Origin of the sequence: Streptomyces sp. NPDC008317 (assembly GCF_042955955.1) — a bacterium.
In the GTDB taxonomy this organism is placed as follows: Bacteria; Actinomycetota; Actinomycetes; order Streptomycetales; family Streptomycetaceae; genus Actinacidiphila.
On sequence record NZ_JBIBFQ010000002.1, the window covers coordinates 168,596 to 226,266 of the forward strand.

General features: G+C 71.7%; 45 protein-coding genes and 1 tRNA gene (2 of these 46 running past the window's edge). 12 read left to right on the forward strand and 34 right to left on the reverse strand.

The features are described 5' to 3' along the window. Positions 1-1,389: the 5' portion of a 30S ribosomal protein S1 gene (gene rpsA / locus ACFY9V_RS05855; RefSeq protein ID WP_188283396.1), read on the reverse strand. Its footprint begins 117 nt before the window's first position; the window shows 1,389 of its 1,506 coding nt (coding positions 1-1,389); it begins with the start codon at positions 1,387-1,389; the stop codon falls past the left edge of the window. A 283-nt stretch (positions 1,390-1,672) separates the two neighbouring features. Between rpsA and ACFY9V_RS05860 the strand changes: the two genes are divergently transcribed. Both ACFY9V_RS05860 and hrpB read left to right on the forward strand, forming a co-directional pair. Continuing rightward, a complete protein-coding gene (locus ACFY9V_RS05860) occupies positions 1,673-2,545 on the forward strand; it encodes a class I SAM-dependent methyltransferase (RefSeq protein WP_355333945.1) in 873 nt (290 codons plus the stop codon). A gap of 53 nt (positions 2,546-2,598) precedes the next feature. Next, positions 2,599-5,175, forward strand: a complete 2,577-nt coding sequence (gene hrpB / locus ACFY9V_RS05865; protein ID WP_391160574.1) for an ATP-dependent helicase HrpB — start codon at positions 2,599-2,601, stop codon at positions 5,173-5,175. 90 nt (positions 5,176-5,265) lie between these two features. Here hrpB and ACFY9V_RS05870 read toward each other — a convergent pair whose 3' ends face one another. The 4 genes from ACFY9V_RS05870 to polA form a co-directional block, all read right to left on the reverse strand. Next, entirely contained in the window at positions 5,266-6,291 is a 1,026-nt protein-coding gene (locus ACFY9V_RS05870; RefSeq protein WP_391159710.1) for a porin PorA family protein, read from the reverse strand. A gap of 61 nt (positions 6,292-6,352) precedes the next feature. Then, positions 6,353-6,487, reverse strand: a complete 135-nt coding sequence (locus ACFY9V_RS05875) for an SPW_0924 family protein (protein ID WP_188282936.1) — start codon at positions 6,485-6,487, stop codon at positions 6,353-6,355. Between the two features lie 196 nt (positions 6,488-6,683). Next, positions 6,684-7,955 carry a lytic murein transglycosylase gene (locus tag ACFY9V_RS05880; RefSeq protein WP_391159712.1) on the reverse strand — a complete coding sequence of 424 codons (1,272 nt, stop codon included), beginning with the start codon at positions 7,953-7,955 and terminating at the stop codon, positions 6,684-6,686. Between the two features lie 253 nt (positions 7,956-8,208). Continuing rightward, positions 8,209-10,926 carry a DNA polymerase I gene (polA, locus tag ACFY9V_RS05885; protein WP_355333953.1) on the reverse strand — a complete coding sequence of 906 codons (2,718 nt, stop codon included), beginning with the start codon at positions 10,924-10,926 and terminating at the stop codon, positions 8,209-8,211. 168 nt (positions 10,927-11,094) lie between these two features. On the opposite strand from polA, the gene ACFY9V_RS05890 reads away from it, so the two are divergent. Together ACFY9V_RS05890 and ACFY9V_RS05895 are read left to right on the forward strand one after the other, a co-directional pair. After that, positions 11,095-13,416 (forward strand): FdhF/YdeP family oxidoreductase, encoded by a 2,322-nt coding sequence (locus ACFY9V_RS05890; RefSeq protein ID WP_391159714.1) that lies wholly within the window; start codon positions 11,095-11,097, stop codon positions 13,414-13,416. A gap of 68 nt (positions 13,417-13,484) precedes the next feature. Next, a complete protein-coding gene (locus tag ACFY9V_RS05895; protein ID WP_188282940.1) occupies positions 13,485-13,970 on the forward strand; it encodes a PaaI family thioesterase in 486 nt (161 codons plus the stop codon). Positions 13,971-13,994: 24 nt separating this feature from the next. Here ACFY9V_RS05895 and ACFY9V_RS05900 read toward each other — a convergent pair. Then, positions 13,995-14,077 (reverse strand) — tRNA-Leu (locus ACFY9V_RS05900). Between the two features lie 91 nt (positions 14,078-14,168). Here ACFY9V_RS05900 and ACFY9V_RS05905 point away from each other — a divergent pair. After that, entirely contained in the window at positions 14,169-14,810 is a 642-nt protein-coding gene (locus ACFY9V_RS05905; RefSeq protein WP_355333958.1) for a response regulator, read from the forward strand. 87 nt (positions 14,811-14,897) lie between these two features. Here the strand turns inward: ACFY9V_RS05905 and ACFY9V_RS05910 are convergent, their stop codons facing one another. From ACFY9V_RS05910 to pyk, 6 genes are all read right to left on the reverse strand, one after another. Next, entirely contained in the window at positions 14,898-15,614 is a 717-nt protein-coding gene (locus ACFY9V_RS05910) for an ABC transporter ATP-binding protein (protein ID WP_188282943.1), read from the reverse strand. After that, a complete protein-coding gene (locus tag ACFY9V_RS05915) occupies positions 15,611-16,504 on the reverse strand; it encodes an ABC transporter ATP-binding protein (RefSeq protein WP_355333963.1) in 894 nt (297 codons plus the stop codon). The genes ACFY9V_RS05910 and ACFY9V_RS05915 overlap by 4 nt, the downstream gene beginning before the upstream one ends. A 7-nt stretch (positions 16,505-16,511) precedes the next feature. After that, entirely contained in the window at positions 16,512-18,401 is a 1,890-nt protein-coding gene (locus tag ACFY9V_RS05920) for a branched-chain amino acid ABC transporter permease (RefSeq protein ID WP_355333965.1), read from the reverse strand. Between the two features lie 5 nt (positions 18,402-18,406). After that, positions 18,407-19,336 carry a branched-chain amino acid ABC transporter permease gene (locus ACFY9V_RS05925; RefSeq protein WP_355333968.1) on the reverse strand — a complete coding sequence of 310 codons (930 nt, stop codon included), beginning with the start codon at positions 19,334-19,336 and terminating at the stop codon, positions 18,407-18,409. 111 nt (positions 19,337-19,447) lie between these two features. Further along, positions 19,448-20,695 carry a branched-chain amino acid ABC transporter substrate-binding protein gene (locus ACFY9V_RS05930; protein WP_355333970.1) on the reverse strand — a complete coding sequence of 416 codons (1,248 nt, stop codon included), beginning with the start codon at positions 20,693-20,695 and terminating at the stop codon, positions 19,448-19,450. Positions 20,696-21,217: 522 nt separating this feature from the next. Then, positions 21,218-22,654 carry a pyruvate kinase gene (gene pyk / locus ACFY9V_RS05935; protein WP_355333972.1) on the reverse strand — a complete coding sequence of 479 codons (1,437 nt, stop codon included), beginning with the start codon at positions 22,652-22,654 and terminating at the stop codon, positions 21,218-21,220. Positions 22,655-22,961: 307 nt separating this feature from the next. Here pyk and ACFY9V_RS05940 point away from each other — a divergent pair, with 307 nt between their 5' ends. Then, positions 22,962-24,791, forward strand: coding sequence for a 5'-nucleotidase C-terminal domain-containing protein (locus ACFY9V_RS05940; RefSeq protein WP_391044044.1), 1,830 nt, complete (start codon positions 22,962-22,964; stop codon positions 24,789-24,791). On the opposite strand, the gene ACFY9V_RS05945 is transcribed toward ACFY9V_RS05940, so the two are convergent. From ACFY9V_RS05945 to pepN, 3 genes are all read right to left on the reverse strand, one after another. Further along, positions 24,760-26,304, reverse strand: a complete 1,545-nt coding sequence (locus ACFY9V_RS05945; RefSeq protein WP_355333978.1) for a SidA/IucD/PvdA family monooxygenase — start codon at positions 26,302-26,304, stop codon at positions 24,760-24,762. The two genes, ACFY9V_RS05940 and ACFY9V_RS05945, sit on opposite strands and share 32 nt — an antisense overlap. Beyond that, a complete protein-coding gene (locus tag ACFY9V_RS05950; RefSeq protein WP_391159717.1) occupies positions 26,301-27,815 on the reverse strand; it encodes an aminotransferase class V-fold PLP-dependent enzyme in 1,515 nt (504 codons plus the stop codon). The genes ACFY9V_RS05945 and ACFY9V_RS05950 overlap by 4 nt, the downstream gene beginning before the upstream one ends. A 682-nt stretch (positions 27,816-28,497) precedes the next feature. Then, entirely contained in the window at positions 28,498-31,014 is a 2,517-nt protein-coding gene (pepN, locus tag ACFY9V_RS05955) for an aminopeptidase N (protein WP_391159719.1), read from the reverse strand. Between the two features lie 139 nt (positions 31,015-31,153). On the opposite strand from pepN, the gene ACFY9V_RS05960 reads away from it, so the two are divergent. Further along, positions 31,154-32,083: a hypothetical protein gene (locus ACFY9V_RS05960; RefSeq protein ID WP_355333984.1), complete on the forward strand. Its 930-nt coding sequence runs from the start codon at positions 31,154-31,156 to the stop codon at positions 32,081-32,083. A 187-nt stretch (positions 32,084-32,270) separates the two neighbouring features. Here the strand turns inward: ACFY9V_RS05960 and ACFY9V_RS05965 are convergent, their stop codons facing one another. From ACFY9V_RS05965 to ACFY9V_RS06020, 12 genes are all read right to left on the reverse strand, one after another. Next, a complete protein-coding gene (locus ACFY9V_RS05965) occupies positions 32,271-33,734 on the reverse strand; it encodes a glutamate synthase subunit beta (RefSeq protein ID WP_355333986.1) in 1,464 nt (487 codons plus the stop codon). After that, positions 33,727-38,292 (reverse strand): glutamate synthase large subunit, encoded by a 4,566-nt coding sequence (gltB, locus tag ACFY9V_RS05970; protein WP_355333988.1) that lies wholly within the window; start codon positions 38,290-38,292, stop codon positions 33,727-33,729. The genes ACFY9V_RS05965 and gltB overlap by 8 nt, the downstream gene beginning before the upstream one ends. 420 nt (positions 38,293-38,712) lie before the next feature. Further along, complete coding sequence (locus ACFY9V_RS05975) at positions 38,713-39,444, reverse strand: VIT1/CCC1 transporter family protein (protein WP_391159721.1); 732 nt, start codon at positions 39,442-39,444, stop codon at positions 38,713-38,715. Positions 39,445-39,620: 176 nt separating this feature from the next. Further along, the gene (gene lgt, locus ACFY9V_RS05980; RefSeq protein WP_391159723.1) at positions 39,621-40,592 is read right to left on the reverse strand and encodes a prolipoprotein diacylglyceryl transferase; all 972 of its coding nucleotides are present in this window, start codon (positions 40,590-40,592) and stop codon (positions 39,621-39,623) included. Between the two features lie 155 nt (positions 40,593-40,747). Further along, positions 40,748-41,557: a thioredoxin domain-containing protein gene (locus tag ACFY9V_RS05985; RefSeq protein ID WP_355333997.1), complete on the reverse strand. Its 810-nt coding sequence runs from the start codon at positions 41,555-41,557 to the stop codon at positions 40,748-40,750. A 128-nt stretch (positions 41,558-41,685) separates the two neighbouring features. Beyond that, complete coding sequence (gene trpA, locus ACFY9V_RS05990) at positions 41,686-42,507, reverse strand: tryptophan synthase subunit alpha (RefSeq protein WP_391159726.1); 822 nt, start codon at positions 42,505-42,507, stop codon at positions 41,686-41,688. Next, a complete protein-coding gene (trpB, locus tag ACFY9V_RS05995; protein WP_391159728.1) occupies positions 42,504-43,775 on the reverse strand; it encodes a tryptophan synthase subunit beta in 1,272 nt (423 codons plus the stop codon). The genes trpA and trpB overlap by 4 nt, the downstream gene beginning before the upstream one ends. Before the next feature lie 91 nt (positions 43,776-43,866). After that, positions 43,867-44,046: a tryptophan biosynthesis modulator TrpM gene (trpM, locus tag ACFY9V_RS06000; protein ID WP_391159730.1), complete on the reverse strand. Its 180-nt coding sequence runs from the start codon at positions 44,044-44,046 to the stop codon at positions 43,867-43,869. Positions 44,047-44,754: 708 nt separating this feature from the next. Continuing rightward, positions 44,755-45,561 carry an indole-3-glycerol phosphate synthase TrpC gene (gene trpC / locus ACFY9V_RS06005; protein ID WP_355334006.1) on the reverse strand — a complete coding sequence of 269 codons (807 nt, stop codon included), beginning with the start codon at positions 45,559-45,561 and terminating at the stop codon, positions 44,755-44,757. A gap of 160 nt (positions 45,562-45,721) precedes the next feature. Then, a complete protein-coding gene (locus ACFY9V_RS06010; RefSeq protein ID WP_391160576.1) occupies positions 45,722-46,192 on the reverse strand; it encodes a DUF2752 domain-containing protein in 471 nt (156 codons plus the stop codon). 90 nt (positions 46,193-46,282) lie between these two features. Next, complete coding sequence (locus ACFY9V_RS06015) at positions 46,283-46,582, reverse strand: HGxxPAAW family protein (protein ID WP_355334011.1); 300 nt, start codon at positions 46,580-46,582, stop codon at positions 46,283-46,285. A 128-nt stretch (positions 46,583-46,710) separates the two neighbouring features. After that, positions 46,711-47,466, reverse strand: a complete 756-nt coding sequence (locus ACFY9V_RS06020) for a TIGR02234 family membrane protein (protein ID WP_391159732.1) — start codon at positions 47,464-47,466, stop codon at positions 46,711-46,713. A gap of 387 nt (positions 47,467-47,853) precedes the next feature. Between ACFY9V_RS06020 and ACFY9V_RS06025 the strand changes: the two genes are divergently transcribed. Next, entirely contained in the window at positions 47,854-49,080 is a 1,227-nt protein-coding gene (locus ACFY9V_RS06025) for a peptidase S8 (protein WP_391044277.1), read from the forward strand. A 112-nt stretch (positions 49,081-49,192) separates the two neighbouring features. Here ACFY9V_RS06025 and ACFY9V_RS06030 read toward each other — a convergent pair whose 3' ends face one another. Continuing rightward, positions 49,193-50,716, reverse strand: a complete 1,524-nt coding sequence (locus ACFY9V_RS06030; protein ID WP_391159734.1) for an anthranilate synthase component I — start codon at positions 50,714-50,716, stop codon at positions 49,193-49,195. A gap of 9 nt (positions 50,717-50,725) precedes the next feature. Next, positions 50,726-51,139: a phosphoribosyl-AMP cyclohydrolase gene (gene hisI, locus ACFY9V_RS06035; protein ID WP_391159736.1), complete on the reverse strand. Its 414-nt coding sequence runs from the start codon at positions 51,137-51,139 to the stop codon at positions 50,726-50,728. 117 nt (positions 51,140-51,256) lie between these two features. On the opposite strand from hisI, the gene ACFY9V_RS06040 reads away from it, so the two are divergent. From ACFY9V_RS06040 to ACFY9V_RS06050, 3 genes are all read left to right on the forward strand, one after another. Continuing rightward, the gene (locus ACFY9V_RS06040; RefSeq protein ID WP_355334020.1) at positions 51,257-52,201 is read left to right on the forward strand and encodes a hypothetical protein; all 945 of its coding nucleotides are present in this window, start codon (positions 51,257-51,259) and stop codon (positions 52,199-52,201) included. Positions 52,202-52,266: 65 nt separating this feature from the next. After that, positions 52,267-52,899 (forward strand): TIGR03085 family metal-binding protein, encoded by a 633-nt coding sequence (locus ACFY9V_RS06045; protein WP_355334023.1) that lies wholly within the window; start codon positions 52,267-52,269, stop codon positions 52,897-52,899. A gap of 153 nt (positions 52,900-53,052) precedes the next feature. Continuing rightward, positions 53,053-53,448 (forward strand): hypothetical protein, encoded by a 396-nt coding sequence (locus ACFY9V_RS06050; protein ID WP_391159738.1) that lies wholly within the window; start codon positions 53,053-53,055, stop codon positions 53,446-53,448. Positions 53,449-53,481: 33 nt separating this feature from the next. On the opposite strand, the gene ACFY9V_RS06055 is transcribed toward ACFY9V_RS06050, so the two are convergent. The 3 genes from ACFY9V_RS06055 to ACFY9V_RS06065 all read right to left on the reverse strand — a co-directional run bounded on the left by ACFY9V_RS06055 (position 53,482) and on the right by ACFY9V_RS06065 (position 56,024). Beyond that, positions 53,482-53,976: an FBP domain-containing protein gene (locus ACFY9V_RS06055; protein WP_391159740.1), complete on the reverse strand. Its 495-nt coding sequence runs from the start codon at positions 53,974-53,976 to the stop codon at positions 53,482-53,484. Between the two features lie 52 nt (positions 53,977-54,028). Further along, entirely contained in the window at positions 54,029-55,354 is a 1,326-nt protein-coding gene (locus tag ACFY9V_RS06060) for an MFS transporter (protein WP_391159742.1), read from the reverse strand. Between the two features lie 61 nt (positions 55,355-55,415). Then, a complete protein-coding gene (locus ACFY9V_RS06065) occupies positions 55,416-56,024 on the reverse strand; it encodes a helix-turn-helix domain-containing protein (RefSeq protein WP_391044010.1) in 609 nt (202 codons plus the stop codon). A gap of 109 nt (positions 56,025-56,133) precedes the next feature. Between ACFY9V_RS06065 and ACFY9V_RS06070 the strand changes: the two genes are divergently transcribed. Then, positions 56,134-56,736: a class I SAM-dependent methyltransferase gene (locus ACFY9V_RS06070; protein ID WP_391159744.1), complete on the forward strand. Its 603-nt coding sequence runs from the start codon at positions 56,134-56,136 to the stop codon at positions 56,734-56,736. A gap of 57 nt (positions 56,737-56,793) precedes the next feature. Here ACFY9V_RS06070 and hisF read toward each other — a convergent pair whose 3' ends face one another. Then, on the reverse strand, positions 56,794-57,549 hold the full coding sequence (gene hisF, locus ACFY9V_RS06075; RefSeq protein WP_355334040.1) for an imidazole glycerol phosphate synthase subunit HisF: 756 nt from the start codon (positions 57,547-57,549) through the stop codon (positions 56,794-56,796). Next, positions 57,546-57,671, reverse strand: partial view of a Rid family hydrolase gene (locus ACFY9V_RS06080; RefSeq protein ID WP_355334043.1) — the end only. Its footprint extends 279 nt past the window's final position; only the last 126 of its 405 coding nucleotides appear in the window; the start codon falls outside the window, past its right edge; the stop codon is at positions 57,546-57,548. Before ACFY9V_RS06080 ends, hisF begins: the two co-directional genes overlap by 4 nt.

The following is a 57,671-nucleotide window of genomic DNA, read 5'->3' on the forward strand; positions in this document are numbered from 1 at the left end:
ACCGGTCGCGGCGGGGGCGGCGGAACCGGCCTCGGCCGCGGCCTGCTCGTCGGCCTCGCGGGACTTGATGACCTGCGCCTGGTGCTGCTCGAAGCGGGTCTGGGCCGTGGCGTACTGGCCCTCCCACTCCTCGCGCTGCTTGTCGTACCCCTCGAGCCAGTCGTTGGTCTCGGGGTCGAAGCCCTCGGGGTAGATGTAGTTGCCCTGGTCGTCGTACGACGCGGCCATGCCGTAGAGCGTCGGGTCGAACTCGACCGAGGCCGGGTCGGCGCCGAAGGACTCGTTGGCCTGCTTGAGCGACAGCGAGATGCGGCGACGCTCGAGGTCGATGTCGATGACCTTGACGAAGATCTCGTCGTTGACCTGGACGACCTGCTCCGGGATCTCCACGTGGCGCTCGGCCAGCTCGGAGATGTGCACCAGGCCCTCGATGCCCTCGTCGACGCGGACGAACGCGCCGAACGGGACGAGCTTGGTGACCTTGCCGGGGACGACCTGCCCGATCTGGTGGGTCCGGGCGAACTGCTGCCACGGGTCTTCCTGCGTCGCCTTCAGCGACAGGGAGACACGCTCGCGGTCCATGTCCACGTCGAGAACCTCGACGGTGACTTCCTGACCGACCTCGACGACCTCGGACGGGTGGTCGATGTGCTTCCAGGACAGCTCGGAGACGTGCACGAGACCGTCGACGCCGCCGAGGTCCACGAACGCACCGAAGTTGACGATCGAGGAGACGACGCCGGACCGCACCTGACCCTTCTGAAGGGTGGTGAGGAAGGTCTGGCGGACCTCGCTCTGCGTCTGCTCCAGCCAGGCACGGCGGGACAGGACCACGTTGTTGCGGTTCTTGTCCAGCTCGATGATCTTGGCCTCGAGCTCCTTGCCCACGTAGGGCTGGAGGTCGCGCACGCGGCGCATCTCGACGAGCGACGCCGGCAGGAAGCCACGGAGGCCGATGTCGAGGATGAGACCACCCTTGACGACCTCGATGACGGTGCCGGTGACGATGCCGTCCTCTTCCTTGATCTTCTCGATGGTGCCCCAGGCACGCTCGTACTGAGCGCGCTTCTTCGAGAGGATCAGGCGGCCTTCCTTGTCCTCCTTCTGGAGAACAAGGGCCTCGATCTCATCGCCCACGGCGACGACCTCGTTGGGGTCGACGTCGTGCTTGATGGAGAGTTCGCGGGAGGGGATGACACCTTCGGTCTTGTAACCGATGTCGAGCAGGACCTCGTCCCGGTCGACCTTCACGATGACGCCGTCGACGATGTCGCCGTCGTTGAAGTACTTGATCGTCTCGTCGATCGCGGCGAGGAAGGCTTCCTCGTTGCCGATGTCGTTGACCGCCACCTGCGGGGTGGTGCGAGGGGCCTCGGTGCTGCTCGTCATTAGGGAAAGGACTCCGGTACGGACAGTAAGTCGTAGGTACTGCTACGCCGTAAGCCCTTTTCGCTCCTGCCGAATTCCGGACAGCCGTGGGGCCGAGGGGTATGCAACAGATTCCGAGCGCAGCCTGCTCTGTCTGAGGCGCGCAGGCTCGCAGCGCAACTTGTAGCATACGGGGGCAGCCGGGCACGGTCAACGCACGAAGAGCCCACCGGGCGCGTAACGGACCGAACCGGCACAAGTCACCCAGTGCCAGGTCTTCTCAGAGAGTACGACGACTGCCGCGATGATCCAAGGACCCGATCCCCGGGACGTACGCCGGGAAGCGCCCCGAGAGGCACACGAGGAACCGGAGGCCACCCGCCGCAGCGCGGGGGTCACGGAGAGCAGCCGGGCCAACCGCCGGTGGTGGGACCGCAACGCGGACGACTACCAGGTGGAGCACGGCGACTTCCTGGGCGACGCCCGCTTCGTCTGGGGCCCTGAGGGTCTGGACGAGGCGGACGCGGGGCTGCTCGGCCCGACGGCGGCCCTGAAGGACAAGGACGTGCTGGAGATCGGCGCGGGCGCCGCCCAGTGCTCGCGCTGGCTGGCCGCCCAGGGCGCCCGGCCGGTCGCCCTCGACCTCTCCTTCCGTCAGCTCCAGCACGCGCGGCGGATCGACGACGAGTCCTCGGCCGACGGCGCGCCGCTGGTGCCCCTGGTCCAGGCCGACGCGGGCGCCCTGCCCTTCGCCGACGGCTCGTTCGACCTGGCGGTCTCCGCGTACGGCGCGCTCCCCTTCATCGCCGACACCGCGCGCGTCCAGCGGGAGGTGCGGCGGGTGCTGCGGCCCGGCGGGCGCTGGGTCTTCTCGGTCACCCACCCGGTGCGCTGGGCCTTCCCCGACGAGCCGGGGCCCGAGGGCCTGACGGCCGTCGCCTCCTACTTCGACCGCACGCCGTACGTGGAGGAGGACGACCGGGGCATCGCCGTGTACGTCGAGCACCACCGCACCCTGGGCGACCGCGTCCGCGAGATCGCGGCGGCGGGCCTGCGGCTGGTCGACCTCGTCGAGCCCGAGTGGCCGGAGTGGAACGACCAGGAGTGGGGCGGCTGGTCCCCGCTGCGCGGGCGGCTGTTGCCGGGCACGGCGATCTTCGTGTGCGCGGCGGAGTGAAGGCCGGCGGACAGGACGGTCGGGCGGCCGACGGGAGCGCCGGTACGTACGCGATCCGGGCCGAGGGGCGCGCGCTGCCGGTGGCCTCCGTCGTACCGGAGCTGCTGGCCGCGCTGCGGTCGCCGGGCTGCGCCGTCCTGGCCGCGCCGCCCGGCACCGGCAAGACCACGCTGGTCCCGCTGCTGATCGCCGACGCGTTCGGCGGGCGGGTGCTGGTCGCGGAGCCGCGGCGGATGGCGGCGCGGGCGGCGGCCCGGCGGATGGCCTGGCTGCTCGGGGAGCGGGTCGGCGAGACCGTCGGTTTCACGGTCCGCGGCGAGCGGCGGGTCTCGGCCCGCACCGCGGTCGAGGTGGTCACCACCGGTGTGCTGCTGCAACGGCTCCAGCGCGACCAGGAACTGCCGGGCGTGAGCACGGTGATGCTCGACGAGTGCCACGAGCGGCATCTGGACGCCGACACGTCCATGGCGTTCCTGCTGGACGTACGGGCCCTGCTGCGGCCGGAGTTGCGGCTGGTCGCGGCGTCCGCGACGACGGACACGGCCGCGTGGGCGGCGCTGCTGGGCGGGGCCGACGGGCCGCCCGCGCCCGTGGTCGAGGCGGGCGGGGTCCTGCACCCGGTGGCCGTGGAGTGGGCGCCGCCGCCCGGTCCCGTACGGGCGACGCACGCCGGGGGCCGGGTGGACCGGGCGCTGCTCGACCATGTGGCGACGGTGGTGCGGCGGGCGCTGCGGGAGCGCGACGGGGACGTGCTGTGCTTCCTGCCGGGCGTCGGGGAGATCGCGCGGGTCGCGGGTCTGCTCGGGGACCTCACGGATTCCGGCGGCGCGGGCGGCGGCATCGAGGTGCTCCAGGTGCACGGCCGCGCCCCGGCCGCCGTCCAGGACGCGGCGCTCGCGCCCGGTGAGCGGCGGCGCGTGCTGCTCGCGACGTCCGTGGCCGAGTCAAGCCTGACCGTGCCGGGCGTGCGGGTCGTGGTGGACAGCGGGCTGGCCCGCGAGCCGCGCATGGACCACGCGCGGGGCTTCGGCGCGCTGGTCACCGTACGGGTGTCGCGGGCCGCCTCCGACCAGCGCGCCGGGCGCGCCGGGCGTGAGGGCCCCGGCACCGTCTACCGCTGCTGGCCGCCGGCCGAGGACGCCCGCAGACCCCGGCACCCCTCCCCCGAGATCGCGCTCGCCGACCTCACGGCCTTCGCGCTCCAGGCCGCCTGCTGGGGCGATCCGGACGCCTCCGGGCTCGCCCTGCTGGACGCCCCGCCGCAGGGCGCGATGGCCGCGGCCCGCGACACGCTGCGCGGCCTCGGCGCCGTCGACGCCTCGGGCCGCGCCCTGGACCGGGGCCGCCGGCTGGCCGGGCTCGGGCTGCACCCCCGGCTCGCCCGCGCCCTCCTCGACTCCGCGCCCGTGCTCGGCGCCCGCCGCGCCGCCGAGGTCACCGCGCTCCTCAGCGAAGAACTCCCCCACTCCTACGGCTCCGACCTCACCGCCGCCTGGCACACCGCCCGCCGCGGCGGCGACCCGTACGCGGCGCGCTGGCGCGCGGAGGCCGACCGGCTGCGCGGCACGGTGACGGAAGGGAGCCCGCCCGCGACGGACGCCGCCGTCCCGCGCTCCGCGGCCCACCCGTCCCCCGCGAGCCGCGCCGCGGGCGGGGGCCTGTCGGACGACGCGGCGGCCGGGCTCGTCGTCGCCCTGGCGTTTCCCGAGCGGGTCGCGCGGCGGCGGAGCGGGGACGGATACGTGATGGCGTCCGGGACCGGCGCGGAGGTCGGCGGGGGCGTGGGCGGGGCGGAGTGGGTGGCGGTGGCCGTGGCGGACCGGGGCGTCGGGCGGACGGACGCGCGGGTGCGGGTGGCCGCGGTGATCGACGAGGGCACCGCGCGGGCGGCGGCGGCCGGGCTGCTGGAGTCGTACGAGGAGGTGGCCTGGCGCGGCGGGGACGTGGTGGCGCGCCGGGTGGAGCGGCTGGGCGCGCTGGAGCTGTCGGCGGCGCCGCTGCGCCGGCCGGACCGGGACGCGGTACGGGCCGCGCTGCTCGACGGGCTGCGGCGCGAGGGCACCGGTTTGCTGCACTGGTCGCGGGAGGCCCGTGAGGTACGGCAGCGGCTGGCCTTCCTGCACCGGGAGTTGGGCGGGAACTGGCCGGACGTCTCGGAGCGGGCGCTGGTGGAGCGGGCCGAGGAGTGGCTGGGGCCCGAGCTGGCGCGGGCCGGGCGGCGGGCGGATCTGGAGCGGATCTCGGCGGGCGGCGCGCTGCCCCGGCTGCTGCCGTGGGCCACGGGCGAGGCCGCCCGGTTCGGTGAGCTGGCCCCGGAGCGGTTCGAGGTGCCGAGCGGTTCGCGGATCCGGATCGACTACGGCGGCGACCAGCCCGTACTGGCCGTGAAGCTCCAGGAGTTGTTCGGGCTGCGGGCGACGCCCGAGATCGCCGGGGTGCCGCTGCTGGTGCATCTGCTGTCGCCCGCGGGGCGGCCCGCGGCGGTGACCGCGGACCTGGCGTCGTTCTGGCGTGACGGCTACCGCGCGGTGCGCGCCGAGCTGCGGGGCCGCTACCCGCGCCACCCGTGGCCCGAGGACCCGGCGACGGCCGAGCCGACCAAGCGGACGAACAACAGCCGCCGCGCGTAGGCCGCCCGCCCGGCCCGTACGGCGTCCGGGACAGATCGGCCGGTGCGGGGTCCCGGCACGGCTCGGCCCGTACGGGGTGCGGGCCGTAGGTCAGACCGCTATGGGGTCCGGGTGGTCGGGGGCGCGGTCGGGGTCGGGCTCCCGGCCGCCCACCGGGTCGGCGGGCCGCCGCCCGCGCGCTTCGAGCAGCAGCGACAGCGCCAGCAGCGCGGCGGCGAACCCGCCGAAGCCCCACGGCAGGTAGCTCGTGAGCAGCAGCACCAACTGCCGCTGCGTCTTGACCAGATGGACGATGGAGTCGATGTAGTCGGGCCGCATCTTCACGTCGCCCGCGAAGGCGGTGACCGGTGCTTTGCCGGTCGAGGCGGGGAAGCGCAGCTCCTCGGTGTGGATCTCCTCGCCGTTGACGGGCGCGCCGGTCGTCGGGTCGACCCAGAACATCCGCTTGGTGGTGTACCAGCGCTGGATGCCGGTGGCCTTGACCGTCTCGGGGGTGAGCGCGGGAGCGCCGGGCGCGATCTCGGGCAGTTTCTTGGGCAGCGGGACCCGCTGCCAGGGCACGGTCTGCTCGAAGTAGTAGACCTTCAGGCCGTGGAAGCGCTGGGTGCCCGCGTAGTGGATCGGCGCGGAGGTGCGGCTCTGCGCGTCGAAGTAGTAGTAGTCGCGCTTCTGGGTCAGGAAGGGGAACTTGAACTCGATGCCCTGCCGGGTGACCGGATCGCCGTCGACCGACTCGCTCGCGGTGTGCACCGGCTCCTGGGTGTGCGCGTCGAAGACGTACCGCTCGGGGATCTCCGAGACCATCTTGCCGTCCGGGCCCGCGACGTAGGAGAGCGCGTCCCAGACCACGACGTCCTTGCCGGTCTCGGCCTTGACCTGCCGGGCCGCCGTCACATTGCCCTTGAGGGTCTGCACGATGCTGACCTTGGAGACCTTCTTGGCGGTGAGGCTGGAGTAGTCGACGAGGGTGGCGTTCTTCGCCTCGAGGACGGCGACCTGGTACTCGCTCGGCGGCACTTTGGCCAGCCGCGGGTAGGCGTACCAGCGCAGCATGGGCGCCAGGGTCGCGAAGAAGACGGCGAGGGCGAGCAGCACCAGGCTGGACTTGCGGCGCATCGCGGCTCCAGACGGCTCAGGGGTGGCTGGCTCAGAGGTGACCGGCTCAAGGGTGACCGGCTCAGGGGTGGCTGGGGACCGTGGTCAGCAGGGGTTTCGGCGAGGTGTGACCCGCGGGCGCGCCGATCGCGGTGACGGTGAAGACCAGGGCGAGGGCGGCGGCGAGTCCGATCGCCGCCGCGGCGAGAGCGCGCATGGCCTGACCTCCCTCGGGCACGGGCCGACGCGGTCGTCGGCCGGGGCCGGGGCACCGTAGCAACCGGGAGGTGAGATGAGAACACGTTTCACCGGGGACGTTCGTGAGGCTTTCGCCTGAACGTCCCCGGTGCGTGGGAGTGTTGCCGGCGCGCGGGGCGCCGGGGGTGCCGTGTCGGGGAATGCCCCGTCGCGGGTTACGGCTTCGCGGTGACGGCGGCGCCCGTGGCCGCGCTGGCGGTCGCCTCACCGCTGGGGGTGGGGGTGTCCGTCGGCGTCGGGGTGTCGGTGGCGCAGGGGTCGGGCGTGCCGGGGGTGTCCGTGGGAGTCGGCGTCGCGGTCGGGCTGGGGCTCGCGCTGTCGGTCGGCGAGGGCGACGGGGACTGCGTCGGGCAGCCGGGGGTCGTCGGGGTGTCCGTCGGCGTGCCGGTCGGAGTTCCCGTGGGGGTGCCAGTAGGCGACGACGGCGACGACGGCGGCGGGGTCTTGCCGGGGCCGGTCGACGGGGTGCCCGCGGTCGGCGGGACGATGCCGCCGCTCGGGTGGGTGCCGGACGGCGAGGGCGACGGTGTGCCGCCGGGAGCCGACGCGGACGGACTGGTCGACGGCCGCGGGGTGTTGGCGAACGGCGGCGCGCCCGCGCCCGGTGTGCCCGGGCGGTCGGGCACGGAGACCGCGTCGCCCTGCCGGAAGTGCTCGTACCAGGACTTCACCAGGTCGAGGTAGGCCTGCGAGTGGTTGTAGCCGAGGATCGCGCGGTCCATGTCCCGCGGTACGGCCAGGTCGCGGCCGTCGGCGCACAGGTAGTGGGCGGCGGCCAGCGCGGCGTCGTACACGTTGTCGGGGTTGGCGACCCCGTCGCCGTTGCCGTCCGCGCCCCAGTTCGCCCACGTCGAGGGGATGAACTGCATCGGGCCGACCGCGCGGTCGTGGACCGGGTCGCCGTCGTAGCGTCCGCCGTCGGTGTCGCTGATGTTCGCGAAGCCGTTGCCGTCGAGCACCGGGCCGAGGATCGGGGTGTACGTCGTCCCCTTGGCGTCCACGGCGCCGCCGCGGGCCTGGCCGGACTCCACCTGGCCGATGGCGGCGAGCAGTTGCCACGGCAGGTGGCAGCCGGGGTTGCTCGCGGCGACGCTCGCCTCGGCGCGCCGGTAGGCGTCCAGGACGGTCGCGGGCAGCGAGCCGCCGGACGGCAGCGGGGTGACGACCGGGCCGCCGGAGGGCGTGGCGGTCGGATTCGTGAGGTCCGTCGGGGTGTTCAGCGGCGGCACATCGGTGATGTACGGCGAACCGCCGTCGATCGCGGGGCCGGGCGGCGGGGCCACGGTGGTCGTCTGCCGCGCGGCGGCGTGCGCCACCGGGATGAGTCCCGGCGCCTGCGAGGCGCCCAGCGCCGCCATCGCGGCGGCGGCGACCGCCGTACCCGCCGCTCCCCTGCGTAGCCTTCGGCCGTACCGCCGCGCTGACATGTCCGCGGTCCTCCCCAGGTGCGAGATGGGCGCGTGGCCGCGCCACAACTCGATTGACCCTACGGCAACTTCAGCCCCCCGACCACAGTCGGGGAAGACGCGATCCGGGGCAAATACCGGCAATCCGCCGAGGTTTCCGGCCCCTCGGCGGACCTTTCACCGAGGGGTCGCGACTCGTTCACACAGCCCGGTCACAGACTCGCGCGGTCGCGTGGTCGCGCGGTCGCGCGGTCGCGCGGTCGGCGGGGTGGGGTCAGTGCGCGGCCGACTCCCAGTCGGTGCCGTCGCCGACCGACACGTCCAGCGCGGCGCGCAGCGGATACGCGCCCGCCATCTCGCGGCGGACCAGCGTCTCGACCTTCTTCCGCTCGCCGGGCGCGACCTCCAGCACGATTTCGTCGTGCACCTGGAGCAGTATCCGCGACTCCAGCTTCTCGTCGGTGAGCGCCTGGTCGACCTTGAGCATCGCGATCTTCACGATGTCGGCGGCCGAGCCCTGGATCGGCGCGTTGAGCGCCATCCGCTCGGCCATCTCACGGCGCTGCCGGTTGTCGCTGTTGAGGTCGGGCAGGTAGCGGCGGCGGCCGAGCAGCGTCTCGGTGTAGCCGGTGTTCCTGGCCTCCTCGACCACCCGGTGCAGATAGTCCCGCACGCCGCCGAACCGCTCGAAGTACGTCTCCATCAGCCCGCGCGCCTCCGCGGCCTCGATGTTGAGCTGCTGGGACAGGCCGAAGGCGGACAGGCCGTACGCCAGCCCGTACGACATCGCCTTGATCTTGCGGCGCATCTCGGCGTCCACCGCGTCCCGTGCGACGCCGAAGACCTGGGAGCCGACGGTGGTGTGCAGATCCTCGCCGGAGGCGAAGGCGGCGATCAGTCCCTCGTCCTGCGACAGGTGGGCCATCACGCGCAGTTCGATCTGGCTGTAGTCGGCGGTCAGCAGCGATTCGTAGCCCTCGCCGACGACGAAGCCGCGGCGGATGGCCCGGCCCTCGTCGGTGCGGACCGGCACATTCTGCAGGTTGGGGTCGGTGGACGACAGGCGTCCGGTGGCCGCGACGGTCTGGCTGAAGGTGGTGTGGATGCGTCCGTCCGGGGCGATCGTCTTGACCAGGCCCTCGACGGTGACCCGGAGCTTGGCCTGCTCCCGGTGGCGGAGCATGATGACCGGCAGTTCGTGCTCGGTCTGCGCGGCCAGCCAGGCCAGCGCGTCGGCGTCCGTGGTGTAACCGGTCTTGGTCTTCTTGGTCTTGGGCAGGCCCAGCTCGCCGAAGAGGACTTCCTGGAGCTGCTTGGGCGAGCCGAGGTTGAACTCGTGGCCGACCGAGGCGTGCGCCTCGCCGACCGCGTGCTGCACGGCCGCCGCGAACTGCTGTTCCAGACCTTCGAGATGGGCCCGGTCGGCGGCGATCCCGGAGCGTTCCATCCGGGCCAGCAGCGCCGAGGTGGGCAGTTCGACCTCGTGCAGCAGCTCCGTGGCGCCGACCTCGGGCAGCCGCTCGCCGAAGACCTCGGCGAGGTCGAGGACGGTACGGGCCTGCACCATCAGCGCGTCGGCCGCGGCGGCGCCCTCGTCCTCGCCCTCCTCGCCGAAGGCGAGCTGTCCGCCCGCGGCGTCGGCCGGGGCCAGCTCGCGGCCCAGGTACTCCACCGACAGCACGTCGAGCGCGAAGGAGCGGCGGCCGGGCTTGATGAGATACGCGGCCAGGGCCGTGCACATCGTCACCCCGGCGACGCTCCAGCCGTGCTCGGCGAAGACCCGCTCGACGTTCTTCGCGTTGTGCAGCACCTTGGGGCGGGCGGGGTCGGCGATCCAGGCGGCGAAGGACTTCTCGTCCGCCTCGTCCAGCTCCGCGGGGTCGAACCAGGCGGCCACCTCCGGTGAGGCGAGCGCGATCTGGGTGACGCTGCCGCTGCCCAGCGCCCAGGTGTCGACGCTGGCCAGGCCGAGCGGCGCGCCGCCGTGCTCGTCGAGCCAGCCGGGCAGGTCGCCCGCGGCGAGCACGGTGCCCTCCACGGCGACGCCCTCGGCGATCTCCGCCTCTTCCTGCTCGGCGCCGGGATCGACGGCGAACAGCCGCTCCCGGAAGTTGGAGTTGCGGAATTCCAGCACGTCCAGCACGCCGACCAGGGCCGTCCTGTCGTACGGCTCCCTGGCCAGGCCCTCGGGGCCCGACGGCAGGCTCACGTCGCGCACCATCTCGGTCAGCCGCCGGTTGAGCTTCACCGCGTCCAGGTGCGCCCGCAGATTCTCACCGGCCTTGCCCTTGACCTCGTCGGCCCGCTCGACCAGGTCGGCGAACGACCCGAACTGCGTGATCCACTTGGCCGCCGTCTTCTCGCCGACGCCGGGGATGCCGGGCAGATTGTCCGACGGGTCGCCGCGCAGCGCCGCGAAGTCCGGGTACTGCTGGGGCGTCAGGCCGTACTTCTCCTCGACCTTCTCCGGGGTGTAGCGGGTCAGCTCGGAGACGCCCTTGGTGGGGTAGAGCACCGTCACGTTCTCGGTGACCAACTGGAACGAGTCCCGGTCGCCGGTGACGATCAGCACCTCGTAACCGAGCGCTTCCGCCTGGGTGGCGAGCGTGGCGATCACGTCGTCCGCCTCGAAGCCCTCGACCGCGAAGCGGCTGACGCCCATCGCGTCCAGCAGCTCGCCGATCAGCTCGACCTGGCTGCGGAACTCGTCCGGCGTCTTCGAGCGGTTCGCCTTGTACTCGGGGAACTCGTCGAACCGCCAGGTCTTGCGGGAGACGTCGAAGGCGACGGCCAGGTGCGTCGGCCGCTCGTCACGCAGCGTGTTCGCCAGCATGGACGTGAAGCCGTAGATCGCGTTCGTCGGCTGGCCCGTGGCGGTGTTGAAGTTCTCCACGGGCAGCGCGTAGAACGCCCGGTACGCCAGCGAGTGCCCGTCCAGCAGCAGCAGGCGGGGGCGGTCGGTCGTCTTCGATGCGGATGCGTTGTCTGCCACGTCTCCGATCCTCCCACGCGGGTACGACAACGAAGGACGCCTCCCGCCGCGGGCACGCCGTGCGGGGGGGGCGGCGGGGCCGGGAGCCGGGCGGGCGGCTCGGCGGGCCGATCAAGCCGGGCGCCGCCCGCCGGCTCCCCCGCCGCGCAAAGGCGGTACAAAGGACGTATGGCAAAGAAGCCCCCTTCAGGTGACCCCGTCCAGGACGCTCCGCAGGTCTCCGCGCCCAAGCACAGTGCGGCGGGCCTGCCCGCCATCGGGCACACGGTCAAGATGGCCGGGCAGCAGATGGGGGTGCGGCGGGCCACGTTGACGCTGCTGAAGGTCAACCAGAAGGGCGGCTTCGACTGTCCGGGCTGCGCCTGGCCCGAGCCGGACCACCGGCATGTCGCCGAATTCTGCGAGAACGGCGCGAAGGCGGTCGCCGAGGAGGCGACGCTGCGCCGGGTGACCCCGGACTTCTTCGCCGCGCACCCGGTCTCCGACCTCGCGCGGCGCAGCGGCTACTGGCTGGGCCAGCAGGGCCGGATCACGCAGCCGATGTATCTGGCGGAAGGCGCCGACCACTACGAGGCGGTGCCGTGGGAGCGGGCCTTCTCGATCGTCGCGGACGAACTGACCGCCCTGGACACCCCGGACGAGGCGGTCTTCTACACCTCGGGCCGCACCAGCAACGAGGCGGCGTTCCTCTTCCAGCTCTTCGCCCGCGAGCTGGGCACCAACAATCTGCCGGACTGCTCCAACATGTGCCACGAGTCGTCGGGTTCCGCGCTGACCGAGACGCTGGGCGTCGGCAAGGGCAGTGTGCTGCTGGAGGATCTGTACCGGTCGGACCTGATCATCGTCGCCGGGCAGAATCCGGGCACCAACCACCCGCGGATGCTGTCCGCGCTGGAGAAGGCCAAGCAGGGCGGGGCGACGATCGTGTCGGTCAACCCGCTTCCGGAGGCGGGTCTCGAGCGGTTCAAGAATCCGCAGAACGCCTCGGGTCTCGCCGGTTCCGGCACCGTGCTGACCGATCTGTTCCTCCAGATCAGGCTCGGCGGCGACCAGGCGCTGTTCCGCGCGCTGGGCCGGCTGCTGATCGAGGCCGGCGCGCTGGACCGCGACTTCATCGCGGAGCACACCCACGGCTTCGCGGAGTACGAGGCCGCCGCGCTCGCCACCGACTGGGACGAGGTGGAGCGCGCCACCGGTCTGGCGCGGGCCGAGATCGACAAGCTGCTCGCCCTGGTGCTGGACGCCAAGAGCGTCGTGGTGTGCTGGGCGATGGGCCTGACCCAGCACAAGCACGCGGTGCCGACCATCCGCGAGGTGGTCAACTTCCTGCTGCTGGGCGGCAACATCGGCCGCCCCGGCGCCGGGGTCTGCCCGGTGCGCGGGCACAGCAATGTGCAGGGCGACCGGACGATGGGCATCTTCGAGCGGCCCCCGGCGGCGTTCCTGGACGCGCTGGAGAAGGAGTTCGGCTTCGCGCCGCCGCGCGAGCACGGCTTCGACGTGGTGCGCGCGATCCGGGCGCTGCGCGACGGGACGGCGAAGGTGTTCTTCGCGATGGGCGGCAATTTCGTCGCCGCGTCCCCCGACACCGACGTCACGGAGGCCGCGATGCGCAAGGCGCGGCTGACCGTCCATGTGTCCACCAAGCTGAACCGTTCGCACGCCGTCACCGGCGCCCGCGCGCTGATCCTGCCGACGCTGGGCCGTACGGAGAAGGACCGGCAGGCGGGCGGCCCGCAGTTCGTCACCGTCGAGGACTCGATGGGCATGGTGCACGCCTCGCGCGGCGGTCTGGACCCGGCCTCGCCGCATCTGCTGTCGGAGCCCGCGATCGTGACCCGGCTGGCCCGCGCCGTCTTCGGCGACCGGAGCGTGGTGCCGTGGGCGGACTTCGAGCGGGACTACGACGCGATCCGCGACCGTATCTCGCGGGTCGTCCCCGGCTTCGCGGACTTCAACGCCAGGGTGCGGCGCCCGGGCGGCTTCACGCTGCCGCACGCCCCGCGCGACAGCCGCACCTTCCCCACCGCGACGGGCAAGGCCAACTTCACGGCCGCGGCCGTCGAGTACCCGGCGGTGCCCGAGGGGCGGCTGCTGCTCCAGACGCTGCGCTCGCACGACCAGTACAACACCACCATCTACGGTCTGGACGACCGCTACCGCGGCATCAAGAACGGCCGCCGCGTCGTCCTGCTGCACCCCGAGGACGCCGCGGCCAACGGTCTGGCCGACGGCGACTACGCCGACCTGGTCGGCGAGTGGAAGGACGGCACGGAGCGGCGCGCGGAGGGCTTCCGGGTCGTGCACTACCCGACCCCGCGCGGGTGCGCGGCGGCGTACTACCCGGAGACCAATGTGCTGGTCCCCCTCGACCACACCGCGGACACCAGCAACACCCCCGCCTCGAAGTCGGTGGTCATCCGGCTGGAGCGGACCGCGGCGGACGCCCCCCGACGCACGGCCGACACGGGCCGTCCGGTAGAAAACTGATCAGTACACGGAAAACGCGTACGGGCACACCGGATCAGGCCGGACGAGGACGATCGGAGCACCACCCCATGGGCGAGCGGACCACCACCTACTTCCCGCCGGAGATCCTGGAGCAGTACGCCGGGCTCGGCGTCGATCTGCGGGGTCTGTTCTCCGGCGGTCACCTGGGTGAGCGGATGGGCATCCGGATCCTGGAGGCGGCGCCGGAGAAGGTGGTCGGCACGATGCCCGTGGAGGGCAACACCCAGCCGATGGGGCTGCTGCACGGCGGCGCGTCCGCGGTGCTCGCCGAGACCCTCGGCTCGGTCGGCGCGATGCTGCACGGCGGTCCCAGCAAGATGGCCGTCGGCGTGGACCTCAACGCCACCCACCACCGCGGTCTGCGCTCCGGTCTCGTCACCGGCACCGCGACCCCGGTCCACCGGGGCCGCTCCTCGGCGACCTATGAGATCGTCATCACGGACGAGGCGGACAAGCGGGTCTGTACGGCCCGGCTGACCTGCATGCTGCGCCCGGCGACTCCCACGGGCACGACCGCTCCCCCGGCGAACTGAGGGGATACGGGGGGATTTCAGAGGTGCCGGGTGCGGGATTCGAACCCGCACGCCCTTTCGGACAGATGTGTTTGAGACATCCGCGTATGCCATTCCGCCAACCCGGCCAGGTCGCGTGCACAGCGTACCGTGTAGGTGCGCGCCGTCGCAGCTAGGTAGGCTCAGGTGTGCAGTACCCCGCCTGATACGAGGAGCACCGTGAGCGCGCCCGACGAGTCCGCCGCCCCGCTCGACGACGAGCAGTCGAAGTCCCACGTCCCTCCCCTGACGACCCGCGTGGTCATCGCCGAGGACGAGGCGCTGATCCGCCTCGACCTCAAGGAGATGCTGGAGGAGGAGGGCTACTCCGTCGTCGGGGAGGCCGGGGACGGCGAGACCGCGGTGAAGCTCGCCGAGGAGCAGCGTCCCGATCTGGTGATCCTGGACGTGAAGATGCCGGTGCTCGACGGGATCTCGGCGGCCGAGCGGATCGCCGCGGACAAGATCGCGCCGGTGCTGATGCTGACCGCGTTCTCGCAGCGCGAGCTGGTGGAGCGGGCCAGGGACGCGGGCGCGATGGCGTATCTGGTGAAGCCGTTCAGCAAGAGCGATCTGGTGCCCGCGATCGAGATGGCGGTGAGCCGGTTCCAGGAGCTGAAGGCGCTGGAGGCGGAGATCGCCGACCTGTCGCTGCGGCTGGAGACCCGCAAGCTGGTCGACCGGGCCAAGAGCGTCCTCCAGACCAAGTACGGGCTGACCGAGCCCGCCGCCTTCCGCTGGATCCAGAAGACGTCGATGGACCGCCGGATGTCGATGCAGGCGGTCGCGCAGGCCGTGATCGAAGAGGTCTCCGAGAAGTAGGCGCCCGCGGACGGGACACGGCGCAGGGCCCGCACCCCGGTCGGGGTGCGGGCCCTGCGCCGTGTTCCGGGCCCGGTCGGGCGAGCCTCAGTCCTCGCCGAGGTACGTCTTGCGGACGCCGTCGTCGTGCAGCAGGTCCTGGCCGGTGCCGGAGAGCTTGATCGTGCCGATCTCCATCACATGGGCCTGGTCGGCGAGCGAGAGCGCGGCCTGCGCGTTCTGCTCGACCAGCAGGATCGTGGTGCCCTGGGCCTTCAGCTCCACGATGGTCGTCATGATCTTCTGCATCATGATCGGCGACAGACCCATCGAGGGCTCGTCGAGCATGAGCAGCTTGGGCTGCGACATCAGCGCGCGGCCCATGGCGAGCATCTGCTGCTCGCCGCCGGACAGCGTGCCCGCGGCCTGCCTGCGGCGCTCCCCGAGGATCGGGAAGAGGTCGTAGGCGCGCTGGATGTCCTTGGCGATGGCCGCCGTGTCCTTGCGGAGGAAGGCGCCGAGCTGGAGATTCTGCTCGATGGTGAGCCGGGGGAAGATGTGCCGGCCCTCCGGGGAGTGCGCCAGGCCCAGGGCGACGATCCGGTGCGCCGGGACGCGGGTGAGCACCTTGCCGTCGAAGCTGACCCGGCCGCCGATCGGCTTGAGCAGCCCGCTGAGGGTGCGCAGCGTGGTGGTCTTGCCCGCGCCGTTGGTGCCGATCAGGGTGACGATCTGGCCCGCCTCGACGGTGAACGAGATGCCCTTGACGGCCTCGATCTTGCCGTAGGCGACCCGGAGGTCCTCGACTTCGAGCAGTGCGGTCATCGGTCGTTCTCCTGCTCCTCGGCCCCGGCTTCGGCCGCGGCCGCTTCCACTGCGGCGTCGCCCTCACCGGTGGGCGCGCCTTCGAAGGGTTCACCGAGGTAGGCCGCGATGACCCGTTCGTCCTGCTGGACCACGTCGGAGGTGCCCTCGACCAGTTTCTCGCCCTGGACGAGGACGGCGACGCGGTCGCACAGGTTGAAGATGAACCGCATGTCGTGCTCGATGACCAGGACGGCGATGCCCTGGTCGCGGATGGCGAAGACCAACTCCTCGGTGGCCCTGGTCTCCTGCGGGTTCATACCGGCCGTGGGCTCGTCCAGCAGCAGCAGGCCGGGCTCGCTGGCCAGCGCGCGGGCGATCTCCAGCTTGCGCTGCTCGCCGTAGGGGAGGTTGCGCGAGAGGTGGTCGGCCTTGCCGGCCAGGCCGATGAACTCCAGGATCTCCATGGCCCGCGCCCGCGACCGGGCTTCGGCCTTGTGGTAGCCGGGGCCGCGGATGAGGGCGGACAGCAGTCCCTCGCGGGTCCTGGTGTGCCTGCCGACCAGCACGTTCTCCAGCACGGTCATGTTGGAGAAGAGCCGGATGTTCTGGAAGGTGCGGGCGAGTCCGGCCTGGGTGACCAGGTGCGGCTTGGGCGGCAGCACCTCGCCTCGGTAGGTGACCTTGCCCTCGGTGGGGACGTACAGGCCGGTGAGGCAGTTGAAGAAGGTGGTCTTCCCGGCGCCGTTGGGGCCGATCAGTCCGACGATCTCACCGCTGTTGACGGTGAGGTCGACGTCGCGGACGGCGGTGAGGCCGCCGAACCGCATGACGACGCCGCTGGCCTGGAGCAGCGGGCCGCCGTCGGAGGCCGCTGCCGGGGTCGGCTGCTCTTGGCTGATGATGGTCATGTGTCTCTCACGCCCCTGCCGGGCTGGCCGGGACGGTGTCGTCGCCGAGCGGGCGTTGCTCGGGGATGAGCACTTCGTCCTGGTGGAATTCGAGCTGGCGGCGCCGGTTGGGGATGATGCCCTCGGGCCGGAAGCGCATGATCAGGATCAGGGCGAGGCCGAACGCGAAGAGTTCGTACCGCTCCAGGAAGCCGAGCTTCTCGGGGAGCAGGTAGAGCAGCGCCGCGCCGAGGATCGGGCCGCTGACCGTACCCATGCCGCCGAGGACGACGGCGGCGAGCAGGAAGGCCGAGTTGGGCGGGGCGGCGCCCGCGAACTGGTACGGGTTGGGCACCACGTTGTACGTGACGTGGGCGCTGACGGTGCCCGCGAGTCCGGCGAGCGAGGCGCCGAGGGCGAAGGCGATCAGCTTGACCCGGAAGCCGTTGATGCCCATGGCGGTGGCGGCGGTCTCGTCCTCGCGGATGGCGACCCAGGCGCGGCCGATCCGGGAGTCCGCGGCGCGGGTGAAGATCAGCACCACGATGACCGTGATCAGCAGCATCAGCAGGTAGTAGTTGGCGAACCGGCCGAGGGTGACGGAGCCGATGTCGTGCGAGGCGCCGAGGTTGTACCCGAAGATCGACAGGTCGGGGATCTGCGAGATGCCGTTGGGGCCGTTGGTGACCTTCGGGCCCGATACGCCGTCGAGGCTGTTGACGACGATGCGGAAGATCTCACCGAAGCCGAGCGTGACGATGGCCAGGTAGTCGCCGCGCAGCCGCAGGGTGGGGGCGCCGATGAGGACGCCGAAGACCAGTGAGGCGGCCATGCCGGTGAGGGCGGCGGCCCAGAACGGGAACTGGACGCCGGACCAGATCGAGAACGGCGAGCCGGAGACCAGGGCGGCGGCGTACGCGCCGACGCCGAGGAAGGCGACGTAACCGAGGTCGAGCAGGCCGGTGAGGCCGACGACGATGTTGAGGCCGAGGGCGACGGTGCCGAAGATCAGGATGTTGACGCCGAGGTTGGCGTAGTGCTCGTCGTTCTGCGCGAAGGGGTAGGCCAGCGCGGCCAGGAAGCCCATCGTGTTGGCGAACGAGCGGTGGGCGGCGGTGAGTCCGGAGAACTGCCGGAGCAGACCGGCCGCGCTCAGCGCCCAGATGGTGAAGACCACGACGATCAGGAAGCCGAGGAAGATCTCGGTGTAGCCGGTGGCGAGGCCGTAGGTGAAGACCTCGAGGCCGATCGCGGCGGCCACGGTGATGATCAGCCGCTGGACCCAGCCGGGCAGCTTCGTCGGGTCGGCGACCGGGAGATCGCTGTGGTGGGGGCGCAGTTCGCGCAGCCACTTGTACGTGCCGACGACCGGGCCGACCGTGGAGAAGCGGCCGAGTTCGAAGTACTCGGTGTCGTGGGTCTCCCGCGGGTGCCGGTGGATCGGCAGTGCGAGGGCGCCGATCACCAGGACCAGGCTGCCGATCGCGGCGACGAAGCCGCCGGGGTCGAGGTTGGCCAGACCGCCGAGCTTCTCGGCGATGGCGATCACCGTGTACCAGGTGGTGCCCAGGGTGCCGAGGGCGAGCAGCAGCACCGGGTTGTTGGAGCGGTTGGGGGTGAGCCAGCGCAGGCCCTTGAGGCCGAAGGCGCCGAGCGCGAACAGGCCGGTGACGATGGCGCCGACCAGGGTGAGGACCTGGAGACCGCCGGGGTAGCCGGAGACGGTGAGGTCGCCGGGGAACTCGGTGGTGTACGTCCAGGACATGAAGGTGGAGGCGATGGTCGCCACGGCGCCGACGAGGGTGACCGCCTGGGCGGCGGTCCGCGGCAGCGGTACGAAGGGGGCGACCCTGCGTCCGGCCGGTTTCGCGGTGTCGACGGCGATGGACTCCGCGGCGCTTACGGGGATGTCGGTCATCGGTGTCACGCCCTGTCCGCGACGCGCTCGCCGAGCAGACCTTGCGGCCGGACGAGCAGGACGACGATGAGGAGCACGAAGGCCCAGACGTTCGCCCAGCTTCCGCCGCCGAGCTGCTGCATGCCGGGGATGTTGGAGATGTAGGCGGAGGCGCAGGACTCGGCGATGCCGAGGACGAGGCCGCCGAGCATGGCTCCGTAGATGTTGCCGATGCCGCCGAGGACGGCCGCGGTGAACGCCTTGAGTCCGGCCTGGAAGCCGATGTCGTACTTGACCTGGCCGTACTTGAGGCCGGAGGCGAGTCCGGCGACGGCGGCGAAGAAGCCGCCGATGGCGAAGGCGATGACGATGATGCGGTTGGTGTCGATGCCCATGAGCTGGGCGGTGTCCGAGTCCTGCGCGGTGGCCTGCATGGCGCGGCCGGTGCGGCTGGTGCGGACGAAGGCGGCGAGGCCGACCATGCAGATCACGGCGGCGGAGACCAGGAAGATGTCACCGCTCTGGATGTTGATCGATCCCACGTGGAAGGGGCCGCCGGGCAGTTGCGGGAAGCTCTTGGCGTTGTCGGCGCCCGGGTACCAGAGGAAGATCGCCTGCTGAAGTGCGAGGGAGAGGCCGATGGCGGTGATCAGTGGTGCCAGCCGTGGTGCGCCGCGCAGCGGCCGGTACGCGAATCGCTCCGCGGCCACGGCGATGAGCACGGACACGATGGCGCCGCCGAGCAGCATCAGGGGCAGTGCGAGCCAGATGGACGTGCTGTCGGGGAGATTCGTCCAGACCGCGAGCGCGCCGAAGGCTCCGGTCATGTAGATCTCGCCGTGGGCGAAGTTGATGAGCTGGACGATGCCGTACACCATCGTGTAGCCGATGGCGATGAGCCCGTACATCGAGCCGATGAACAGCCCGTTGGCCAGCTGTTGCGGCAGGGTGTGCACCGCATGGCCTCCATGTCACTGAGGGAGCAGGGGGGAAGGTACGCCGGGGGTAAGCGGGGGGCCGCGCGGTCGGGGTGACCAGCCGCGCGGCCCTGGGTGCTACGGAGTCGGTCAGCCGCTGTAGGTGCCGCTCTTCACGGCCTCCCACTTGCCGCTCTTGACCTGGTAGACGGTGAGCTGCTTGTTGGTGGTGTCGCCGTACTGGTCGAAGGAGACGTGACCGGCGATGCCGTCGAAGTCGCTCTTCTGGACGGCGTCGACGAGCTTGGAGCGGGCGTCGGCCATGGCGGGGAGCTTGCCGCCGTTGGCGTCCATGACGGCCTTGACGCCCTTGATGATCGCGGTGGCGGCGTCGTACGAGTAGCCGCCGTAGGTGCCGTAGTCACCGGGGTAGTTCTTCGCCTTGTACGTGGCGATGAAGTCCTTGGCCGCCGGGAGCGTGGTGACCGGGACGCCGACGGAGGTGGCGAGGTCGCCTTCCGAGGCCGCACCCGCGGTCTTGATGTAGGTGTCGGAGAACATGCCGTCGCCGCCCATGAGCGGGATCTTCACGCCGGCCGCCTTGAGCTGCTTGGTGAGCTGCTCCGACTCGTCGTACTGGCCGCCGTAGTAGACCATGTCGGCCTTGGCGTTCTTGATCTTGGTGACGAGCGTGGAGAAGTCGTTGTCACCGGTGTTGACGTGGTCGGTGCCGGCAATCTTGCCGCCGAGGGACCCGAACTTGTCCTTGAAGATGCCCGCGAGACCCGCGCCGTAGGTCTGCTTGTCGTCCACCACGAAGGCGTTGGTCTTCTTCAGGGTGTTGTAGGCGTAGTCCGCCGCGAAGCCGCCCTGGAGGGCGTCGGTGGTGGCGGTACGGAAGTAGGTCTTGAACGGCCGGACCTTGGTGCCGGTGTTCCAGTCCTTGCCCTGGGTCAGGGTGGGGTTGGTGTTGGACGGCGAGATCTCGACCATGTTCGCGGTGGTGAACACCTGCTGCATGGACTGGGCGACGCCGGAGTTCAGCGGGCCGACGGCGGCGATCACGCTGCTGTCCGCGACCAGGGCCGTGGCGTTCTGCTGGCCGGTGGCGGGCAGCGCCTTGTCGTCCAGGGCCTTGATCTTGAAGGTCACCCCGGGGACGAGGTTGTTCTTGTTGGCGTCGTCGACAGCGATCTGCACGCCGTACTGGATGCCGAGGCCGGTGGCCGAGTTCTGCCCGGTAAGCGGAGCGTCGACACCGATGACAACGGTCGTCTTGGCGGCGCCGCTGCTGTCCCCGCTGCCCTTCTTGTCGTCGCTCCGCGATCCGCAGGCGGTGAGGGTGAGGGCTCCAGTGGTGAGTACGGCGGTCAGTACAAGCAAGGAACGGTGTCGCACGATCAGTCCTTTCCCCTGGCGCGGCCGTCTCTGATGAGACGCCGAGTCGCGCGCTGGAACCCGAACTGACAAATCCGGAGGCGCGGTGACTGGCCGTGACTCTAGGCGCGTGGAGCTGAGTCAGGCAGAGGTGAAGGGAAGAGTGTGACTGTCTTGTTATGCCGGAAGGAAACTCTTGAGGTTCTGCTGAGGTTGGCGGAGGGATTTGGGTGCTTTGCTCCGACGTCCGCATGATGAGAACGCGCACTTCCGGCCAAGGGTAGGGGACTTGGGGGCGGCCGGGAGGCGATGTGGCCGCGGCAGGAATGTCAGGAGATTCAGAGGGTAAGCACCTGTCGGAGTACCGCCCTGATTCCGTATTGCGTTCGCGTTACATAGCGTTAAGTTTTTCGATTCGCCGGCCAAAGGCCCCGCCATTGCCGCTGCCGAAATCGGCGGCAAAGGCGGCCGACGACGACGCCCCGCCCGGCGAATGCCGAACGGGGCGTGATGTGCGCGGCGGGTGAATCCGCGCCGTACAGGTCAGGATTTCGGCGAATCGTCCTCGCCGATGTGGTGGACCCGGACCATGTTGGTGGTGCCCGGCATGCCGGGGGGCGAACCGGCCGTGATCACCACGATGTCGCCCTTCTTGCAGCGGCCGATCCGCAGCAGCTGCTCGTCCACCTGTTGGACCATCTCGTCGGTGGTCTGCACCATCGGGCCGAGGAAGGTCTCCACTCCCCAGGTCAGATTCAACTGCGAGCGGGTCGCGGGCTCCGGGGTGAAGGCGAGCAGGGGGATCGGCGAGCGGTAGCGGGACAGCCGGCGGACGGTGTCGCCGGACTGGGTGAAGGCGACCAGGAAGCGGGCGCCGAGGAAGTCGCCCATCTCGGCGGCGGCGCGGGCCACGGCGCCGCCCTGGGTACGGGGCTTGTTCTGGTCGGTGAGCGGCGGCAGGCCGGTGGCGAGCACCGCGTCCTCGGCCGCGGACACGATCCGCGACATCGTCTTGACGGTCTCGATCGGATACTTGCCGACGCTGGTCTCGCCGGAGAGCATCACCGCGTCGGTGCCGTCCATCACGGCGTTGGCGACATCGCTGGCCTCGGCGCGGGTGGGGCGGGAGTTGTCGATCATCGAGTCGAGCATCTGGGTGGCGACGATGACCGGCTTCGCGTTGCGCTTGGCGAGCGTGATCGCGCGCTTCTGCACCATCGGGACGGCTTCCAGCGGCATCTCGACGCCGAGGTCGCCGCGCGCGACCATGATCCCGTCGAACGCGTCGACGATCCCTTCGAGGGCGTCGACCGCCTGCGGCTTCTCGACCTTGGCGATCACCGGGACCCGGCGGCCCTCCTCGGCCATGATCCGCAGCACGTCCTCGACGTCCCGCCCGGTGCGGACGAAGGACAGCGCGATGATGTCGGCGCCGATCCGCAGGCCCCAGCGCAGGTCCCTGATGTCCTTGTCGGACAGCGCGGGCACCGACACGGCGACACCGGGGAGATTCAGCCCCTTGTTGTCGGAGACCATCCCGCCCTCGATGACCATGGTGTGCACCCGCGGTCCCTCGACGTCGGTGACCTCCAGGGTGACGCGCCCGTCGTCCACCAGGATGCGCTCGCCGCGGGCGACGTCCGCGGACAGTCCCTTGTACGTCGTCCCGCAGATCTGCTGGTCGCCCTCGATGTCGTCCACGGTGATCGTGAACTCGTCGCCGCGTTCGAGTAGTACAGGTCCTTCGGCGAAACGTCCGAGCCTGATCTTCGGGCCCTGAAGGTCAACCATGATGCCCACGCTGCGACCGGTCTCGTCCGCGGCTTTGCGGACTCGTCGGTAGCGGTCCTCGTGCTCCGCGTACGCTCCATGGCTCAGATTCAGTCGTGCCACGTCCATTCCGGCCTCGACCAGTGCTTTGATCTGGTCGTAGGAGTCGGTGGCGGGGCCCAGTGTGCAGACAATTTTGGCTCGGCGCATGTGTCGAGAGTATGACCTACTCGTTGGTAGGGAACACGCTCACGGCAACTGCCCAACGACGTCTGGATTAACGCTTGTTGACAAGTGTCGAAGTGTGCGGCCCCCCGCTCCGATGAGCACTCCTGTCACCCCCGCACCCGCTGAGCACGTCTTACGCGCCCGGAATCGCGCGTCGGCCGCACCGTGCGTGTCACGCGCGGGACATCTTCCGGTTACGTGTGGGGGGTGTCGCCGGGTGGGGCGGGCGGTGCAGAATCTACGCGCGTTGTTCCCGCACCGGGAGCAGACGGGAACGAGGAGACGACAGATGGCGCTCAACCGCAGGGACTTCATCAACCGCTCGGCCGCCACGGGGGCGGGCGTGGCGCTCGCGGGCACCGCCGGGGCGGTCGTGGGGGCGAGCCCCGCGGAGGCCGCCGACCGGCACCACGGACACGGCCACGGGAAGCCCAAGACGTTCAGCCTGCGGGTGCTGGGCACCACCGACCTGCACGGACACGCCCTGAACTGGGACTACTTCACGAACGCCGAGTACGACGACGCGACCCACAACGACATCGGCCTCGCCAAGGTCTCCACCCTCGTCGCGCACGCCCGCGCCGAGAAGGGCCACGACCGCACGCTGCTGATCGACGCGGGCGACATCATCCAGGGCACGCAGCTCTCGTACTACTACGCGCGGGTCGAGCCGATCACCGGCGCCCGCCGCGGCCCCAAGCACCCGATGGCGCTGGCCATGAACCACATGAAGTACGACGCGGCGGCGCTGGGCAACCACGAGTTCAACTACGGCATCCCGCTGCTGCGCGCCTTCCAGGACCAGTGCGACTTCCCGCTGCTCGCCGCCAACGCGGTGGACGCCAAGACCCTCAAGCCCGCCTTCCCGCCCTACCTGGTCAAGGAGATCCGCGTCCAGGGCGGCCCCCCGGTCAAGGTCGGCATCCTCGGCCTGACCAACCCCGGCATCGCCATCTGGGACAAGGCCAACGTGCAGGGCAAGATGGCCTTCCCCGGCCTGGTCGAGCAGGCGAAGATCTACGTGCCCAAGCTCCGCGCCCTCGGCTGCGACGTGGTGATCTGCACCGACCACTCCGGCCTGGACGGCAGCACCTCCTACGGCGACGCGATCCCGTACCCGGAGAACGCCTCCTCGCTGGTGGCCCAGCAGGTGCCCGGCATCGACGCGATCCTGGTCGGCCACACCCACGTCGAGCGCCCGCAGACGCTCGTCGTCAACGAGAAGACCGGCAAGACCGTCGTGCTGTCCGAGCCCCTGATGTGGGGCATGCGGCTGAGCGTCTTCGACATCGACCTGGAGTTCAGCCGCGGCCGGTGGGAGGTCACCTCCGTCAAGGCCGAGGTGCGCAACGCCAACACCGTCGCCGAGGACCCGGTCGTCGCCAAGCTGGTGCGCGACGAGCACAACAAGGTCGTCGCGTACGTCAACCAGATCATCGGCACCTGCACCGCGACGATGTCCGCGGCCGAGTCCACGTACAAGGACACGCCGATCATCGACTTCCTCAACCTGGTGCAGGCCGACACGGTGAAGGCGGCGCTCGCCGGTACCGCGTACGCCGACCTGCCGGTGCTCTCCGAGGCGTCGCCGTTCTCCCGCACCGCCGCGATCCCGGCGGGGCAGGTCTCGCTGCGCGACGTGGCGGGGCTGTACGTCTACGAGAACACCCTGGACGCCAAGCTGCTCACCGGCGCCCAGGTCAAGGACTACCTGGAGTGGTCGGCGGCGTACTACGCGCAGACCGCGCCGGACGCGCCCGTCGACGTCACCAAGATCACCAACGCCAACAACACCCCCGACTACAGCTACGACATCCTCAGCGGCGTGTCGTACGACATCGACATCGCGCAGCCGGTCGGCTCCCGGATCGTCAACCTCACGCACGGCGGCGCGCCGGTCGACCCGGCCGCGCGGTTCGTGCTCGCGGTCAACAACTACCGCTCCGGCGGCGGCAGCAACTACCCGCACGTGGCCACCGCCCAGTCGGTGTGGTCCAACTCGGACGAGATCCGCAACACGATCATCGCCTGGGTGCAGGCGCACGGCACGATCGACCCGACGACGTTCGGCGGCGACGAGTGGCGCCTCACCCGCGCCGGAGTGCCGCTGTTCGCGTAGGGACGTCACTGGCGGCGGCGCCGTCGAGACCGAAGGTGGTGAAGGCCGTCCTGGCCGGCAGCGGGTAGTGCTCCGCGCCGGTCAGGAGGCCGGTCAGGTCGTTGAGGATGACCGCGGAGCGCCAGGCCGCCAGGCCCAGGTCGGGCGCGCCGATCCCGTGGCTGTGCCGCTCCGCGTTCTGCACGTAGATCCGGCCGGTGACCGCCCGGTCCAGCTCCAGCCGGTGCCGCGCGTCGATCCGCGGCCGGTTGGCGGAGTCCCGCTTCAGGTACGGGTCGAGCGGCGCGAGCAACTGGTCGAGCGGGCGCTCCCGGTAGCCGGTCGCCAGCACCACCGCGTCGGTCATCAGCCGGGTACGGGTGCCCTGTTCGACGTGTTCCAGGTGCAGTTCGATGCTCTGGGTGCCGATCCGGCCCGCGGTCCGCACGGTGACGCCGGGCGTCAGCACCGCGTCCGGCCAGCCGCCGTCGAGCGTACGGCGGTACAGCTCGTCGTGGATCGCGGTGATCGTGGCGTCGTCGATGCCCTTGTGCAACTGCCACTGCCGCGGCACCAGTCGGTCGCGCACCGGCTCCGGCAGACCGTGGAAGTACCGCGTGTAGTCCGGGGTGAAGTGTTCGAGGCCCAGTTTGCTGTACTCCATCGGCGCGAAGGCGGGCGTACGCGCCAGCCACGTCAGCCGCTCCCGGCCGGCGGGACGCGCCCGCAGCAGGTCGAGGAAGATCTCGGCGCCGGACTGTCCGGAGCCGACGACGGTGATGTGCTCGGCGTCCAGCAGCCGTTCGCGCTGCTTGACGTAGTCCGCGGAGTGCACGACGGGTACGGTCGGCGCCTGCGCGAGCGGGCGCAGGGGCTCCGGTACGTAAGGGGCCGTGCCGATCCCCACCACCAGGTGCCGGGCGTACGTGCGGCCCAGCGCCTCGGCCTCGCCGTGCTCGTCCAGGTGCGTGTGGTCGACCTCGAAGTGGCCGCGCTCCGCGTTCCAGCGCACGGCGTCGACCTGCTGCCCGAAGTGCGTACTGGGCAGTCCTTCGGCGGCCCACCGGCAGTAGGCGTCGTATTCGGCGCGGTGCACATGGAAGCGCTCGGCGAAGTAGAAGGGGAACAGCCGCTCGCGGGTCTTGAGCCAGCTCAGGAAGGACCAGCGGCTCGCGGGGTCCGCGAGGGTCACCAGGTCGGCCAGGAAGGGGACTTGGAGGGTGGCGCCGTCGATCAGCAGACCGGGGTGCCACTGGAAGGAGGACCGCTGGTCGTAGAAGGCGGCGGTGAGGTCGGGCACGCCGTCGGCGAGGGCGGCGAGCGAGAGGTTGAACGGGCCGATGCCGATGCCGAGCAGGTCGAAGGGGGGCGGCTGCGATTCGGCGGGGGGCGCGGCGGGGGCCGGGGCGCGGTCGGGTCCTTGCGCCTGTGCGGGAACCGTCGTCGGGTGGGGGACCGGCGCGGGGGCCGGGGCGCCGGCTGGTCGCGCCGTTCCGCGGGCCTCGTGCGAGGCGTCGTCGTGCGAGGGCGTCATCGGGGGGTGGTGCCTTCCGTGGTCAGGGGAGGTGTCGGGTGCGGCAAGCGGGCCTCGGGTGCCGGTGGCTCGGCGGACTCGGCGGGCGCAGCGGGCTCCGTGGGCGCAGTGGGCTCCGGGGGCGCAGCGGGCTCCGGGGGCTCGGCGGCCAGGGCGACGAGCGCGTCGAGGTCCGCCGCGGTGAGGTACGGGTTCAGCAGCGTCGCCTTGAGCCACAGCCGCCCGCCGACGTGGGCGCGGCCCAGCACCGCCCGGCCGTCGTACAGCAGGCGGCGGCGCAGCGCGGCGATCGCCTCGTCGGTGGCGCCGCGCGGCCGGAACAGCACGGTGCTGATGGCGGGGTGCGCGTACAGCGTCAGGTCCGGGTGGCGTTCGATCCGCTCCGCCAGCTCACGGGCCGACGCGCAGACGGCGTCGACCAGCTGCCCCATCCCCTCGCGGCCGAGCGCCCGCAGGGTGACGGCGATCTTCAGGACGTCGGGGCGGCGGCTGGTGCGCAGCGAACGGCCCAGCAGGTCGGGCAGCCCGGCCTCGGTGTCGTCGGCCGCGTTCAGATAGTCGGCGCGGTGGTCGAGCGGGTGCAATGCGGCGGCATCGGGTACGACCAGCAGGCCCGCGGCGACCGGCTGCCAGCCGAGCTTGTGCAGGTCGACGGTGACCGAGACGGCCTGGTCGAGGCCCGCGAGCTTGGCCGCTTCGCGGTCGCTGAACAGCAACGGGCCGCCGTACGCGGCGTCCACGTGCAACTCGGCGTCGTGCCGGGCGGCGGCGGCTGCCAGCGCGGGCAGCGCGTCGATCGCACCGGTGTCCGTGGTGCCCGCGGTCGCGACCAGCAGCACGTGCGGCGCGAGGCCGCGCAGGACGGACTCCACGGCCGCCGGGTCCAGTACGCCGCCGGGTGTGGCGAGCACCACCGGACGGGGCAGGCCGAGCAGCCAGGTCGCGCGGGCCACGCTGTGGTGCGCGTTCGACCCGCACACCACCTGCACCGGGCGGCGGCCCGCACGCGCCGCACGCTCCCTGGCCAGCAGCAGCGCGAGCTGGTTCGACTCCGTGCCGCCGGTCGTGACCAGCGCGTCGGGAGCGTCGTGGCCGGGGTACACCAGGGCCGCCAGTGCCGCCGTGACGCGGGCCTCCAACGCCGTGGCGGCGGGGGCCTGGTCCCAGGAGTCCATGGACGGGTTCAGTACGGACGCGGCGAAGTCGGCCGCCGCGGCCATGGCCAGGGGCGGGCAGTGCAGATGCGCGACGCAGCCCGGTTCCGCCGGGTCGGCGGCGCCCTCCGCGACGGCGCGCACCAGTGTGCGCAGGGCTTCTTCCGCTCCGGTGCCGGTGCGGGGCAGCGGCGGGCCCGTCCGGGCCAGCCGCGCCGCCACCGCGGCGGGGCCGCCGCTGGGCAGGGGGCCGCCGCGGGTCGCCGCGCCTTCCGCGAGGGCCGCGCGGGTCGTTTCGAGCAACGGCCCGAGTTCTGCGGGTCCTTGGCGGCCCCCGGCCAGTTGTGGCTTCGCCATGAGTCGTTGCCGCCTGTCGTCGCCGGTACCTCTCCGTACTCAACGACGCCGAACGCCAAGGGGTATCGCCCCCCGTACCTTCGCCCTGCGCAGGCCCCTGTTTCCAGCCGCGCCCCCCGTGCGCCCACCTGGCGCAGGCCGCTGCTCTCGGGGGCGCCCCCCCGGCGTCCACCTTGCGCAGGACGGTGCTCTCAGGGGCGCCCCCCCGCGTCCACCTTGCGTAGGGCCTGCTTTTAGGGGCGCGGGGAACTGCGCGACCAGCCCCCACCGGGCTTTCAGCCCGAAAACAACCGCAACTGCCCCGCTGGGGCCGGTTTTCACCCGCGCCACCGCGCAAGCTGAGCGCGCAGTTCCTCCCCCAGCTAACGCTGGGAGGTGCCCCCAGCGCCCCTAAAAGACCGGCTCACCGCCCCAGGCAAAGCAACCGTCCTGGCGCGCGAGGCCGCGCAGTTCCCCGCGCCCCAAAAAAGACCGGCGTGCCGCCTAGCGCAAGGGAACCGCCCTGGGGCGCGAGGCCGCGCAGTTCCTCCCCCAGCTAACGCTGGGAGGTGCCCCCAGCGCCCCTAAAAGACCGGCGTGCCGCCTAGCGCAAGGGAACCGTCCTGGGGCGCGGGGCCGCGCGGGGCCCCGCGCCCCAGATCGGCCCACCGGGCCCGGTGAAGGAGCCGTCTTGGGGGCTGGGCTACCAGGTGGACCTGATGCGCGCGGCACGCGAGAGGTCGTCGAGGCGGTCGGTGAGGGCACGGCGAAGAGCGGGGATGAGGGTCGGGTCGGAGAGAGCGGTGCGGCCGAGTTCGAGGGCGGATTCGGTGACGACCTCCGAGGGGAAGCCGTAGCGGCTGATGGCCTCGGCGATGGCCGCGCCCCGACGGCCGGTGACGGCGATGGCGTCGGGGTAGAAGCGCGGGACGAACGGGCTGAGCAGGGCGTCCTGTTCGGGGTGCCAGAAGCCCTGGGCGGTGGCCGCGAAGAGGTAGTTGGACAGGGTGTCGTCGTGGAACATCGACGCCCAGGCGGCCTCCTTGGCCGCCTCGTCCGGCAGGGCGGCCCGGCAGCGGGCGGCGCCCTCACGGCCGGTGCCGCTGGGGTCGCGGGCCAGCTCGGCGTCGATGTCGGCGGCGGTGGCGTGCCCGAGGACGGCGAGCCGCAGCAGCGCCTTCCAGCGCAGCTCGGCGTCGAGGTCCGCGGCGCCGGGAATCTTGCCGTCGTCGTACCACTCGCGCAGTACGGCCGCCTCGCCCGCGGTGACGGCGCTGTCGATGAGGGTGCGGGTGGCGGTGAGCCGGACCCCGGGGCCGCCGTCGGCGAGCAGCGCCCGGCTGGTGGCGGCGAGCTTGCCGAGGGCGTCGGGGCGCAGCGCCGGGTCGAGGTAGCGGTCGGCGACCTGCGTACGCGCGAAGGTGAGGACCGCCTCGACCAGCGCCGGGTCGGTCTCGGCGGGCAACTGCCGTGCGACCAGGGCCAGATAGTCGCGCGGGGCGATCTTCGCGTCGCGTACGAGATCGCGGGCCGCGCACCAGGTGACGGCCCGGCTGAGCGGTTCGGGCAGTCCGCTGAGCGTCTCCTCCAGCGTCTCCCAGGTGTGTTCGTCGAAGCGGACCTTGGCGAAGGAGAGGTCGCCGTCGTTGAGCAGCACCACATCGGGCCTGGCGCCGGGCAGTTCGTGCGCGCTGACGGCGGCGTTCGCGTCGATGTCGACGGTGAGCCGGTCGCGCGGCACGAGCCGCGCGGGGTCGTCGGCGGCCCGGTCGTACAGGCCGACGGCGATCCGGTGCGGGCGGTCTCCGCTGTGGCTGATCTCCAGCCGCCAGCCGCTGTCGGAGGTGGCCACGGTGGCGGGCGTGAGCGTGTCGACGCCGCTGGTGCGCAGCCAGGCGGCGGCCCAGCCGGGCACGTCGCGTTCGGTGGCGCCGGCCAGCGAGTCGATGAAGTCGGCGAGGTTGGCGTTGCCGAAGCGGTGCCGGGCGAAGTGCTCGTTGATCCCGGCGAGGAAGTCCTCCTGGCCGAGCCAGGCCACGAGTTGGCGCAGCGCGGAGGCGCCCTTGGCGTACGAGATGCCGTCGAAGTTGTTGAGCGCGGAGGCGGTGTCGGGCACGGCCTCGGGGTCGGGGGCCACCGGGTGGGTGGAGGGCCGCTGGTCGGCGTCGGTGCCCCACGCCTTGCGGGCGACGGCGAAGTCGGTCCAGGTGCCGGTGAAGTCGGTGGCCTCGGACAGGACTTGGAAGCCCATGTATTCGGCGAAGGACTCGTTCAGCCAGATGTCGTCCCACCAGCGCAGCGTCACCAGGTCGCCGAACCACATGTGCGCCATCTCGTGCGCGATGACGACGGCCCGGAACTGCGCCTCGGTGGGCGTGAAGGCCGAGCGGAAGACGAACTCGTCGCGGAAGGTGACCAGTCCGGGGTTCTCCATCGCGCCCGCGTTGAACTCGGGGACGAACGCCTGGTCGTAGGAGTCGAAGGGGTACGGCTCCGCGAACAGTTCGTGGTAGCGGTCGAAGCAGCGGCGGGTGATGTCGAACAGCTCGTCGGCGTCCCGGTCCAGGTGCGGGGCGAGCGAGCGGCGGCAGTGCAGGCCGAAGGGCAGCCCGGCGTGCTCGGTGCGTACCGAGTGCCAGGGTCCCGCGGCGACGGCGAGCAGATACGTGGAGATCGGCGGGGTCGCGGCCATCGTCCAGCGCCCGTCGCCCGCGGGCGTCCGGCCGGTACGGGTGGTGAGCGCGTTGCCGAGAACCGTCCACTGCGGCGGCGCGGTCACCGTGACCTCGAACACGGCCTTGAGGTCCGGCTGGTCGAAGGCGGCGGCGACGCGCTGCACGTCTTCCATGAAGAGCTGGGTGTAGACGTACGTCTCCCCGTCGGCGGGGTCGGTGAAGCGGTGCATGCCCTCGCCGGTGTGCGAGTACCGCATGTCGGCCTCGACCCGCAGTTCGTGGTCCCCGGCGGCGAGGCCGGGCAGCGGGAGGCGGTTGTCGTCCAGCGTGGCCGGGTCGAGTTCCGTGCCGTCGAGCACGACGCGGCGCAGTGCGGCGGGCTTGAGTTCCGCGAAGGTGTCGCAGGCGCGGTCGGCGGTGAAGGCGATCACCGAGGTCGAGCCGAAGACGTCCTCCCCTCGGGTGAGATCGAGGTCGATCGCGTAGTGGCGGACGGTCAGATCGCTGGCGCGGGTCTCGGCCTCGGCGCGGGTCAGAGCAGGCATGTCGCACATGCTGCCGCACGTCGGCGGCTCCGTCACCTGGTACCCCCGCGAGGCCGCCGCCGCGGGACGCCGAGGCCGCCGATGGCGGCGACAACGGCGCGGGCCGACGCGTAGGCTCGGTGGGTACGGGGAGGTGTTCATGGCCGAGCAGGCTGGACCCAGCGCGTCGTCGACGGCCGGTGGCGGGGCCATCGTGCACGGTTTCCCGCACATCGACACGGTGCGGTCCGCGCTCACCGCGCTCTACCGGCGGCTGTCCGGCGACGGGGTGGCCAGATTCGCCACCAGCGTCCATCCCGAACTGGTGGACTTCCCCGCGGACGAGGACCTGTATCTGGGCGCGCAGCGGGTGGCGCGGGTCATGGTGCAGCACTTCCGGCTGCCGGACGCCCGGATGGTCGTGAGCTTCCGCGACATGGTGCACGCGGGCAATGTGGAGCTGGCCGCGGGGCCCGAGTACTTCATCGAGCTGCACTCGCGGTTCAGGACCGACCGGCGCGATGTCGGGGCGGCGCTCGCCCACGAGGTCATGCACGTCTACCTGCACCGGCTCGGTCTGGAGTTCCCCGGCACCCGGGACAACGAGATTCTGACCGACACCGCCACCGCGTATCTGGGCGCGGGCTGGCTGCTGCTGGACGCGTACCGCGAGGAGGCCGCGATCCGCGGCGAGCGGCTGATGATGTCGGCGTACAAGCTCGGCTATCTCACGCCGGAGGAGTTCGGCTACGTGCTGGCCAAGCGCGCGGCGGCCTTCGGCGACGACATCGAGCCGTGGTTCCGCAGCGCCCAGGCCCGCGACGCCTACCGCGCGGGGCTGGCCCGCGCCCAGCAGGACGTGCGCCGCGCTCCCCTGGCCGCGTCGGGCTGGGCGGCCCGACGCCGGTACGCCAAGGACCGCCGCGCGCTGGCCTCCGGCCCGGACTACACGTTCGAGGCCGCGCCCTCGGGCACGGTACGGGTCTCCTTCCCGTGCCCCACCTGCTTCCAGCGCATCCGCGTCCCCTGCCGGGGGCGTCTGCGCGCCCGGTGCGCCCTGTGCAAGACGGAGCTGGACGTCGACACGTGACCCTGCCGGGGGCGCGCTGTTCGCACGGCGGCTTCGTGCCCCAAAGAACGCGGCACCGCCCCGCCGCGAGGGGAAAAGCACAACGCCCGCCTCCTTGGTCGGGGAGTGGCGGGCGCTGCGGTGTTGCGCGCTCCGCACGCCATTGTGCGGAGCGGGGTGGGACAGTCGGGACCGTCCGGACGCGACGTCAGACCATGAGGGGCCGGTCGGTCGGGCGGATGGGGGCGTGCAGGGCCGAGGCCAGGCCGGTGAGGTAGGAGTCGACGGCCTTCGCGGCGGAGCGGCCCTCGGCGATGGCCCAGACGATGAGCGACTGGCCGCGCCCGGCGTCACCGGCGACGAAGACACCGTCGACGTTGGTCGCGTAGGAGGCGTCGCGGGCGATGTTGCCGCGGGCGTCCAGCGCGAGACCGAGCTGGTCGACCAGGCCGTTGGACTGGTCGGTGCCGGTGAAGCCCATCGCGAGGGTGACCAGCTCGGCGGGGATGACCCGCTCGGTGCCCTCCTGCGGGACGAACTTCCCGTCCTGGAAGGCCACCTCGACCAGGTGCAGCGCCTTGACGTTGCCGTTCTCGTCGCCCTCGAACTTCATGGTGTTGACGGCGTAGACCCGCTCGCCGCCCTCCTCGTGCGCCGAGGTCACCTTGTAGACGGCGGGCATCGTCGGCCACGGCTGGCCCGCGGGCCGGTCGTCGGACGGCCGCGGCATGATCTCGAGCTGGGTGACCGAGGCCGCGCCCTGCCGGTGGGCGGTGCCGACGCAGTCCGCGCCGGTGTCGCCGCCGCCGATGACGACGACGTGCTTGCCCTGCGCGGTGATCGGCGGGGAGACGAAGTCGCCCTCCTGCACCTTGTTGGCCAGCGGGAGGTACTCCATCGCGAAGTGGATGCCGCCCAGCTCACGGCCGGGTGCGGGCAGGTCGCGGGAGACGGTCGCGCCGGCCGCGATGACCACCGCGTCGTACCGCTTGGCGAGCTTGGCCGCGTCGAGGTCGACGCCGATCTGCACTCCGGTGCGGAATTTGGTGCCCTCGGCGCGCATCTGCTCGATGCGCCGGTTGATGTGCCGCTTCTCCATCTTGAACTCGGGGATGCCGTAGCGCAGCAGTCCGCCGATCCGGTCGGCGCGCTCGTAGACCGCGACGGTGTGCCCGGCGCGGGTGAGCTGCTGGGCGGCGGCCAGGCCCGCGGGGCCCGAGCCGATCACGGCGACGGTCTTGCCGGACAGCCGGTCCGGCGGCTGCGGGGTGACGTCGCCGTTGTCCCACGCCTTGTCGATGATGGTGACTTCGACGTTCTTGATGGTGACGGCGGGCTGGTTGATGCCCAGCACGCAGGCCGACTCGCACGGCGCGGGGCACAGCCGCCCGGTGAACTCCGGGAAGTTGTTGGTGGCGTGCAGCCGCTCGCTGGCCTCGGTCCAGTCCTCGCGGTAGGCGTAGTCGTTCCACTCGGGGATCAGATTCCCCAGCGGACAGCCGTTGTGACAGAACGGGATGCCGCAGTCCATGCAGCGTCCGGCCTGCTTGCTGATGATCGGCAGCAGGCCGCCGGGGACGTAGACCTCTTTCCAGTCCTGCCGGCGCTCCTCGACCGGGCGGGTCGGAGCGGTCTCACGCGGGGTGGTGAGGAAGCCCTTGGGGTCAGCCATTTGCCGCCTCCATCATCTTCGCGGTGGTCTCGGACTCGGAGAGTCCGGCCTGCTCGGCGGCGTTCTTGGCGGCGAGCACTGCCTTGTAGTCCCTCGGCATGACCTTGCCGAAGCGGGTGAGGGCGCCGCCCCAGTCGGCGAGCAGCCGCTCGGCGACGGTGGAGCCGGTCTCCTCGAAGTGGCGGCGCACGACATCGTGCAGCCACGTGATGTCGCCCGCGTCCAGCGACTCGACGCCGACCATCCCGAAGTTGACGGCGCCGGGGTCGAGGTCGAGGACGTAGGCGATGCCGCCGGACATACCGGCCGCGAAGTTGCGCCCGGTGGCGCCGAGGACGACGGCCCGGCCGCCGGTCATGTACTCGCAGCCGTGGTCGCCGACGCCTTCGGAGACGACGGTCGCGCCGGAGTTGCGGACGCAGAACCGCTCGCCGGTACGGCCGCGCAGGAACAGCTCGCCGCTGGTCGCGCCGTACGCGATGGTGTTGCCCGCGATGGTGGAGTACTCGGCGAGGTGGTCGGCACCGCGGTCGGGGCGGACGATGACCCGGCCGCCGGACAGGCCCTTGCCGACGTAGTCGTTGGCGTCGCCTTCGAGCCGCAGGGTGACGCCCCGGGGCAGGAACGCGCCGAAGGACTGGCCGGCGGAGCCGGTGAAGGTGACGTCGATGGTGTCGTCGGGCAGGCCCGCGCCGCCGTACTTCTTGGTCACCTCGTGGCCGAGCATGGTGCCGACCGTGCGGTTGACGTTGCGGATCGGCACCTGCGCGCGGACCGGGGCGCCGGACTCCAGCGCCTCGGCGGCGAGCCGGATCAGCTCGTTGTCCAGGGCGCGGTCCAGGCCGTGGTCCTGCTCGACGGTACGGTGCAGCACCGCGCCCTCGGGCAGCTCCGGCACGTACAGCAGCGGGGCGAGGTCGAGGCCCTGCGCCTTCCAGTGCTCCACGGCGTGGTCGGCGTCGATCAGCTCGGCGTGGCCGACGGCTTCCTCGATGGAGCGAAAGCCCAGCTCGGCGAGGATCTCGCGGACCTCCTCCGCGATGAACTCGAAGAAGTTCACGACGAATTCGGGCTTGCCGGTGAAGCGGTCGCGCAGCACCGGGTTCTGGGTGGCGACGCCGACCGGACAGGTGTCGAGGTGGCAGACGCGCATCATGACGCAGCCGGAGACCACCAGCGGCGCGGTCGCGAAGCCGAACTCCTCGGCCCCGAGGAGCGCGGCGATGACGACGTCCCGGCCGGTCTTGAGCTGGCCGTCGGTCTGCACGACGATACGGTCCCGCAAGCCGTTGAGCAGCAGCGTCTGCTGGGTCTCGGCCAGGCCCAGCTCCCAGGGGCCGCCCGCGTGCTTGAGCGAGGTGAGCGGCGAGGCGCCCGTACCGCCGTCGTGTCCCGAGATCAGGACGACGTCCGCGTGGGCCTTGGACACACCGGCCGCGACGGTGCCGACGCCGACCTCGGAGACCAGCTTGACGTGAACGCGCGCCTTGGGGTTGGCGTTCTTCAGGTCGTGGATGAGCTGGGCGAGGTCCTCGATGGAGTAGATGTCGTGGTGCGGCGGCGGCGAGATCAGGCCGACGCCCGCGGTGGAGTGCCGGGTGCCGGCGATCCACGGGTAGACCTTGTGGCCGGGGAGCTGACCGCCCTCGCCGGGCTTGGCGCCCTGGGCCATCTTGATCTGGATGTCGTCGGCGTTGACCAGGTACTCCGACGTCACGCCGAAGCGGCCGGAGGCGACCTGCTTGATGGCGCTGCGCCGGGCCGGGTCGTACAGCCGGTCGGCGTCCTCGCCGCCCTCACCGGTGTTGGACTTGCCGCCGAGCTGGTTCATGGCGATGGCCAGCGTCTCGTGCGCCTCGCGCGAGATCGAGCCGTACGACATGGCGCCGGTGGAGAAGCGCTTGACGATCTCGGAGACCGGCTCGACCTCGTCGATCGGGACCGGGCCGCGGTCGTTCTTCAGCCCGAACAGGCCGCGCAGCGTCATCAGCCGCTCGGACTGCTCGTTCACCCGCTGCGTGTACTGCTTGAAGATGTCGTAGCGCCGGGTGCGGGTGGCGTGCTGGAGCCGGAAGACGGTGTCGGGGTCGAACAGGTGCGGTTCGCCCTCGCGGCGCCACTGGTACTCGCCGCCGATGTCGAGCCTGCGGTGCGCGGCGGCGATGCCGGACAGCGGGTACGCCTTGGCGTGCCGGGCGGCGACCTCCTGCGCGACGACGTCGATGCCCGCGCCGCCGATCTTGGTGTCGGTGCCGTGGAAGTAGCTGTCGACGAAGTCGGACTCCAGGCCGACCGCCTCGAAGACCTGCGCGCCGCGGTAGGAGGCGACGGTGGAGATGCCCATCTTGGACATGACCTTCAGCACGCCCTTGCCGAGCGCCTTGATCAGGTTCTTCAGCGCGGTCTCGACCTCCACGCCGGGCAGGAAGGTGCCCGCCCTGACCAGGTCCTCGACGGACTCCATGGCCAGGTAGGGGTTGACGGCCGCGGCGCCGTAGCCGATGAGCAGCGCCACGTGGTGCACCTCGCGCACGTCGCCCGCCTCGACGAGGAGGCCGACCTGGGTGCGCTGCTTGGTGCGGATCAGGTGGTGGTGCACGGCGGAGGTGAGCAGCAGCGACGGGATCGGCGCGTGCTCGGCGTCGGAGTGCCGGTCGGAGAGCACGATCAGGCGGGCGCCGTCCTCTATGGCGGCGTCGGCCTCGGCGCAGATCTCGGCGAGCCGGGCGGCCAGTGCCTGGCCGCCGCCGGTGACCCGGTAGAGGCCGGACAGGGTGGCGCCCTTGAGCCCGGGCAGGTCGCCGTCGGCGTTGACGTGGATGAGCTTGGCCAGCTCGTCGTTGTCGATCACCGGGAACGGCAGGGTGATGTTGCGACAGGAGGCCGGGCTGGGCTCCAGCAGGTTGCCCGACGGGCCGATGGTGGAGATCAGCGAGGTGACCAGTTCCTCGCGGATGGCGTCCAGCGGCGGGTTGGTGACCTGCGCGAAGAGCTGGGTGAAGTAGTCGAAGAGCAGCCGGGGGCGCTCGGAGAGCGCCGCGATCGGCGAGTCGGTGCCCATCGAGCCGAGCGGTTCGCCGCCGGTCCTGGCCATCGGCGCGAGGATGATCCGCAGCTCTTCCTCGGTGTAGCCGAAGGTCTGCTGGCGGCGGGTGACCGAGGCGTGGGTGTGCACGATGTGCTCGCGCTCGGGCAGGTCGGAGAGGTTGATCAGCCCGGCTTCCAGCCAGTCGGCGTACGGGTTCTCCGCGGCGATGCCCGCCTTGATCTCGTCGTCCTCGACGATCCGGTGCTGGACGGTGTCGACCAGGAACATCCGGCCGGGCTGGAGGCGGCCCTTGCGGGTCACCTTCTCCGGGGCGATGTCCAGGACGCCGGACTCGGAGGCGAGCACGACCAGGCCGTCGTCGGTGACCCAGTAGCGGCCGGGGCGCAGTCCGTTGCGGTCCAGGACCGCGCCGACGACGGAGCCGTCGGTGAAGGTGACGCAGGCCGGGCCGTCCCAGGGCTCCATCAGCGTGGAGTGGTACTGGTAGAAGGCGTGCCGCGCCGGGTCCATCGACTCGTGGTTCTCCCACGCCTCGGGGATCATCATCAGCACGCTGTGCGGCAGCGACCGGCCGCCGAGGTGCAGCAGTTCCAGCACCTCGTCGAAGGACGCGGTGTCGGAGGCGCCGGGCGTACAGATCGGGAAGATCCGCTCCAGGTCGCCGCCCTGGCCGCCGCCCGCCGGGCCGAAGAGGTCGCTGGCGAGCTGCGACTCGCGGGCCCGCATCCAGTTCCTGTTGCCCTTGACGGTGTTGATCTCACCGTTGTGCGCGACGAAGCGGTACGGGTGGGCGAGCGGCCAGCTCGGGAAGGTGTTGGTGGAGAAGCGCGAGTGGACCAGCGCGATGGCGGTGGCGAACCGCGGGTCGGACAGGTCGGGGAAGAACGGTTCGAGCTGCCCCGTGGTCAGCATGCCCTTGTACACGATCGTGCGTGCGGACAGCGACGGGAAGTACACGTCGGCCTCGCGCTCGGCGCGCTTGCGCAGGACGAAGGCGGGCCGGTCGAGGTCGATGCCGGAGGCGGCGCCGGCGCTGTCGGCGACGAAGAGCTGCGAGAAGTACGGCATCGTCGAGCGGGAGGTGGTGCCCAGCAGTTCGGGGGCGACCGGGACCTCGCGCCAGCCGAGTACGGTCAGGCCCTCTTCCGCGGCGATCCGCTCGATGGCGTCGACGGCCTTGGCGCGGTCCTCGGTCTCGACCGGGAGGAAGGCGAGGCCGACCGCGTAGTGGCCCTGGTCGGGCAGCGCGAAGCCGGCGGCCTCGCGCAGGAAGGCGTCCGGGATCTGGAGGAGGATGCCCGCGCCGTCACCCGAGTCGGGCTCGGCGCCGGTGGCACCACGATGCTCCAGATTGCGCAGAACGGTCAGCGCCTGCTCCACGAGCCCATGGCTCGCCTCGCCGGTGAGGGTGGCCACGAAACCGACGCCACAGGCGTCGTGCTCGTTGCGGGGGTCGTACATCCCCTGCGGGGCGGGGCGCCCGTCCATGAACGCGGAACGCGAACGCATGGCTCTCCCGTCGTCGTCTTTGGCTTGTATGCATTGCCTGTTCCCAGGCATGCGCAACAGGGACGACGTTGGCCCTCTGCGATTTCGTGCAGGTTACATGATGGACGAGTGTTCGAGAAGCGGATACTCAGTTCCAGCATGTGGACATGATGAGGGGTGGAGCGAACAGATCAGGCCAGCGCCGTGTCGGAGGTTTTCCGGCCGGGTCCAGCGCGCCACCGGGCCGCTTTCTGCCGGTGCGCCACCGGGTAATGCCCCGTGCGACGGCTACTGAAACGACGGGGAAACATGAGGCTTGTGGCCGCTGGTTTCCTGTGGGTTTCCCGAGTCCGGTGGAGCGGGCGCACGGCACATCGCCGATCACCCGATCGGACCAGTGGGCCGACCGCACCGGTCGGCCGTTCAGACCGTTCGGAGTGGTCAGCCGACCGCTGTGCCGATAAGAGCGCCCAATACGAAGGTAACCCCGCCGGCCGCCGCGCCCAACAGCAGCTGCCGAACCCCGCTGTACCACCAGGAACGCGCGGTCACCCGGGCCACGGCCGCACCACAGCCGAACAGTCCGGCCAGCGCGAGGACGGCCGCGGGCCACAGCGAGTCGCCGCCGAGCAGATACGGCAGTACGGGCAGCAGGGCGCCCAGCGCGAAGGCGACGAAGGAGGAGGCCGCCGCGACCAGCGGCGACGGCAGGTCGGTCGGGTCCACGCCCAGTTCCTCACGGGCGTGTATCTCCAGCGCCCGCTCCGGGTCGACGGAGAGCTGCCTGGCCACCTCGCGGGCGAGCTTCGGCTCCACACCCCGCGAGATGTACAGCTCGGCCAGCTCCCGCAGCTCCGCCTCCGGGTGGCGGCGCAGCTCGATCCGCTCGATCTCCAGCTCGGCCTCGACCAGCTCCCGCTGGGAGGCCACCGACGTGTACTCCCCCGCCGCCATCGAGAAGGCGCCCGCCGCCAGGCCCGCGAGCCCGGTCACCACGATGGTGCGCGACGAGACGTCGCCGCCCGCCACTCCCGTCATCAGCGCCAGATTCGACACCAGGCCGTCCATCGCCCCGAACACCGCCGGGCGCAGCCAGCCGCCGCTCACGTCACGGTGCGAGTGGTGCGGTACGTGATACGGCGCCGCCGTCGTCTCCTCGACAGCCGTTGACATCCGTCCCCACCCCTCCCCAGGCAGCCCCCCGCGAGGCCGCACGACCACGAATCCATTCGACCGTACGCTCGAATGCGACGCGCCGCCAGCAAGGAAAGCCTGCCCTGACCTGCCCTTTCTCCTCCTGGAGAAGGAGCGTCGCCACTGCGCGTGACGGGCTTCTCAGGGGCGCGAGATCAGAGCGCCTCGGAGGCTCGCTTCGGGTCGACGGAACCGACGGAAGCCTCGTCCTCGACGGAGGAGGAGTCGACCGCGTCGTCCGCGTCCGCTTCCGCTTCCGGGTCGGACGACGGCGGCGAGGCGTCGTCGGGGCCTTCGCCGGAGGCGAGAGGCTCGATGTTCTCCTCGCGGCCGGGCCGCTTGCGGCCGACGACGACGAGGTACACGACGGCGCCGATGAAGACGACGATCGCGGTCCAGTCGTTGAGCCGCATGCCGAGGATCTGGTGGGCGTAGTCCACGCGCATGTGCTCGATCCAGGCGCGGCCCACCGTGTACGCGGCGACGTAGAGGGCGAAGGCCCGCCCGTGGCCGAGCTTGAAGCGGCGGTCGGCCCAGATGACCAGCAGGGCGACGCCGACGCACCACAGGGACTCGTACAGGAACGTCGGGTGGTACGTGGCGATGTCCGGCGTGCTCTCCGGCCGGTGCGCGGGGTCGATCTTCAGACCCCAGGGCAGCGTGGTCGGGCCGCCGTACAGCTCCTGGTTGAACCAGTTGCCCCAGCGGCCGATCGCCTGGGCGAAGGCGATGCCCGGCGCGATGGCGTCGGCGTAGACCGGCAGCGCGATCCCCCGGCGGCGGCAGGCGATCCAGGCGCCGAGCGCGCCGAAGGCGATGGCGCCCCAGATCCCGAGGCCGCCCTGCCAGATCTTGAAGGCGTCGACCCAGTCCTTGCCACTGGTGAAGTACAGCTCGTAATCGGTGATCACGTGGTACAGCCGGCCGCCGACCAGGCCGAAGGGCACCGCCCACACGGCGATGTCCGCGACCGTGCCCGCCCGGCCGCCGCGGGCGATCCAGCGCTTGCCGCCGAGCCATACGGCTACGAAGACACCGATGATGATGCAGAACGCGTAGCCGCGCAGCGGAATGGGTCCGAGGTGGACGACTCCGTGCGACGGGCTGGGAATGAATGCGAGTTCCATGGCAATGACCGACGCTACCTTGCCGGGCGGGAAGTGCGGCAACCCGCCCGGCTACGTATGGATAACGGCCGGGACTCCTCCGGCCCCTCCGGGGGAATCCCCGCGGACGCCGAAAGGCCCGGAATCAAGCCTCGGCAGGCCCCTCAGCGGGCCTGTCAGGAGGCCGGAGCGGTGGTCACCGCACCCGCCTTTTTGCCCTTGTTCGCGTCGGTGACCATCTGCTTCAGCGAGTCGGGCGTGAGATTGCTGCCGCTCCCGTAGACGCTCTTGCCGTTGAGCAGGATCGTCGGCGTCGAGTTGAAGCCGGACTTGCCGAAGGCGCTGTTCGACGCCTTCACCCAGCTGTTGTGGGTGCCGCCGTTGACGCACGCGGTGAAGGTCGGCGTCTTCAGACCGCTGACCTTGCCCGCCAGGTCGAGCAGGTGGTTCTTGTCGGAGAAGGTGTCGCTCTGCTCCTCCGGCTGATTGTCGTACAGCACATCGTGGTAGGCGCGGAATTTGCCCGCGTCCTGGGCGCAGGCGGCGGCATTGGCGGCGTTCAGCGAGCCGGAGCCGCCGAGATTGCCGTCGATGAGCGTCACCAGGTGGTATTCGGTGCGGATCTGCCCGCTGTCCTCAAGGCTGTGGATGGTCGGGGTGAACGCCTTCTCGAAGGCGTCGCACGCCGGGCAGCGGAAGTCCTCGTAGATCGTCAGCACCGAGGGCGCGTCGGCGGCGCCGACGGGGATGACGAGATTGTCCTTGCCGATGGCGCCCTTGGGCGCGGCTGCCGGGGTGGAGCCGCCGCCGCTGTCCTTGTGGTCGGCGACCACCACCCCGATCACGGCGGCGATGGCCAGCACGGCGACCACCGCGCCCGCGACCACCATGGTGCGCCTGCGTCGGGCGCTGGCCTTCTCTTTCTCACGCTGTTCGTACAGGGCCTCGCGGGCGCTGCGCTTTCCGTCTCGGTTCTTCTGGCTCACATCCCTGACCAACGGTGCGGGAGGGCACTTCAGCGCCTTCCCGCACCGCGATTCGCCCCATCGTGTTACGCCGGGGCCGGTCGTACGGGGCGCGGCCGGTTTCTTTCGTACGGTCGCGGCCGGTGCCGTCAGCCGCGCTTGCGGACGCCCGCGGCCAGTTCCGCCGCCAGTTCCCGTACGGCCGTGAGGGCCGCGGGCAGGTCGCCGTCCGCGTCGAGGATGCGCTTGACGAAGGCCGAGCCGACGATCACACCGTCGGCGAAGGCCGCGACCTCGGCGGCCTGCACCGCGTTCGACACGCCCAGGCCCACGCAGACCGGCAGGTCCGTGGTGGCGCGGGTGCGGCGCACGAGGTCGGACGCCTGCTCGCCGACGCTCTCCCGCGTGCCGGTGACTCCCATCAGGGAGGCCGCGTAGACGAAGCCGCTGCCCGCCGCGGTGATCTTCGCCAGCCGCTCGTCACGGCTGGAAGGAGCGACGACGAAGACGGTGGCCAGGCCCTGCTGCTCGGCCGCCTTCCGCCATCCCTCGGACTCCTCGACCGGCAGGTCGGGCAGGATGCAGCCCGCGCCGCCCGCCTCGGCCAGCTCGGTCGCGAACCGCTCGGCGCCGTAGCGGTCCACCGGGTTCCAGTACGTCATGACCAGCACCGGCTTGCCGGTGGCCTGGTGCGCCTCGCGTACGGTGCGCAGCACGTCGGCGATCCGCACGTGGTTCTTGTTGAGCGCGATGTCGTCGGCGGTCTGGATGACCGGCCCGTCCAGCACCGGGTCGCTGTGCGGCAGCCCGACCTCGACGATGTCCGCTCCGCCCTCGAAGGCGGCCTTCACGGCCTCGATCCCGCCGTCCACGGTCGGGAAACCGGCGGGCAGATACGCCACGAGCGCGGCCCGCCCCTCGGCCTTGGCGTCGGCCAGCACCCGGTCCAACAGCTCTACGTTCCCGCTCACTTGACCGCCACCTCGTTGTCCTCGTCGACCTCGGCGGTCGCGTCGTACAGCCCGAAGTAGCGGGCCGCCGTGTCCATGTCCTTGTCGCCGCGGCCGGAGAGGTTCACCAGCACCAGGCCCTCGGGGCCCAGCTCACGGCCGATCTCCAGGGCCCCGGCCAGGGCGTGCGCGCTCTCGATGGCGGGGATGATGCCCTCGGTACGGGACAGCAGCCGCAGGGCCTGCATCGCCTCGTCGTCGGTGACCGCGCGGTATTCGGCGCGGCCGATGTCCTTGAGGTACGAGTGCTCGGGGCCGACGCCGGGGTAGTCCAGACCCGCCGAGATCGAGTACGGCTCGGTGATCTGGCCCTCGTCGTCCTGGAGGACGTAGGAGCGCGAGCCGTGCAGGATGCCCGGCTCGCCCTCGGTGAGGGTGGCCGCGTGCTCCCCGGTGGCCACGCCGTGGCCCGCGGGCTCGCAGCCGACCAGCCGGACCCCGGTGTCGGGCAGGAAGGCGTGGAAGAGGCCCATGGCGTTGGAGCCGCCGCCGACGCAGGCGACGGCGGCGTCCGGCAGCCGGCCGGTGCGCTCCAGGAGCTGGCGGCGCGCCTCGACGCCGATCACCCGGTGGAAGTCGCGGACCAGCGCGGGGAAGGGGTGCGGTCCCGCGACCGTGCCGAACAGGTAGTGCGTGCGGTCCACGTTGGCGACCCAGTCGCGGAACGCCTCGTTGATGGCGTCCTTCAGCGTCCGGCTGCCGGAGGTCACCGAGACCACCTCGGCGCCGAGCATCCGCATCCGCGCGACGTTGAGCGCCTGGCGCTGGGTGTCGATCTCGCCCATGTAGATCGTGCAGTCGAGGCCGAACAGCGCGCAGGCGGTCGCGGTGGCGACGCCGTGCTGGCCCGCGCCGGTCTCCGCGATCACGCGGGTCTTGCCCATCCGCTTGGTCAGCAGCGTCTGGCCCAGCACGTTGTTGATCTTGTGCGAGCCGGTGTGGTTCAGGTCCTCCCGCTTGAGGAAGACCCGTGCCCCGCCCGCCTGCTCGGCGAACCGGGGGACCTCCGTGAGGGCGCTCGGACGGCCCGCGTAGTTGGCCATCAGGTCGTTCAGCTCGGCCGCGAAGGCGGGGTCGGTCTTCGCCTTCGCGTACTCGACGGCCACTTCGTCCACGGCGGCGACCAGCGCCTCCGGGATGAACTTGCCGCCGAACGCGCCGAAGTAGCCCGCGGGGGTGGGGACGGATCCGTCCGGATCCGGATGGAAGAAGTCGTGCGTTTCTGACATGGGGCATCCCTGGCTGTGCGCCGTCAGGCGCGGGTGAAAGGGGGGACGCGTACGCGTGTCCGTGTCGTGCGTACGTGGCTGTGCTCGCGGCTCAGCCGCGGCGCCATCGCCTGCCGTTCACCTGGCCGGGCTCGCACCCGATCACATACCGCACCCGGCGCCCCAGCACCTTGCGCGCCGGCGCGCGGCAGCCGCGGGGGCGGCAACCGGGGGCGAGACGCGCGGCGAGGGACATGCGCCCGAGTCTAGCCCTCCGGGCAGGTCCCCCCATCCCATGCCCGGCCCCCGCGCGCGTTCAGCCAACACAGCGCCTCGCCTTGAGGAACCCGGTACCGCGCAGGGCCTCGCTTTTCGGGGCGCGGGGAACTGCGCGCCCAGCCCCCACCGGCCGGTGGTCCGGCGACAACCGAACTGCCCCGCCGGGGCCGGTGGTGACCAGCGGGAGCATCGCGGCTGGCCGCGCAGTTCCCCGCGCCCCTCAAAAGACCGGCCCACCGCCCGGACGAAAGACGGTGCGCCCCATCAGGGGCGCGAGGAACTGCGCGAGCAACCCACCACCGGCCGGTGGCCCGGACACCACCGAACCGCCCCACCGGGGCGGGCGGTGACCTGCGAGAGCGTCGCGGCTGGCCGCGCAGTTCCCCGCACCCCTCAAAAGACCGGCTCACCGCCCGAACGAAAGACGGCCCGCCCCGCCAGGGGCGCGAGGAACTGCGCGAGCAACCCACCACCGGCCGGTGATCCGGACACCACCGAACCACCCCACCGGGGCGGGCGGTGACCAGCGAGAGCATCGCGGCTGGCCGCGCAGTTCCCCGCGCCCCTGACGGGGCACGTCCTTGACGAGGAACCGCCCCACGAGGTGCGGCTCACGCGCCCTGACGGGGCACCGTCTCTCGCGAAGAACCGCCGTGCAAAGCGCGGTCGGGCGCCCTGACGGGGCACCGTAAGGGGTGTGGGGCCCTCCCCCGGAGGGGGGTTAGCGGCCGAAGCGGAGGGCGGGATGGGCGCCGGCAGCCACAAGATCGGCGACCGCGGCACGCGGATCCTTGCCGGTGACGAGCGACTCGCCGACGAGCACGGCGTCGGCGCCGTCATTGGCGTAGGCGATCAGGTCGTGGGGACCACGCACCCCGGACTCGGCGATCTTCACGATGTGGTCGGGAATCTCGGGCGCGACGCGGGCGAAGTTCCCGCGGTCGACCTCAAGGGTCTTGAGATTACGCGCGTTGACCCCGATGATCTTCGCCCCGGCGTCCACCGCCCGCTCGACCTCCTCCTCGTCGTGCACCTCGACGATCGGGGTGAGGCCGATCGACTGGGCGCGCTCGACGAGCGAGACGAGGGCGTCCTGGTCGAGCGCGGAGACGATCAGCAGGGCGAGGTCGGCACCGTAGGCGCGGGCCTCCCAGAGCTGGTACGCGGTGACGATGAAGTCCTTGCGCAGGACCGGGATGTCGACCTTGGCGCGGACCGCTTCGAGGTCGGCGAGGGAGCCGCCGAACTTCCGCTCCTCGGTGAGGACGCTGATGACGGCGGCGCCGCCCGCCTCGTAGTCGGCGGCGAGCCCCGCGGGGTCGGCGATGGCGGCCAGCGCGCCCTTGGAGGGGCTGGACCGCTTGACCTCGCAGATCACCTTGACGCTGTCGCCGCGCAGGGCGGCCACCCCGTCCTTGGCGTCGCGCGCCTTGGTGGCCCGCTCCTTGAGTTCGTCGAGGGTGACGCGGGCCTGCCGCTCGGCGAGGTCAGCGCGGACTCCGTCGATGATCTCGTCGAGCACACTCACGCGAGAGCTCCCCTTCCGGACCGGGTTCGTACAGCGAAATGATCAAGCCAATGGTGGGAACCACCGACACTCCGATGGTATCGGGCGCCGGGCGCAGCGCCCGCATCCGGGGATTCGCGGTCCCACCACCTGGACAAGCATGCCCCGGAAGGCGGGCGGGTCACGGGATGAGCGCCGCGCCGAACGGCAGGTTCCGGACAACGGTGAAGACCAGCGCCAGGGCGAGGAGCGCCTTCCCGTACACCGGGCGCAGCACGGGTTCGAACGGTCGGCCGCGCAGCCTGCGGGTGAACCAGACGGCCCACACGACGGCGAAGACGACGTATCCGGCCACCGCGAGCGCGTTGCAGCCCAGCGCCGTGCCGAGGTGGCCGTGGGCGACGGCGTGGGCGCTGCGCAGGCCGCCGCAGCCGGGGCAGTAGATCCCGGTGTAGTGCAGCAGCGGGCAGGCCGGGTAGTGGCCGGGCGTGTTGGGGTCGACGGTGCCGACGTACGCGAAGGCGCCCGCCACCGCGCCGAGGAGGGCGAGCGGTACGGCGGCGCGCGAGACGGCGCCGAGGGCCGCTCCGGGAGCCGTCCCGCGCGCCGCCGCGGGGGCCCGGCCTTCGGCCCGACCTGCTGTGTCGTGAATCACATCGCCGATTCTGCCCCCGGACGCACGAAGGCGCAGCGCGCGGACCCGGAGGTCGGCGGCTGCGCCCGGCGGGCGGGACCGGTGGGGTCAGGCGCTGGCGGGCGCCTCAGCGGGCGACTCCGTGTGCGTCGTCCCCTCCGGGGTGCGGACCTCCTGCGCGGCGTGGGCGCGGGCGACCCGTACCTCGGGTGACTCCTTGCTGCCCAGGCCCATGAGCTTCATCGCACCGCCGACGACGGGGCCGAGCAGTATGACGCCCATGCTCGCCCAGAAGGGGACCGGCTGGGCGGCGACCATGAACACGCCTCCGGCACAGAAGCCGATGAACGAGATGATCGAGCCGGTCCACGCGGCGGGGGTGTGGCCGTGGTCGTGATGGACCGCCATGAGTGCTCCCTGAATCCTCTCGGTCGGTGGCGTCCTTTCGCCGCCGACTTCGTCTTCCATTGTTGCGCGTGTTCCGGGGTTGCCGTGCACGGGGGTGGAACGGGCGGTCGTGGCACGCGCGGGACCGGTCAGCCGGGGGCCTGCGTGGGGTCCTCGCCCCGGTCCAGCGCCTTCCACAGGTCCTCGGCCCGGTCGGGGTCGATCGGCGCGGGCGCGGCGGCGGCCCTGCCGCGCAGCGAGGGGCGGCTGCCCGGCCGGTCGTAGCGGCTGGACATCGCGGGCCAGGCGTGGCCGTAGCGCAGTGCGAGCAGGCCCGCGAGGAGCAGCAATACGCCGCCCGCGACGGCGACCAGCGGCCAGCCGGTGGTGCTCGTGTGGCCCGCGGTGGCGCGGGTGAGGCCGGACGCGGCGGCGGCCCGTTCGTTGAGGGCGCCGGTGGCCGCGCGGCGGGCGAGCACGACGACGACCACGCCGAGGCCGGAGAGCGTGAGCAGCCCGGAGACGACGTAGCGGCCGATCCGGCGTACGGCGAAGACGGCGACGAGCGCGGCCAGGCCGACCAGGGCCAGCGCGCCGGGCAGCGCGGTGGCCTGGCTGCCGGTGGCGTGCACCGGGAGGGTGCCCTGGCCGAAGGCGACGGTGCCGCGCGCCCAGGTCTTGCCCGCCGCGAGCAGCACGACGCTGGCGCCGATCACGCCGCACGCGAGCGCGACGGCGAGGACGCGCGTGGCGGTGCGCCGCGCGGCCGAGGGCGCGGCACCGGGGCCGGTCCCGCGTTCGGGCCCGGCTTCGGTCGCCCGGCCGGGTTCGACCCCGGTCTCGCGGTCGGTCGCGGCTTCGGTCTCGACGGCTTGGTCAGCGCGGGGCTGAGGGACGGCACTCACCCCACCACTATCGCCTGTCGGCGCGGCGGCCCGTCCGGCGGGGGCACCGGGGCGCCGGACCGGGGGTCGCGGCGCGCGGCTGAAAACACGCCGTGGCGATCGGTCCCGAATGGTACCGAAGCGGTACGAAACGGCCGTCGCACACCACACCGGGACGACTCGATTTCACACCTGCCGGGAGGTCAGCACCAGGCAATGCCTTGCCCAACTCCCTTATGCCACAAGTAAAGCGGAGGTATAGCTTCCAGCCCCCTCCTTGTTGGCGTGCGCTCGTCACCATACGTTCTCGGCCGTCCCACTGATGTCAACTCGCACCAATGGCACCACCTGTCACGCATCCCACAAGCCCCCGGTTCACCCCCCCACAGGAGGCAATAGTTGCGTTCGATCACCCTCACACCCACCGCCCGCCGCACCGCGCTCGCGGTCACCGCCGCCGCCGGACTGGCCCTGTCGGGGCTGGCCCTGGCGCCGTACGCCGGCGCCTCCCCCGCCGCGCACGGCGTCAGCACCGCGCGCTCCTGCGCCGTCAGCACCCATCCGGACGTGATGGCGTGCAAGGCGCTCAAGGTCACCCAGGGCGTCAACACGCTCAAGAAGTCCACCGGTTCGGTGGACCCGGCCGCGGCCCCCTCCGGCCTCGGCCCGGCCGATCTCCAGAGCGCGTACGCCCTGCCCTCCTCCGGCGGGTCCGGCGCGACCGTGGCGATCGTCGACGCGTACGACGACCCCAACGCCGAAGCGGATCTGGCCACTTACCGCTCCACGTACGGCCTGCCCGCCTGCACCGCCGACAACGGCTGCTTCTCGAAGGTCGGCCAGTCCGGCAGCGCCTCCTCGCTGCCGAGCGCCGACGCGGGCTGGGCCGAGGAGATATCGCTCGACCTCGACATGGTCAGCGCCGCCTGCCCCGACTGCCACATCCTCCTGGTCGAGGCCGACGACTCCTCGATGACCAACCTGGGCGAGTCCGTCAACACCGCGGTGTCGCTGGGCGCGAAGTACGTCTCCAACAGCTACGGCGGCGGCGAGTCCTCCTCGGACCCGTCGTACGACAGCTCGTACTTCGACCACCCCGGTGTCGCCATCACCGTCAGCGCCGGTGACAGCGGCTACGGCGCCGAGTACCCGGCCGCCTCCCAGTACGTCACCGCCGTCGGCGGCACCTCGCTCACCAGCGACTCCTCCAGCCGCGGCTGGACCGAGTCCGTCTGGACGGGCACCGGCTCCGGCTGCTCCTCCTACGACGCCAAGCCGTCCTGGCAGACGGACGCCGACTGCGGCAAGCGCACCATCGCCGACGTCTCGGCGGTCGCCGACCCCGCGACGGGCGTCGCCGTCCACGACACGTACGGCTCGGACACCGGCTGGGAGGTCTTCGGCGGCACCAGCGCCTCGTCGCCGCTGATCGCGGCCGTCTACGCCCTCGCCGGGGCGCCCTCGGCCGGGTCCTACCCCGCCTCGTTCCCCTACGCGCACGCCGACGCGCTCAACGACGTGGCCGGCGGCTCGAACGGCTCGTGCGGCGGCTCGTACCTGTGCACCGGCGTGAGCGGCTTCGACGGCCCGACGGGCCTCGGCACGCCGAACGGCACGGCGGCCTTCGCGGGCTGACGGCACCCACAAGGGCGCGAGGAACCGCGCGACGAGCCACGACGCGCACGCGCGTCGTGGCTCGTCGCTCACGCCTGTCGAAGACCGGCTGCCCGCCTCCGGAAGGCGACCGTCACAGGCGGTTGGCCGTGGCCACCGCGCGCAGGACGGCGGCGGCCTTGTTGCGGCACTCGGTGTCCTCGGCCACCGGATCGCTGTCGGCGACGACACCGGCCCCGGCCTGGACGTAGGCGGTGCCGTCGCGGAGCAGCGCCGTACGGATGGCGATGGCGGTGTCGGAGTCACCGGCGAAGTCGAGGTAGCCGACGCAGCCGCCGTACAGACCGCGCCGGGACGGCTCCAGCTCCTCGATGATCTGCATGGCGCGCGGCTTGGGGGCGCCGGAGAGGGTGCCCGCGGGGAAGCAGGCGGTGAGCACGTCGAAGGCGGTACGGCCCTCGGCGACCTGGCCGGTGACGGTCGAGACGATGTGCATGACGTGGGAGTAGCGCTCGACGGACATGAAGTCGACGACCTCGACGCTGCCGGGTTCGCAGACGCGGCCCAGGTCGTTGCGGCCGAGGTCGACCAGCATCAGGTGCTCGGCGCGTTCCTTGGGGTCGGCCAGCAGTTCCTCGGCGAGCGCGGTGTCCTGTCGCGGGGTGGCGCCGCGCGGGCGGGTGCCCGCGATCGGGTGGACCATGGCGCGGCCGTCCTCGACCTTGACCAGGGCCTCGGGGCTGGAGCCGACGACGTCGAAGTCGCCGCCCTCGCCGCCGGGGAAGCGGAAGAGGTACATGTACGGGCTGGGGTTGGTGGCCCGCAGGACCCGGTAGACGTCGAGCGCGCTGGCCGTGCACGGGGTCTCGAAGCGCTGCGAGGGGACGACCTGGAAGGCCTCACCCGCGCGGATACGTTCCTTGATGTCGTCGACCGCGCGCTGATAGGCGGCGCCGCCCCACAGGGCGGTGTATTCGGGCAGTTCCGACGGCGGCAGCTCGACGGGGACGTATTCGACCGGCTTGGCCAGGTCGGCCTGCATGGCGTCGAGGCGGGCGACGGCGTCCGCGTGGGCCTCGTCCACCCCGGTGTCGCGGTCGTTGTGGTTGATCGCGTTGGCGATCAGCAGGACCGTGCCGTCCCAGTGGTCGAGGACGGCGAGGTCGGAGGTGAGCAGCATGGTCAGTTCCGGCAACCGCAGGTCGTCGCGGGTCCGCTCGCCGATCCGCTCCAGGCGGCGCACGATGTCGTAGCCGAGGTAGCCGACCATGCCGCCGGTGAAGGGCGGCATCCCCGCCGCCAGGTCGCGCGGGGTGTGCAGGGCGTCGACGGTGACGCGCAGCGCCTCCAGCGGGTCGCCGTCGACCGGGACGCCGACCGGCGGCGTGCCGAGCCAGTGCGCCTGGCCGTCGCGCGCGGTGAGCGTGGCGGCCGACCGGACGCCGACGAAGGAGTAGCGCGACCACGTCCGGCCTCCCCCGGAGCCTTCGGCCTGGGAGGTGCCTCCGTCCGCCGACTCCAGCAGGAACGTTCCCGTCCGCTCCCCCGCGAGCTTGCGGTACAGCCCGACCGGAGTGTCGCCGTCGGCGAGCAGCCTGCGCGTCACGGGAATCACCCGGCGGTCGACCGCCAGCTTGCGGAAGGTCTCAAGGTCCATGAGCCGAGATTAGTGGTCACGGCCGGGCGCCGGGAGCGGCCGGTACGGCGAAGGGCGGACCGGCTGGCCGAGCGGCAGCATGTCGGCGTCGAAGCACGTGCGGTCGCCGGTGTGGCAGGCGGCGCCGACCTGGTCGACCTTCACCAGCAGGGTGTCGCCGTCGCAGTCCAGCGCGACGGACTTGACGTGCTGGACGTGGCCCGAGGTGTCGCCCTTGACCCAGTACTCCTGGCGGCTGCGGCTCCAGTAGGTGCAGCGGCCGGTGGTGAGGGTGCGGTGCAGGGCCTCGTCGTCCATCCACCCCAGCATCAGCACTTCACCGGTGTCGTATTGCTGGGCGATGGCGGGTACGAGTCCGTCGGCCGTGCGCTTGAGGCGGGCGGCGACTGCTGGGTCGAGTGCGGTGGCGGGCATGGTGACCATTCTGCCGCCGAATATCAAGAACTCGAAAAGGGTCAATAACCGGCAAAGAGGGCAAGTGAGTTGACCACCATCCGGTTGTCGCTCGCTCATGTCACCCGTATGGGGCATCCTGCCTGCATGGGTTTTCCACCACCGCCGCAAGAAGGACCGCCGCCGCCTCCGGATCAAGGAGGCGGTTTCGGGCCACCGCAGGGCTTCGGCCCCCCTCCTCCCCCGCCGCCCGCTGACGGCGGCTATGGCTATCCGCAACAAGGCGGCGGTCAGAACTACGGTTATCCGCAGGAGCCGACGCAGGCCGCGCCGGGTCCTTACGGCCAGCAGGGCTACGGTCAGCAGGGCGGCTACGGCCAGCCGGGCCCGCCCGGACCGCCCGCCCCGCCCGGTGGCTACGGCTATCCGCAGGGCCCCGGCGGCTACCCGCCGCCCCCGCCGCCGCCGAACAACACCAAGCGCAATGTGCTGATCGCGATAGCCGCGGTCGTGGTGATCGGCGGTATCGGCACCGCGGTCGCCGTCTCCGGCGGCAGCGACAGCAAGAACGACGCGAAGCCGACGCCGTCGATCAGCGGTCTGCCGTCAGGACTGCCGTCCATGCCGTCCTTCACGGAGCCGACGCCCAGCTTCACGCTGCCGTCGGACACCCCGACGTTCGACACCCCGACCGACGACCCGTTCACCGACTTCCCGAGCATCACCCCGACCGAGAAGGTCGTGCCGTACGTGGTGCTCTCGCCGGGCAAGTGCTTCGACGCGCCGACCCTCACGCCGACCGTCGACACGGTGACCACCAAGTCGTGCAGCTCCGCGCACGACGGCCAGGTCGTCGCCAACGAGACGCTGTCCGGCACCTTCAGCACCGACTCGGAGATCCAGTCGAAGGCGCTGGAGCTGTGCACGGCCGACGCCAAGAAGCACCTTCCCGCGGACGGGCGGCTGTACTACCCGTACGCGCTCTTCCCGAAGCTGACCACCTACGAGCTCCAGGGCCGCAAGACGGTGACCTGCTCGCTCACGCTCAACAACGGCACCAACAGCAAGAAGCTCTACGCTCCGCTGGGCTGACGCCTCACGGGGGCGGCAGGGGCGGGGAGCGGACGTATCGGCCAAGGGGCCGTTAATCTGGGGTCATGTCGACACATGCCCAGCGCGAACGTCTGCTCCTCGCCGATCTGCTGGAGCAGTCAGGACCCGACGGCCCGACGCTGTGCGAGGGCTGGTCCACCCGCGACCTGGCCGCGCACGTCGTGGTACGCGAACGGCGCGGTGACGCGGCGGCGGGGCTTGTCATCCCGCAGCTCAAGGACCGTGCGGAACGGGTCCGCAAGGAGTACGCGCGAAAGCCGTACGAAGAGCTGATCCAGCTCATCAGGACCGGCCCGCCGCGAATGTCGCCCTTCACCATCAAGCAGGTGGACGAGGCTTCCAACACCGTCGAGTTCTACGTCCACGCCGAGGACGTCCGGCGTGCCACGCCCGACTGGACGCCGCGTGCCATCGACCCCGTCTTCGCCGACACGCTGTGGGCCCGGCTGGAGCGTGCCGCCCGGCTCGCGGGCCGCCGCTCCCCGGTCGGCCTGGTGCTGCGCCGTCCGAACGGCCAGACCGCCGTCGCCCGCAAGGGCTCTCCCGTGGTGACCGTGACCGGTGAGCCGTCCGAGCTGACGATCTTCGTCTTCGGCCGCCAGGACGCCGCCGAGGTCGAGGTGGACGGCGACAAGGACGCGGTGGCGCGGCTGTACGCGGCGAAGCTCGGACTGTGACGCGGTAGGCGGCAGCGCGTCCGCCGCCCCGGCGGGCGACAGCCCCTCGGCCCCGTCGGCCCCGGGCTTCTCACAGCGCGCTGTTGCCGGACACCACAGCGCTCGCCAGCACGGACAGGGCGGCGCGCTGCTCGTCGGCGAGGCCGGCCGCGAGTGCAGAACGCGCTGGGGAAGGTCGCGGCCGAACTGGGCCTGTCGGTCATCCACTACACCTGGGGCGCGCCGACCGAGCGGGCCCTTCCCGCGCTGCTCACCCGCCGCACCGACCGTGCCGCCATCCTCGACTGGATCCAGATCGGCTCCACGGCCGGACCCGACATCACCCTGCCGTCCTTCGTCCTGCGCGCCGCCAACCTCCGCGTCATGGGCAGTGGCCAGGGCTCCGTCACCACCGCGGGCATCGTCGCCGAACTTCCTTCGCTGGTCGCTCAACTCACGGCCGGGGTCTTCTCCGTCGCGGCCGACGCCGTATCCCTTTCCGAGGTCGAGCGTGCCTGGACGGCTCCCGTCGGGCCGGGCCGCCGGCTCGTCCTCACGCCGACCGCGTGACCCGGCTTCTCCGGCGCACCGCCGTTCGTCCGGCTAGGCGACGACCTTGGCGAGGAAGCCGTCGAGGTTGCGGAGGGTGCGGGCGATCTGTTCGTCGAGGGTGAGGGTCTCCTCGAGCCGCTTGACCAGGGCGGAGCTCTTCTTGCCGCGGACGTAGAGGGAGCAGGCGAGGTCGGCGCACATGTAGAGGGCGACGGTGTTGCCCTGGCGGCCGGCGGCGCCCGCGAGCGGGGCCGCCAGGAGGTCGACGCCGCCGCCGGAGTGGCCGGTGAGGCAGAGGGAGCAGAGGCTGCTGCGCATCAGATTGCGCCGGGCGCCGGGGGCGATCCGCAGGACGATGCCCACGGGCTCGTCGCCGGGCCGCACCAGATAGGCGCGGTCGCGGGCGCCGGGGTCGCGCCAGCCCAGGAAGTCCAGGTCGCTCCACGGCAGGTCGCCCAGATCCCTGGGCAGGCTGATCCGCTTCGCCTCCCCCTTGGAGCAATTGACGAACGAGCCGCGAATCTCTGCATCACCGAGCGGGTCCATGAGCGCGAAGCTAACAGGAGGCCCCCGTGCACGTCACAGCATTTTCTCGGCGTCAGTCCCGGCCCGCGGCCACCGGCTCGGCGGCAGCCGTCACGTCCGCCGCCGGGCGCGGCGACCGCTTCCCGCGGGGAAGTTCCGCGGTGCGGATCGCGGGGGTGGCGAGGCCGACGACGCCTCCGGTCATGGTGAGGACGGCGCTGGTGAGGAAGACGGGGGCCGGGCCCCAGGCGGCGACGGCGGCGCCGAAGAGGGGGTAGGCCAGGGGGGCGAGGCCGAAGCTGCTGAGGCTCATCACCGAGGTGACGCGGCCGAGGTAGCCGGGGTCGGCCGCCGACTGGATGAGGGCGTACGCGAGGCTGCCGCAGATGCCGCAGAACAGGCCGCTCAGCGCGGCGACGGCGACCGCGAGGGCCGGCGAGGGCGCCACGCCGATCAGGCCGACGCCCGCGGCGCCCGCGAACAGGGCGCCGATCTGGACGGCCCCGGCCCGCGGCAGACGGCCCCGTACGGTCAGCAGCAGCGCGCCGCACCCGGCGCCCGCGCCGAAGCCCGCGATGATCCAGCCGTAGCCGGACGAGCCCCAGCCGCGGTGCTGGGCGAGCAGGATCATGCCGACGTTCAACGGGCCGACCAGGCCCAGTTCGCAGATGGCGGCGGACAGGACCAGCGGGCCGACGAGCCGGTGGCGGCGGACGTACCGCAGTCCGTCGAGCAGATCCCGCCAGGCGCTCGCGCCCTCCTCGGGCCCGTCGCTCCCGGCGGGCGCTTCGGGCAGCGGGCTCATGCGGGTGGCGATCAGCAGCGGTACGGAGACCGCGAAGAGCGCGCCCGCCAGGGCGAAGGCGGCCGTGGCGCCGCCGAGCCCCATCGCGAGGCCGCCGACCGGCGGTCCGACGATGGTGCCGAAGCGGATGGTGAGGGACCGCATGCCCTGCAAGCGGGTGAGCTGGTCGGCGGCGACGATCCGCGGCGGCAGCGCGCCGACGGCCGGCATGAACAGCGCGTCCACGACGCCGAAGAGCAGCGAGACGACGACCAGCAGCCACAGGCCCGGCGAGGAGAGCGCCAGCGTCGCCGCGGCGCCGAGGATCAGCGCGCAGCGCACCGCGTCGCCGCCGATCACCACCTTGCGCGGCCCGAACCGGTCGGCGATCACTCCCCCGCCGAGCATCAGCACCGCGCGCGGCACCGCGCCGACCGCCATCACCAGGCCCACCTGCGTCGGCGGCGCCACCTTGGCGGCGGCGAAGCCGAGGGCGAGGAAGTAGACGCAGTCGCCGAGCATGGACGCGGTGTACGCGATCAGCCAGCGCAGCACGTTCCCGTCCTTGTGCGCGGGCCTGCCGTGCGGTGTTGCGGGTATCGCGGTCGCCGTCATGGTGGCGGCCCTCCTCTGGTCTCGACGTCGGGTCGGGCGCGGTCTCAGGGGCCTTCCGCGGTCACTCCCGGAACGGGAATCCGTACATCTGCACGGCCACCAGCTCCCGGCCCTCGGTGTCGCCCGCCTCGACCGCCGCCTTGCCGCGGTCGATCCAGCGGCGCATGAGCGCGGTGATCTCCTCGTCCATCTCGTGGAGTTCGGCGGCGCTGAGCCGCGGCATGTACTCGGAGCTGAAGGAGGCGTCGGTCCACTCCCCCGCCCAGGCGGCCTGCTGGGCCAGGTAGCGCTCGTACCGCTCGTAGCGGCTGGCCAGGAGCTGCCTGGTGACCTCGTTGACGACGGCGGCGCCCTCGGGCCGGTCCGTGAAGTCCCCGCTGCGGAAGGAGAATCCGCGCTCGGCGGAGACCTTCCACCAGCGCTCGCGACCGTCGGTGCTCTTCTCGGGGGCCTCGACGATGAAGCCGTGGGCGGCGAGCTTGCGCAGGTGGTAGCTGACCAGGGACACCGCCTCGTCCACCTGGTCGGCCAGGTGGGAGGCGGTGGCGGCACCCGAGGTGACCAGGTGGCGGTAGAGCTGGATGCGCAACGGGTGGGTGAAGACCTTCAGTGCGTCGAGGTCGGTGATGCGCTGAGCCTGGGGCCGGGGGGCGTCGTCTTTTTCTGGCACGACCACCAGCCTAGATAGGAAAGAAAAGTTGCGCAATCTGATTTGCGCAACTTCTCTTTCTCATCTGTTCACCGGCCGTGGACCGGGCGCCCCCGGCAGGATGTCGGGCATGTCACTCGACGGCACCCGCGCGCACCTCCGCGGCCCCGGCGACCTGCCCCCGCTGGTCGAACGCGCCGCCCGCACCGCACAGCAGCTCGGCTTCCCCCACTCCTGCCGCCCCGAGCAGGGCCGCCTGCTGCGCGCGCTCGCCGCGGGCGCCACCCGTATCGGCGAGACCGGTACCGGACTCGGAGTGGGGCTCGGCTGGTTGGTCACGGGCATGCGGGACGACGCCACCGCGGTGAGCGTCGAGCGCGATCCGGGGCGCGCGGAAACGGCCGCCTGGCTGTTCTCGGACCTCGCGCCGCAGGTCACCGTCGAATGCGGCGACTGGAAGGACATCGCCGCGCACGGCCCCTTCGACCTGCTGGTCCTGGACGGCGGCGGCCAGGGGAAGGGGGACGAGGCGGCCGATCCCGTGGAGCTGCTGCGGCCCGGCGGCGTCCTCGTCGTGGACGACTTCACGCCCGCCGACCGGTGGCCGCCGCTGCACGAGGGCAGCCCCGATTTGGCCAGGCTGCACTGGCTGGAGCACCCGGCGCTGCGCTCGGTGGAGATACCGCTCGCGCCGGACCTCGCGGCGCTGGTCTGCACCCGCCGCCAGGACTGAGCCGCTGAAAACGGAGCCGCCGCACATGGAGAGCGGCGGCCGACGGAAACCCCGTGCTCAGCGCACCGGGTGCCCGGCCTCCCGCAGCGCCGTCTTGACCTCGCCGATCCGCAGGTCGCCGAAGTGGAAGACGGACGCGGCCAGTACGGCGTCGGCGCCCGCCGCCACCGCGGGCGCGAAGTCGGCGAGGCGGCCCGCGCCGCCGGAGGCGATCACCGGGACCGTCACCAGCTTGCGGACGGCCGCGATCATCTCCGTGTCGTAGCCGTCCTTGGTGCCGTCCGCGTCCATCGAGTTGAGCAGGATCTCGCCCGCGCCCAGCTCGGCCGCGCGCTGCGCCCACTCCACCGCGTCGATGCCGGTGCCGCGCCGCCCGCCGTGCGTGGTGACCTCGAAGGAACCCGAGGGGGTGCGCCGCGCGTCCACCGACAGCACCAGCACCTGCCGGCCGAACCGCTCGGCGATCTCCCGGATCAGCTCGGGCCTGGCGATGGCCGCCGTGTTGACGCCCACCTTGTCGGCGCCCGCGCGCAGCAGCAGGTCCACGTCCGTGACCGTCCGCACACCGCCGCCCACGGTGAGCGGGATGAAGACCTGCTCGGCCGTACGGCGGACGACGTCGTACGTGGTCTCCCGGTCGCCGGAGGAGGCGGTGATGTCCAGGAAGGTCAACTCGTCGGCGCCCTCGGCGTCGTAGAGCTTGGCCATCTCCACCGGGTCGCCCGCGTCCCGCAGATTCCGGAAGTTGACGCCCTTCACGACGCGGCCGTTGTCCACGTCGAGGCAGGGGATGACACGGACCGCGAGGGTCATCTGCCGGCTCCTCGGTAGGCTTCGATCTCCACCTCGACCAGGACGCGGGAGTCCATGAAACCGGCCACCACGACCATGGTGGCGGCGGGCCGCACGGCCCCGAACAGCTCCCGGTGGGCACG

Bases quoted from the DNA above. Each gene is read 5' to 3' on its own strand.
- ACFY9V_RS05860 (WP_355333945.1), top strand. From the start codon at position 1,673: ATGATCCAAGGACCCGATCCCCGGGACGTACGCCGGGAAGCGCCCCGA.
- ACFY9V_RS05870 (WP_391159710.1), bottom strand. From the start codon at position 6,291: ATGCGCCGCAAGTCCAGCCTGGTGCTGCTCGCCCTCGCCGTCTTCTTC.
- ACFY9V_RS05875 (WP_188282936.1), bottom strand. From the start codon at position 6,487: ATGCGCGCTCTCGCCGCGGCGGCGATCGGACTCGCCGCCGCCCTCGCC.
- ACFY9V_RS05880 (WP_391159712.1), bottom strand. From the start codon at position 7,955: ATGTCAGCGCGGCGGTACGGCCGAAGGCTACGCAGGGGAGCGGCGGGT.
- ACFY9V_RS05890 (WP_391159714.1), top strand. From the start codon at position 11,095: ATGGCAAAGAAGCCCCCTTCAGGTGACCCCGTCCAGGACGCTCCGCAG.
- ACFY9V_RS05895 (WP_188282940.1), top strand. From the start codon at position 13,485: ATGGGCGAGCGGACCACCACCTACTTCCCGCCGGAGATCCTGGAGCAG.
- ACFY9V_RS05910 (WP_188282943.1), bottom strand. From the start codon at position 15,614: ATGACCGCACTGCTCGAAGTCGAGGACCTCCGGGTCGCCTACGGCAAG.
- ACFY9V_RS05915 (WP_355333963.1), bottom strand. From the start codon at position 16,504: ATGACCATCATCAGCCAAGAGCAGCCGACCCCGGCAGCGGCCTCCGAC.
- ACFY9V_RS05920 (WP_355333965.1), bottom strand. From the start codon at position 18,401: ATGACCGACATCCCCGTAAGCGCCGCGGAGTCCATCGCCGTCGACACC.
- pyk (WP_355333972.1), bottom strand. From the start codon at position 22,654: ATGCGCCGAGCCAAAATTGTCTGCACACTGGGCCCCGCCACCGACTCC.
- ACFY9V_RS05940 (WP_391044044.1), top strand. From the start codon at position 22,962: ATGGCGCTCAACCGCAGGGACTTCATCAACCGCTCGGCCGCCACGGGG.
- ACFY9V_RS05945 (WP_355333978.1), bottom strand. From the start codon at position 26,304: ATGACGCCCTCGCACGACGACGCCTCGCACGAGGCCCGCGGAACGGCG.
- ACFY9V_RS05950 (WP_391159717.1), bottom strand. From the start codon at position 27,815: ATGGCGAAGCCACAACTGGCCGGGGGCCGCCAAGGACCCGCAGAACTC.
- pepN (WP_391159719.1), bottom strand. From the start codon at position 31,014: ATGCCTGCTCTGACCCGCGCCGAGGCCGAGACCCGCGCCAGCGATCTG.
- ACFY9V_RS05960 (WP_355333984.1), top strand. From the start codon at position 31,154: ATGGCCGAGCAGGCTGGACCCAGCGCGTCGTCGACGGCCGGTGGCGGG.
- ACFY9V_RS05965 (WP_355333986.1), bottom strand. From the start codon at position 33,734: ATGGCTGACCCCAAGGGCTTCCTCACCACCCCGCGTGAGACCGCTCCG.
- gltB (WP_355333988.1), bottom strand. From the start codon at position 38,292: ATGCGTTCGCGTTCCGCGTTCATGGACGGGCGCCCCGCCCCGCAGGGG.
- ACFY9V_RS05975 (WP_391159721.1), bottom strand. From the start codon at position 39,444: ATGTCAACGGCTGTCGAGGAGACGACGGCGGCGCCGTATCACGTACCG.
- lgt (WP_391159723.1), bottom strand. From the start codon at position 40,592: ATGGAACTCGCATTCATTCCCAGCCCGTCGCACGGAGTCGTCCACCTC.
- trpB (WP_391159728.1), bottom strand. From the start codon at position 43,775: ATGTCAGAAACGCACGACTTCTTCCATCCGGATCCGGACGGATCCGTC.
- trpM (WP_391159730.1), bottom strand. From the start codon at position 44,046: ATGGGGGGACCTGCCCGGAGGGCTAGACTCGGGCGCATGTCCCTCGCC.
- ACFY9V_RS06015 (WP_355334011.1), bottom strand. From the start codon at position 46,582: ATGGCGGTCCATCACGACCACGGCCACACCCCCGCCGCGTGGACCGGC.
- ACFY9V_RS06030 (WP_391159734.1), bottom strand. From the start codon at position 50,716: ATGGACCTTGAGACCTTCCGCAAGCTGGCGGTCGACCGCCGGGTGATT.
- hisI (WP_391159736.1), bottom strand. From the start codon at position 51,139: ATGGTCACCATGCCCGCCACCGCACTCGACCCAGCAGTCGCCGCCCGC.
- ACFY9V_RS06040 (WP_355334020.1), top strand. From the start codon at position 51,257: ATGGGTTTTCCACCACCGCCGCAAGAAGGACCGCCGCCGCCTCCGGAT.
- ACFY9V_RS06045 (WP_355334023.1), top strand. From the start codon at position 52,267: ATGTCGACACATGCCCAGCGCGAACGTCTGCTCCTCGCCGATCTGCTG.
- ACFY9V_RS06055 (WP_391159740.1), bottom strand. From the start codon at position 53,976: ATGGACCCGCTCGGTGATGCAGAGATTCGCGGCTCGTTCGTCAATTGC.
- ACFY9V_RS06060 (WP_391159742.1), bottom strand. From the start codon at position 55,354: ATGACGGCGACCGCGATACCCGCAACACCGCACGGCAGGCCCGCGCAC.
- ACFY9V_RS06070 (WP_391159744.1), top strand. From the start codon at position 56,134: ATGTCACTCGACGGCACCCGCGCGCACCTCCGCGGCCCCGGCGACCTG.
- hisF (WP_355334040.1), bottom strand. From the start codon at position 57,549: ATGACCCTCGCGGTCCGTGTCATCCCCTGCCTCGACGTGGACAACGGC.